The following is a 57,671-nucleotide window of genomic DNA, read 5'->3' as shown; positions in this document are numbered from 1 at the left end:
GCAATTAGCATTAGCAGTTGCTGCTGAAGTACCTTCAAAAGATGGTAAATCTTTAATTGCAAACCCATATAAAAAATGGTCTGATATTGATGCTTCTTTACCAAATAGAGAAATTATTGTTTATGGACCACCAAAATCATCTGGTACAAGAGATGCATTCGAAGAATTAGTAATGCAACATGTATTCAAAAAAATGTCTGTATATACTGACCTTTATAAAGCTGATAAAAAAGCAAACAAAAAATATAAAAAATACTCTGTAATTAGAACTGACGGTGTATATGTTCCATCTGGTGAAAATGATAACATCATTGTTCAAAAATTAACTAAAAACAAAAATGCATTTGGTATCTTTGGTTTCTCTTTCTTAGAAGAAAATGAAGATAAATTAATTGGTTCTACAATTAATGGTGTAGCTCCAACTCCTGATAACATCTCTTCTGCTAAATACCCAGTATCTAGATCGTTATTCTTCTATACTAAAAACTCTCACAAAAAAGATGTTCCAGCAATGAACAAATATGTTGAGATGTTTATGTCTGAAAATATGATTGGTAATAATGGTATCTTAACTGAAATTGGTCTTATCCCTCTTCCAGAGTCACAAAGAACTGCTATTAGAAAAGCTGTTTTAGAAGGTAAAAAACTTACTTTAGATGCTTTAAAACACTAATTAGATTAAAAGAGAAGTTATCTTCTCTTTTAATTATTAGATTTATAAATAGGTTTTTATCTGTCGCAGCGAACACAAGAGGTAAAAACCTAGTTATAAGTCTAAATTAAGGCAAAAAAATAGAAGATAAACTCGATATAGGTAAACTTGATTTTGCCTTTCAACCAATCATCAATACTAATTCAGGTAAAACATTTGCAGTTGAGGCACTTCTTAGAAACTGTAAAGAGCTTGGCTTTAACTCAATAAATAGTTTCTTCGATTATCTAGCAAAAGAGGAAATACTTTATAATTGTGATATTAAATTAAGAAAAAAAGCTTTAAAAAAATTTAAAAAAATTGATATTCCAAATATCAAAATCTTCTATAATCTTGATAATAGAGTTTTTAACATGCCAAATAAGAAACTAGGTAAAACATTAGAAATCCTAGAAGAGTTAGATATAAAACCTGATAAGTTATGTTTTGAATTAACAGAACATAATCTCTTTAAAGATGAAAAAAATCTACAAGAATCGATAAAAAATTATAATCAAAACGATATTAAAACAGCAATTGATGACTTTGGTACTGGCGTTTCTGGTTTACATCTACTTTATATATCAGATACAAACTTTGTAAAGATTGATAAATTTTTTATCTCATATATTGATAAAGACCCCAAAAAGAGACTTTTTTGTTCCTCTATAGTTGAAATGGCACATACAATGGGGATAAAAGTTATAGCAGAAGGTATAGAAAGAGTAGAAGAATATTTAACTTGCAAAGATATAAAAGTTGATTACCTACAAGGTTACCTTTTTTGCAGACCTACAATAGATATAACTGAAATAAAAAAGAGTTATAAAGGTAGAAGCTTTTTTAAAAAAGATAGAAGAGTATTAAGCAATAATATTGACAAGTCTTTTATTGAAAAAGTTGATGCAATATCTGATGACTCCTCCTTGCATGACCTTTTTATCTATTTTAAAGAGCATACAAAAAATACATTTGTACCAGTAGTAAATTCTGAAAAGAAAATTTTAGGTGCCATATATGAAGTAGACATTAAGAAGATATCTTATTCTCAATATGGTTTATCCCTTGCAAAAAACCAATCTTTTAAAGCAAAACTTAAACACTATTTACAAGCTGTTCCTGAGATTGATATAAGTTGGGGAATAGATAAGGCTTTAGAGATTTTTAATCTAAGAAATGATGCAAAAGGTATATTTGTAAGTAAAGATTCAATCTATTATGGTTTTATAAGCCTAAATAATCTCCTACTTTTATCTTATAAAAGAAATATTGAAATTGCTGAAAATCAAAACCCACTTACTAAACTACCTGGAAATAATCAAATTGATGATTTCATCTACAATATTTTTGATAAAAAAATACAAGCTCAAATCATATATTTTGATTTTAATGATTTTAAACCTTTTAATGATACTTATGGATTTAGACTAGGGGATAGAGCTATTTTAATGTTTTCAGAAATACTTCAAAAATACCTTTCAAGGGAGAGTTTTATTGCACATATTGGAGGAGATGATTTTTTTGTAGGTTTTGTAAATATGAGTTATGAAAATGTATATAATATAATTTTTAACATACAAAAAGAGTTTGAACACAATGTACAAAGCCTTTATAATGAAAATGATTTAAAAAATGGACATATTACTGCAAAAGATAGATATGGAACTATTAGAGAATTCAAACTTTTAAGTGTCTCAGCATCTATTATTGAAGTAACTAAACAAAGTAGCATTGAAAACTTTAACTCAAAACTTGGAGAGATTAAAAAAAGATCTAAATCTATAGATAAACCTTTTGGTATCTGCATAAATATGTAACTTTACTGTAACCATTTTGTAATACAATTCTCAAAATTTATATGAAAGGTAAATATTGCATTCATTTGAGTCTAAAAACAGATCAACAGTAATGAAAGAAAGAATTATCAAAACTGCATTAATTGTAGCTTCTACTATATCTATTCTTACAACTTTTGGTATTCTTTTTTCTATACTTTTTGAAGCTATTTCATTTTTTCAATTGAGAAGCTTCTGGTACTTCCTTACAGGTCTTGAATGGTCTCCTGGTATTGTTGGGAGTAAGTTTGGTGCCGTTCCTATTTTTGCTGGTACATTAATGATTACATTTATAGCCATGGCAGTTGCAATTCCAATAGGTCTTGGTAGTGCAATTTATATGAGTGAATATGCAAATGGGAAAACAAGAGATTATTTAAAACCTATTTTAGAGATACTTGCTGGTATTCCAACGGTTGTATATGGTTTCTTTGCCGCAATAACAGTTGCACCATTTGTTGTTAAAGCAGCTGACTTCTTCGGATTAGAAGCAACATTTAACTCAGCTCTAGCTTCAGGTGTAGTTATGGGAATTATGATTATCCCTGTAATATCATCACTTTCTGATGATGTTATTAGAGCAGTTCCAGATAGTCAAAGAAAAGCTTCACTTGGTCTTGGTATGACTCAAGGAGAAACTATAAAAAATATAGTTTTACCTTCTGCACTCCCAGGTATTATTTCAGCAACGCTACTAGGTTTCTCAAAAGCAATTGGTGAAACAATGATTGTTGTTATGGCTGCAGGTTTAAGACCAAACTTATCATTAAACCCATTGGAAGATATGACAACTGTAACAGTTAGAATTGTTGATGCACTAGTTGGAGACCAAGCTTTCAACTCTCCTGAAACACTTTCTGCTTTTGCACTAGGGCTTGCACTATTTGTTGTAACATTGATTTTGAATATTATTTCATTAACAATGATTAGAAAATTTAAAGAAAAATATAAAGTGAATACATTATGATGAAAAGAAAAAATAAAAATACAGACAACCCTTTTTACGATCCATCATTAAATAAAAGACATAGAAGCTCAAAGAGATTTAAAACTTTTACTGTTTCGTCTTTAGTTTTCTCAATAGCATTTCTTGTATTTTTCCTTTTCGATATGGTATCTAAAGGAAGTCCTGCTTTCCAACAAGCATATTTACATATAGATGTAACTTATTCACAAGAATCTAAAAATAGCTACAGAAAGGCAATTGATAGAAAATATTCAAGAATTGTATCAAGAGCGTGGTTAAGAATGGTTCCAAAGATGATTGAAGAGAATCCCGAACTAATGGGTAAAACTATTAAAACTTGGGTATTAGCAGATGATCAAGTTGACCAATATTTAAAAGGACACTATTATAAGCTAAAAAGAAAAGATAGAGCTTTAGTTGATGATATGAAAGCATTTGGAGATATTGATCTTAAATTTAATGAAATATTTTTTAAAAATGGAGATTCAAAAACTCCTGAATATGCTGGTTTAAAATCTGCTATAGTAGGTTCAGTTTTAACACTTATAATTACTATGGCTTTTGCATTTCCAATTGGAGTTATGACAGCAATATATCTTGAAGAGTTTGCAGATGACAATAAATTTACACAAACTATTGAAGTAAATATTAATAACTTAGCAGCAATACCTTCAATCCTATTTGGTCTTTTAGGTCTTGCTATATTTATTAATCTTTTTGGACTTCCAAGATCTTCCCCTTTAGTTGGTGGTTTAACTTTAGCACTTATGACTCTACCAATTATTATTGTAAGTTCAAGAGCAGCATTAAGAGCAGTTCCAGATTCTATTAGACAAGCGGGCTACGGTTTAGGTTTAACGAAAATTGAAGTTACAAGAGACCATGTTTTACCACTTGCTTTTCCTGGAATTTTAACAGGTTCAATCATTGGTTTAGCACAAGCCATGGGAGAAACTGCACCATTAATCATTATTGGTATGATTGCATTTATTCCAGACTCTCCTGGTTCAATTTTTGAAGCTGCTACTGTTATGCCAGCACAATTATTTACTTGGGCAGGTATGCCAGAAAGAATGTATGTAGAAAAAACTGCTGCTGGTATTATGGTGTTATTAACAATTCTAATTTCTTTAAATTCTTTAGCAATTTATCTAAGAAAAAAATATGAAGTAAAATGGTAATAAGGAAAAAATAAAAATGTCAAATAATAAAATTAAAGTAGATGTAAAAGAATTAAATCTTTGGTATGGAGAAAATCATGCCCTTCACAATATTACTGTACCATTATATGAAAATAAAATTACAGCACTTATTGGACCATCTGGTTGTGGAAAATCTACATTTCTTAGATGTTTAAATAGAATGAACGACTTAATCTCAACTGTAAATATTGATGGTTCAGTAGTAATTGATGAAAAAAATATTTACGATAAAGATGTAGATGAAGTTAGTGTAAGAAAAAGAATAGGTATGGTTTTTCAACAACCAAACCCTTTTCCAAAATCTATTTATGATAATGTTTCTTATGCTCCATTAAAACATAGTTTAGTAAAAAAAGGTAAAGATTGTGACGAACTTGTTGAAAAATCTCTTAAAGATGCTGGTCTTTGGAACGAAGTTAAAGATAAACTAAATGATCCAGGAACATCTCTTTCAGGTGGGCAACAACAAAGGCTTTGTATAGCAAGAACTATTGCAGTAAAACCTGAAGTAATCTTAATGGATGAACCAACTTCAGCTCTTGATCCTATTTCAACTGAAAAAATTGAAGCATTAATGCTTGAATTAAAAGAAAAATATACAATTATTACTGTTACTCATAATATGCAACAAGCAGCAAGAGTTGCAGACTATACCGCATTTTTCCACTTAGGAAAATTAATTGAGTATGATGAAACAGATACTATATTTGTTAATCCATCAAACAAAAAAACTGAAGATTATATTACAGGAAGGTTCGGATAATGTTAAAACCATATGAAGAAAATGTACAAAAAATAAAAGAAGAGATTTATAGGATAGGTCAAGAAGTAATCCATGCAAATAAAATATCACTGTCTGCATTAAAAGAAAATGACCTTACTATGTTAAAAGATGTAAATTTATCAATTAGAACTTTATCAGTAAAGTCAAATGAGATAGATAACTTAATAGTTAAAACATTAGCTCTATATTCACCAGAAGCTAGAGATTTAAGAGAGATGGTTTCTTATCTTAAAATCACTAATGAATTACTAAGAGCTGGTGCAAATTCTAAATCTTTTGTTAAAACTTTTAAAAAATCTTTTACTGAAGAGCTTGATAAACATACAATACTAGAGTATGCTATTCCCTTATTAAAAGCCTCAAATTTAGCTTTTGAGACAGCAGTAAATCTTGTAAAAGAGAGTGATGATAAAGTTATTGAAGCTGGTTTTCATAAAGTAAGTGTTGAAGAGAGTAAAACTGATGATTTATATGCAATTATCGAAAAAAATACTCTAAAACTTATTACAAAAAATATTGAACTTTCAAGAGATTATTTTGATGTTTTAAGTAGTTTAAGAAGACTTGAAAAAACAGCTGATAGAGCTGCATCTATTGCAAACTTATTATTATTTGCTGAAGTTGGTGGATCAATAGAACAAGCTAAATAATTTTTAATGAAAAAACTATTTACAAATATAAAGATTTACTTTAGTAACAATTATGAGGTTTTAGCAGCAACTATTATTTTTTTAGTTGTAGTGGGAACAAAACAAGAGTTTTATAAAGCAATTGTTCTTATGCTAGAATTCATAGTTGTTATGGAAGTTGTTAAAATGATTTCTGATTTTATAAAAAAAGAGAAATTAAGACTTAGATTTGTAATAGATATTTTTATTATATTCTTAATAAGAGATGTAATAATAAATGCTTCCCTACCAAATAAAGACTATTTTACTATCCTTTTTCTTCTTTTTGTGATTTTTATATTCTTTATTTTTAGGATTTTAGCAATAAAATATTCCCCAGGAGTTATCAACATCTCTAAGAAACAAAATTTTGAAAAAAAAGAAATAACTAATGAATGAAAAATTAATATTAATCGTTGAAGATGAAGAGGATATTTTAGAACTACTTGAATATTCACTTCAAAAAGAGGGATATGAAACTATTGGATTTTTAAATGTAAATGAAAATCTTGAAAAAGTTTTAGAGGAAGAACCTATAGATTTGATTATTATGGATAGAAATTTACCAGGTATTGATGGTACAGAGTTTATATCAAGTATTAAGAAGAAAGGATACAATGCTCCTGTAGTGTACCTTACAGCTAAAGATAAAGATGAAGATATACTAGAAGGTTTTGATGCCCATGCTGATGATTATATTACTAAACCTTTTAATATAAAAGAGACACTTGCAAGAATCAAAGCTATAATTAGAAGATCTAATAATGATGTTGATGTACTAAAAGTGAGAGATATTATCTATAAAGCAACAAATAAAAAATTTTATATTGATGGGGAAGAGATAATATTAACCCACTTAGAGCATGATTTGTTATTAGAATTTATTAAAAATAAAGATATTTTAATGACTAGAGAACATTTACTTGAAGCCGTTTGGGAAGATTCTTATGATAAAAAACTAAAAACTGTAAATGTTGCAATAAAAAGATTAAAAGCAAAAATAGACCCAGACAATAAAAAAGAGTATATAAAATCAGTTAGAGGGGAAGGCTACTTGTTTTGTTAAAACTTCATCAACTGTTTTTACGTACCTTTTCACTTATATTTTTACTTATGTTGCTAGTTCTTAGTGTTACTATATATTTTTGGTCAAAGCATATCTATTTAGATCAAATAGAAAAAAACTTATCACAAAATATAGATTCACTCTCTTTTTCTTTTACCAATTTAGATAATATTAAGTACATAGTAAAAACTTTTAAAGCAAAAACTGGGAATAGAATTACTATTATTGATGAAAAAGGTAATGTTTTAGCAGACAGTGATAAAAATATTAAGCAAATGGAAAACCATTCTAATAGATATGAAATTATTCATGCAAAGTACAATGGTTATGGTAAAAAAATTAGATTTTCACATACTCTAAATGAAGAACTACTTTATGTAGCAAAAAAGATAGTAGTTGATGATAAGATTTATTATATTAGATTAGCAGATTATACATATAAGATTCAAGATAATTTTACAGAATTAGTTTATCAATTGATTGCATTTTTAACACTATTTTTAGTTGGTTTCTTTTTTGTGACATATTATCTAAGTTTAAAAATAAAAGATGAAACAAATTCTATACTTGAATACCTAGTCCAAATGAGTAACAAAAAACCAAAACAAGAGATATATTCTGATTTTTGTGAAGAGTTTAATAAAATCACAAGACTGTTAAATAAAGTAGCTAGTAGACTTTCAAAAAGAGAAAAACAAAAAGCTAAACAAACTGCAAAATTAAAAATTGCGAATAGACAAAAAGATGAAATTATCTCAGCAATCTCACATGAGTTTAAAAATCCAATTGCAATTATCACAGGATATGCTGAAACAATTTTAAATGACAAAGAACTACCTAGTAAAATGCAAACTAATTTTTTAAATAAAATTTATAGTAATGGGAATAAAATGTCTCATATTATTGATAAATTAAGACTTACACTAAAACTTGAAGAGGGTAAACAAAATATAATGACCTCTGAATGTTCTTTAAGAAAAATATTAGATGAGATAGTTTCTGATTTACAAGATAAATATACACAAAGAGAGATTAATATTATAGGTGATGATGTAAAGATAAAAATAGATGAAACTCTTTTTTCTATGGTCTTAACAAATTTAATAGAAAATGCTTTAAAATATTCAGAAGATGAAGTGACAATAAAAATCACACAAAATTCAATCTCAATAATAGATAAAGGGATTGGAATAGATGAAAATGAAATAAATAAAATAAATCAAAAATTTTATAGGGTTTCTCAAAATGGCTGGAATAACTCTTTAGGATTAGGACTTTTTATCGTTCACTCTATTTTAAAACTACATAATTTTGAACTTGCAATTAAAAGTAAAATACATGAAGGTTCTGAATTTCAAATAAAATATTAAATATCACTTAAATTAAGTATATTTTAAGTATAACTAGACTATTATTCCACCTCATTAACAAAATCGGAGAAAATAAATGAAATTTACTCAAATGGCAAAAGCTAACGAAATCGAAAGAGATTGGATAGTAGTTGATGCAACAGATAAAATATTTGGTAGAATTATTACTGAAGTTGCAACACTATTAAGAGGAAAACACAAGCCTTCATACACTCCTCACGTAGACTGTGGAGACAATGTTATCATTATCAATGCTTCTAAAGCAAAATTTACTGGTGCTAAATTAGAAGATAAAAACTATTATACTCACTCAGGATATTTTGGAAGTACTAAAACACACAAAATGTCTGATATGCTAGAAAATAACCCAGAAAAATTATTCAAACTAGCTACTAGAGGGATGTTACCAAAAACAAAACTTGGTAAAGAAATGTTAAAAAAATTAAAAGTATACGCAGGAAGCGAACACCCACACACTGCGCAAATTAAAGGATAACACTAATGGCAAAAGTATACGCAACTGGAAGAAGAAAATCTGCTATCGCTAAAGTATGGTTAGAAAATGGAAACGGTCAACTTACAATAAACGGTCAATCTTTAGATGCATGGTTAGGTGGACACGAAGCTATTAAAAAAAGAGTTATGCAACCATTAGAAGTATCTAAACAAGAAACTTCTGTAAACGTAGTAGTAAAAACACTAGGTGGTGGTTATGCAGCTCAAGCAGATGCAGTAAAACATGGTATTTCAAGAGCTTTAGTTACTTATGATGAGCAATTTAGAGCAATCTTAAAACCTTATGGGTTATTAACAAGAGATGCTAGATCTGTAGAAAGAAAAAAATACGGAAAGAAAAAAGCGAGAAAATCAACTCAATTCTCAAAAAGATAATTGGTATTTTCTATTATTCAAAAGATTTATTTCTTTTTTTAAAAGAGCAACATAAAGTTGCTCTTTTTTTATCTCTTTTACAAACTATTCATAAAAAAAAGTATAAAATTACTCTATGAAATATTTTCTACTATTAACTACTTTTATTAATATCTTATTATCATCTACTTTAAATTTAAGTATAGGTTCAAGTCCTAGTAGAATAAACCCAATCTTATCAAACGATACCGCTAGTTCAGAGATAAGTCAATGGATTTTTAACGGACTTCTTAAATACGATAAAGATGGAAATCCAACAGTTGACTTAGCAAGTTCATATAAATTTGAAACACCCACAAAATTAATTATAAAGATGAAAAAAGGTGTACTTTGGCATGATGGAGTTGAAGTAACATCAAAAGATGTAATCTTCACCTATGAAAAGATTATTGATCCAGATGTTTATGTATCTTTCAAATCAAACTTTAATGAAGTACAAAGTGTAAAAGCTATTGATAAATATACTGTTGAGATAATCTTTAAAAAACCATATTTTAAAGCTTTGGTTACCTGGATGGTTAGTCTCTTACCTGAACATATTTTAAAAAATGAAAAAAACCTTATGACTTCACAGTTTAATAAAAAGCCAATAGGTACAGGTCCATACAAATTAAAAGAGTTTAAAAATAACGCAGATATAGAATTAGTTGCCAATGATAATTATTTTGAAGGGCGACCTAAAATTGATAAAATACTTTATAAATTTATTCCAGATACAAATACTTCTTTTCTATTTTTAAAACAAAGAAAGCTTGATTTAGGAGGACTAACACCTCTTCAATATGAAAGACAGCTAGATAAGAAATTTAAAGAATATTTTAAAACTATAGAAAAACCTGCATTTTCCTATTCTTACCTTGGATTTAATTTAAGAGATAAAAAGTTCCAAAATAAAAAACTAAGACAAGCTATTGCCTATGCCACAAATAGAAAAGAGTTAATTGATATTTTATATTTTGGCCATGGTGAAATATGTGATGGACCATTTGCTCCAAACTCTTTAGCATTTGATGAAAAATTTAAACCCTATAGATATAATTTGAAAAAAGCAAAAAAACTACTAAAAGAGCTAGGTTATGATAAAAATAATCCTTTTAGTTTTGAAGTTGTAACAAATACAGGTAATACAGCTAGAGCAAATGCAGCCCAAATACTTCAACATCAATTAAAAAAAGCAAATATTCATATGAGTATAAAAGTTATGGAATGGCAAGCATTTTTAAATACAATAGTAACCCCAAGAAAGTTTGAAGCTATTTTACTGGGATGGACAACTACACTTATGCCTGATGCCTATGCACTTTGGCATAGTAACTCTGACAAACTGGGAAGGTTTAATTTAGTTGGATATAGAAACAAAAAAATTGATGAACTAATAGATAAAGGTGCAGGAACAATCAATAGAAAAGAATTTGCAAAAATATATAAAGAGATTTATTCAACTATTGCAGATGACTTACCATATCTTTTTTTATATATTCCAAATAGTATTAGTGCAATTAATAAAAATATTAAAAATATAAAACCAACTCCTATTAGTATTTTACACAATCAAATTGAATGGGAAAAACCTTAATCATAGTTCAGATTTAAACTAATTTCTCTGCCATACTTAGTTATAAACAATAATATACTAAACTTTTGAACTATATATTTAAAAAGGATTTTAATGGAAAAAGTTATACTTTTTGATTTAGATGGGACATTAATTGACTCAACTGATGCAATTCTATCGACCTTTCATCATACTTTTAAAGAGATGAATTATGATTTTAAAGGTCAAGATAAAGATATTAAATCTTTAATAGGTCACCCTTTAGATATTATGTTTCAAGATTTAGGTGTACCACAAGAGATTGTATGGGATTATGTTGACTCTTATAAAAAAAGATATAGAGAGATATCTAAACAACAAACTGAACTATTAAAATTTGCTAAAGAAGCTATAGAACTAGCTAATACCTTCGCAAGATTATCTGTTGTTACAACAAAAACTGGATTATATAGTATAGAACTTCTTGAACATCTAAAACTTATGGATTATTTTGAATTTGTTACAGGTAGAGAACATGTGGAAAATCCAAAACCTCATCCTGAACCAATTCACAAAACTCTTGATTTGATGAAGATAGAAGGTACTTGTGATATTTGGATGGTAGGAGATACAGAGTTAGATTTAATCGCTGCAAATAGTGCTGGAGTAAATTCAGTTGGAGTACTTTGTGGTTATGGAGAAGAAAACACCTTAAAAGAACATACTTCTTATATCGCGCCTAACCCTTTAGAAGCTGTTAAAATCATACAAAATCTTTCAAAATTCTAATAAAAAATATAAAATATTCTAATTAAATATTTTTTTATTTTTTATCAGAATTTACATTTTTTATATTCTTAAAATGTCCATAATTTGTGTATTTAATTAATTATATTAATTAATATGAACTTATTTATGTTTATATTCAAGATTATATAAGTTTACTTTAATTATTATGGAATTATAAGAATGAAATATAATTAAAGGGAAGATTATGACAAAAAAATTTGCTACTATGGATGGTAATGAAGCTGCTTCATATGTATCATATGCATTTACGGAAGTTGCTGGTGTTTATCCAATTACTCCATCGTCACAAATGGGGGATAATACTGAAAAATGGGCAACTCAAGGGAAAAAGAATCTATTTGGTTCAACAGTAAAAGTTATTGAGATGCAAAGTGAGGCTGGTGCAGCTGGGACATTCCATGGTTCACTTCAAGCTGGTGCCTTAACAACTACCTATACTGCTTCACAAGGCTTACTTCTTAAAATTCCTAATATGTATAAAGTTGCTGGACAATTATTACCTGGGGTTATTCATGTATCTGCAAGAGCTTTAGCTGCACATGCACTTTCAATCTTTGGTGACCATCAAGATGTTATGAGTGCAAGAGCAACTGGTTTTGCTATGCTAGCAACTGGTTCAGTACAAGAAGTTATGGATATTGGTGGTGTTGCACACCTAGCAGCCATCAAAGGAAGAGTTCCTTTCTTACATTTTTTTGATGGATTTAGAACTTCACATGAGATAAACAAAGTTGAAGTTATGGATTATGATGTTTTTGACAGACTTATAGATTATGATGCAGTTCAAAAATTTAGAGATACATCACTAAATCCAGAATCACCTATCACAAGAGGTACAGCACAAAATGATGATATCTACTTCCAAGGAAGAGAAGCATCAAATAAATTCTATGATGCAGTACCTGATATTGTAAATGAGTATATGCAAGAGATTTCAAAAGTTACAGGAAGAAACTATGCACCATTTACATATTATGGAGATCCAGAAGCTACGGATGTTATTGTGGCAATGGGTTCTGTAAATGAAACTATTAGAGAGACTGTAGATTTTTTAAGGGAAACACAAGGTAGAAAAGTTGGTCTTTTAACTGTACACTTATACAGACCATTTAGTACAAAATACTTTATGGATGCTCTTCCTGATAGTGTTGAAAACATCTGTGTAATAGATAGAACAAAAGAGCCTGGTAGTTTAGGTGAGCCATTATATCTTGATGTAAAAGCTGTATTCTATGATGAAGAGAAAAAACCTAAAATTATTGGTGGAAGATATGGTTTATCTTCTAAAGATGTTCCACCAAATCAAATTATTGCACTTTATGATAACTTAGCTTCTGAAAATTCTAAAAACCATTTTACTGTTGGTATTAATGATGATGTTACCTTTACTTCAATAGAAGTTGGAGAAAATGTATCTGTTGTTGAAGATGTAAATGAGTGTCTATTCTACGGATTAGGTGCAGATGGTACAGTTGGTGCAAATAAAAACTCAGTAAAAATTATTGGGGACAAAACAGATCTTTATGCACAAGCATACTTTGCATACGATTCAAAAAAATCTGGTGGATATACAAGATCACACTTAAGATTTAGCAAAAATCCTATTAGATCAACTTATCTTGTATCAAACCCTGGATTTGTTGCCTGTTCAAAAGAGGTTTATTTAGAACAATATGAAGTGATTGATAAAATTAAAGATGGTGGTACATTCTTACTTAACTCAATCTATTCAGCGGAAGAGATAGTTCAAAGAATCCCAAATAGAGTTAAAAAAATTCTTGCAGATAAAAAAGTTAAGTTCTATATCATCAATGCAACAAAACTAGCCAGAGATATCGGACTTGGAAATAGAACAAATACTATTATGCAAGCTGCTTTCTTTAAACTAGCAGACATTATCCCTTATGAAGAAGCTAAAACATACATGAAAGAGTATGCAGAAAAAGCTTATGGAAATAAAGGGGAAGAGATAGTTAAGATGAACTACTTAGCTATTGATTCTGGGGAAGCAGGATTAGTAGAAGTTCCTGTTGATGAATCATGGTCAAACCTAGATGGTGGAAAACTAGTTGTTCAATCAAAATACAAAGGTAGTGAATATGTAGAAACTTTTGCAAAAGTTGTAAATGCTGCAAAAGGTGATGAGATTCCAGTATCTTCTGTTGTTAATCTTGGAATGGAAGGTGGAACATTTGAAAATGGTTCTACAAAATATGAAAAAAGAGCTATTGCTACAATGGTTCCTCAATGGAATGAAGATACATGTATTCAATGTAACCAATGTGCATTTGAGTGTCCACATGCAGTAATCAGACCATTTTTAATGGATGAAGATGAGTTTGCAAATGCACCAGAAGGTGTAAAAACTCACTCACTTGATGCAAAAGCAAAAGGAACAAAAGACCAAGGACTTAAATATAAAATTCAAGTTTCTATTATGGACTGTACAGGATGTAATGTTTGTGTTGATATCTGTCCTACAAAAGAAAAATCACTTAAAATGGTTCCTTATGAAGTTGAAGAACAAAATAATGAACAAGAAAATGCAGACTTTTTATTTAATGATGTAAGTTATAAAGAGCATTTAGTAAAAATGGATACTGTACAAGGTTCACAATTTGCACAACCATTATTTGAATTCCACTCTGCATGTCCAGGATGTGGTGAAACTCCATATATCACTTTAGCTACTCAACTATTTGGGGATAGAATGATGGTATCAAATGCTACAGGATGTTCATCTATTTATTCAGCATCAGCACCATCTACTCCATTTACTAAAAATGCAAAAGGGGAAGGTCCAGCTTGGGCAAACTCATTATTTGAAGATGCGGCAGAGTTTGGTTATGGTATGCACGCTGCAAATGAAACAATTAGAAATAGAATTGGTACAATTATGAAAGAGACTATGGAAGAGGTTACAAATCCTCTAAAAGGTCTTTATAAAGAGTGGTTAGAGAATAGAAGTAATGGAGCAAAAACCCAAGAGATTAGAGATAAACTTGTTCCTCAATTGGAGCAAAATCAAGATTTACCTGGGGTAAAAGTTTTATTATCTCTTAGAAAATATATTGTAAGAAAATCTCAATGGATGATTGGTGGAGATGGTTGGGCCTATGATATTGGTTATGGTGGACTTGACCATGTACTTTCAACTGGTGAAAATGTAAATATGTTAGTTGTTGATACTGAAGTTTATTCAAATACAGGTGGACAATCTTCAAAAGCAGCAAGAACAGGTTCAATTGCTGACTTTACAAATGATGGTAAACCAAATGCTAAAAAAGATTTAGGTTATATCTCTATGACTTATGGAAATATCTTTGTTGCACAAATCAACTCAAGAGCAAATCAAAAACATGCGGTTCAAGCTATGAAAGAAGCTGAAGAGTATGATGGACCATCATTAATTATTGCTTACTCTCCTTGTATTGCCCATGGTATTCAAGGTGGTTTAATGAAATCAGTTGAACACGGACAACTAGCTACAGATTGTGGTTACTGGCCAATTTATACTTTCGATCCAAGAAAAATTGAAGAGGGGAAAAACCCAATTAAAATTTCTGGTAAAAAACCAAATTGGGATGTTTATGATGAATTCCTAATGAAAGAGAATAGATATAGATCTCTTAAAAAACTTAATCCAGAACATGCTGACTTCCTATTAGCACAAAATAAAAAAGATGCACAATATAGATATAGACAATTATCTAGAATGGCTGCAGCTGATTATTCTGATGAATTAGAAGAAGATCTATAATAAAATATAGTAAGGTAGTAATACCTTACTATAACATTATCTCACTTTCAATACTTTCACTTTATAAAATTTAATCTTAATTGACTAACTATAAAACTAAAAATTTTTAAACTTATTCAAAAATATTATCAATACTAATTATCATTTTATAATTTTTTAAACATAAGAAAAACTTATTAAAATAGCTATAAAAATGAACATATGTTCATAACATAGATACCATAAAATGGACATATGTTCATACATTTACTATATTATATATTTTTCATATATTTATACATAATTATTACATATTTTAATATTAAGCTAAGTTTTCTTTTCATAAACTTCAATCGGACAAATTAGATGTCTCTACTAATTTAGATAAATTTTAGGAGCAAACATGCTAGAAATTAGATGGCACAGCCGTGCTGGTCAAGGTGCTGTAACAGGTGCAAAAGGACTAGGTTCTGTTGTAGCTGAAACAGGTAAAGAGGTACAAGCTTTTGCATTTTACGGTTCTGCAAAAAGAGGTGCATCAATGACTGCTTATAATAGAATTGATGATAAACAGATTATAAACCATGAGAAGTTTATGCACCCAGATTATGTATTTATACTAGACCCTGCTTTAGCATTTACAGATGACTTTACAGCACATGAGACTGAAAAGACGCAATACATCATTACAACACACTTAACAAAAAGTGAACTAATAGAGTTAGTACCAGCGTTACAAGGAAGAGAAGAAAGAACATACACATTAGATTGTTTAAAAATATCTCAAGAAACAATTGGAAGACCGATTCCAAACACTCCAATGCTTGGTGCATTTATGAAAATAAGTGGAATGTTTGAACTTGAGTATTTTCAAAATGCAATGAAAAAAGTACTAAAAAAATTGCCTCAAAAAGTGATCGATGCAAATATGATTGCTATACAAAGAGCATATAACGAAGTACATTAGGAGATACGATGAGCAAATCAATTAAAGAAATGGGATGGGATGAGTTAGTACCTGGTGCTGCATTATATGCATTTGATACTAATGTAGACTACCAGATGGCAGAAACTCAGCCTGAAGATAGAATTTATGCTGAAACAAATTCAAAAAATGCATATGTTGGAGATTGGAGAGTTTTTAAACCAGTTTGGAATAGTGAATTATGTATTGACTGTCAAAACTGTTGGTTGTTCTGTCCAGATACTGCAATTATCTCAAGAAACAAAGAGATGGTTGGTGTAGATTATGACCATTGTAAAGGTTGTGGTATCTGTGTAGAAGTGTGTCCAACAAATCCAAAATCATTATTAATGTTTAATGAAACAGAGAAAAATGAAGAAGCACTTACAAAGTGGCCTGAAAAGAAAAAAAAGGGTGAAGACTAATGAATAGAAAAGAGATGGAATTAAATACTGTAGAAGTATGGGATGGAAATACATGTAATGCTCAAGCTTTTAGACAAGCTGGTGTTGATGTAGTTGCGGCTTACCCTATTACTCCTTCTACTAATACTGTTGAAAACTATGCAACAATGCATGCAAACGGTTATGTTGATGGTGAGTTTGTAATGGTTGAATCAGAGCATGCTGCTATGTCTGCATGTGTTGGAGCTGCTGCAGCTGGAGGTAGAGTAGCAACTGCAACATCATCACAAGGTTGTGCACTTATGGTTGAAGTACTATATCAATGTGCTGGGATGAGATTACCAGCTGTTTTATGTTTAGTAAATAGAGCTTTAGCTGCTCCACTAAATGTAAATGGTGACCACTCAGATATGTACTTAACTAGAGATTCTGGATGGATTCAAGTTGATGCATTTAATGCCCAAGACGCTTATGATTTAACACTAATGTCATTTAAGATTGGTGAACATAAAGATGTTAGACTTCCTGTTATCTCTAATCAAGATGGTTTTTTAACTTCACATACAGCACAAACAGTAAGACCACTTCCTGATAAAGTTGCATATGAGTTTGTTGGAGATTATGTACAAGTTAATGCTATGTTGGATTTTTCAAAACCTGTTACTCATGGGGTACAAACTGAACATGACTGGCATTTTGAACACAAAGCAAAACAACATGCGGCACTTCAAGGTTCATTGCCAGTAGTAGAAGAGATTTTTAAAGAGTTTAAAGAGTTAACTGGAAGAGAATACAATATTGTTGAAACTCATAAAATGGATGATGCAGAGGTTGCTATTGTATGTTTAGGCACAACTTATGAAACTGCAACTATTGCAGCTGATGAATTAAGAGAACAAGGGATTAAAGCTGGTGTTATAGCTCCTAGACTATTTAGACCTTTCCCATTAGTACAATTAGCACAAAAATTGCAAAATGTAAAAGCTCTTGCATGTATGGATAGATCTGCTCCTGGTGGAACAGTTGGAGCTTTATATAATGAAGTTGCAGGTGCTCTAATCAACACTCCTGCTAGACCAGTACTTAGAAATCTAATTTATGGTCTTGGTGGTAGAGATATCACTGTAAATGAGCTAAAAGAGATTTTTACAAATTTAGATACAGATGCTAAAAATGGTAAATTAACTGGAAAAATCCAAAGACTTCATGGAGTTAGAGGACCAGAATTAAGCTTTTATGAGCTGTAAGGAAGAGATATGAGTAATCAAAAAGTAATTAAAAACTTAAAAACATTTTCAACTGCGGCTGAAAGATTTGAAGGGTCTCACGTTTTATGTCCAGGGTGTGCGCACTCTATTATAGTAAGAGAGGTTTTAAATGCAACAAATGATAATCTAGTAGTTTCAGCAGCAACTGGTTGTTTAGAGGTTTGTACAGCTATATATCCACATACATCTTGGGATTGTTCTTGGATTCATATTGGATTTGAAAATGCTTCTACTGCAATTGCAGGAGCTGAGGCTATGAATAAAGCACTTAGAAATAAAGGAAGAATTAGTGCTGATACTCCTGAACCAAAATTTGTTGCTTTTGGTGGAGATGGTGCTACTTATGATATTGGTTTTCAATGGATTTCTGGATGTTTTGAAAGAGGTCATGATATGATGTATGTTTGTTTAGACAATGAGGTTTATGCAAATACAGGTGGTCAGAGATCATCTTCAACTCCTATTGGAGCATCAACAACTACAGCACCAGCAGGTTCTACCTCATATGGTGAAAAGCAAGTTAAAAAAGATATGCTTCAAATTATGGCAGCGCATGGCTCTCCATATGTGGCACAAGTTGCTCCAAACAAATGGAAAGATATGGTTAAAAAAATCCAAAAAGGTTTTGATACAAAAGGACCTGTGTTTATAAATGCAATGAGTGCATGTACAACTGAGTGGAAATTCCAACCACATGAAACTATTGAAGCTTCAGATTTAGCAGTTGATTCACTAGTATTTCCACTTTATGAAATAGTTGATGGAACTGAATTAAATATTACATATAGACCAAAAAACATTGTTCCTGTAAAAGATTATTTATCATTTCAACCAAGATTCAAACATCTTTTTAAACCTGAAAATGAACATATCATTGAAGAGTGGCAAAGAAGAGTTGATAAAAATTGGGAATACTTACAAAGAAGAGAAGAAGCGAGAGTTTAATTATACTACTAATCTTACACAAGAAGTGATAATAAATCGCTTCTTGTTTTTAACTTCAAAACTTATAAATAATATTCACCTGTTTATAAAAACAACTTACATTTTTGTATAATTATTAATCATGGTTAGTTTAAAGGTAAATAATATTTTTGCTATACTTCAAAAAAAAATTTAAGGAAACTTATGGGTATATTTGATATTTCAACTCAACAGAAATCTCATAATATAGAAAAAAAAGATGAAATAGTTAATAGATTAATTGATACTTTTCAACCTCTTTGTGAAGAGTTAGAATCAAACAACGATCTTTATATATTTAAAAAATTTAAAGCAGAAAAAACTTTTTTAAGTTATGATTTAAAAGTTACAGTAAAAGAGTCAAAAGAATCATTTACAATAGATTTTGAAGGTGAACTTCAAAATGTATGGATATTGGTGATTTTAATTGTCCTTGGTATTCTTGTTACATATGGAATTGGTGTGATTTTAATTGCAGCTTTTGCATATTTGCAAAAAAAATCTTCTACTAAATATATTGAAAATAGTTTTGAAAAATTGAAAAAAGATATATCTTCGGAATAGTATTTGCATTCTTCTTTTAAAGGACGCGCGAATGGATATATATCAAAAAGCTTATAATTGGGCAAAAACTTATGATTTTGAACCAATTGAGATTGAATATGCAACAAAATTAGCATTAAAAATGTTAGATGATTCTTGCAAGATGACATCAGAAGATAGAAAAATATTTTTTTATGTTTATGACGCTATCTCAGATAGAGACGATATCAATCTTGATGATGATATAAATAAACTTGTTCTTCTATCTCGGGATAGAAATACTATATATTCAAAACCTGCATATGCAAATATTGTACACTCTTGTAGGTTGGAGGTTATCCCTTCAATGCTAAAAGTTCATATGAAAGCTTTTAAAAAAATGGTTAGAAAAAATTTAGACTTACTGTAAAACAAATTTTTTCTAATTGTTAAAGTCCCTTTATAAAAAAACTCTTTAAAAATTATTAGCTATTAAATTTAAGCCTTTAAAATAGGAATTTTGATAAAATCAAAAAAATATATATAAGGATTTAAAATGCCACTATTAGATAGTTTTAGAGTTGACCATACAATTATGCCTGCACCTGCTGTAAGGGTTGCAAAAACAATGAAATCTCCATCAGGAGATGTTATTACAGTGTTTGATTTAAGATTCTGTATTCCAAATGAATCAATGATGGGTGAAAAAGGGATTCATACCTTAGAACATCTTTTTGCAGGTTTTATTAGAGAACATTTAAACTCTGACAAAGTTGAGATTATTGATGTTTCACCAATGGGGTGTAGAACAGGTTTTTATATGAGTTTATTAGGTAGTCCAAAAGAGGAAGAAGTTGCAAAAGCATGGAAAGCAGCTATGGAAGATGTACTTAATGTGAAATCTCAAGAAGATATTCCAGAACTAAATGTTTACCAATGTGGTACATATAAAATGCATTCATTAGATGAAGCAAAAGAGATAGCAAAAGAGATTTTAAGTAAAGATATAGGAACTATGTCAAATGAGAAACTATATTTACCTGAAGAAAAGTTAAACAGTTTAGGAAACTAATTGGAAAAAAAGCTAGAACTATTTAAGGGTTTATTTCAACCCTTTACAAACATATCTATTTTTTTTATAAATAATAATACTGATTTTATTGAGAATACATTGCAAGAGATTGTAAAAACCTATGAAGGGAAACTCAATAAAATCAATTTTATTGAAGAAAAATATTTAAAATTAAACCATTATATGAGAGAGCTTGAATATATAGTTCTAGGAGATATTATAAGCAAATATGAAAAGAAAGAGCTACTATTACAAAAATGTTATAGAGCTCTTGAAAATTCTGCTAATATTATTATATTAGAGAAAAAAACAAATAACAATTTAGATGAAATCCGCGAATTACTAGATAAAACCTCTTTTGTTGCTATAAATAGTATTGAACTTTTTGATGACTATAAACTTATTACTGCTAAAAAACTTCATATGTGGGGAAGTGGTTTATAGTTCATCTTTAAATATAATAGTAAAACATGCACCTTTATAATCTTTGCCATTATGATTGAACTTATGATTTGAAGCTTTTATTTCTCCATGATATCTTTGAGTTATTATCTTATGACTAATTGATAATCCAAGTCCTGTCCCTTGATATTGATGTTTAGTTGTAAAATAAGGTTCAAATATTTTATCTATAATGGAGCTATTAATTCCACCTCCACTATCTAAAATCTTTAATTCTAAACTATTGATATCAACTTTTTTAGTAGTAATAAAAATTAATCTATCATTTTCATCTTTTATTTCATTTTTTAATATATCTTTACTATTATTTAGTATATTGATAAGAGCCTCTGAAAGCTCATTTATATTTCCATCAATTTTAAGATCATCTTCTAAATCTAAAAATAGGTTGATATAGTTATTATGTAACGATGCTTCTATAAGACTTAAAGAGTTTTTTATTACATTTTTAATACTTATTTGAGTAATAAATTTTTCACCCTTTAAAAAGTTTCTAAAATTATCTATTGTAGTTGATAGATAGTTAGCTTGTTTAATAATATTTTCTTCACATTCATCAATATCTTCTTCTTTTAAGCCAGTTAAGTCTGATTTTAATTTAAGTCCACTAATACTTGTTGTTATAACACTTAAAGGTTGTCTCCATTGATGGGCAATATTTCCTATCATCTCACCCATTGATGCTAGTCTTGACTGTTGTTCCATAATTTTGATTGATGAAATATCTTTTAGAGATAAAAGAATTTTATCTTTATCTGGTAATAAAGATGCACTCATATTTACTGTAATCATTTTATTATCTTTAGTAAGACAGCTTTTTTCAATATTATTTGCATGCCCTGTTAGAATAGCTTGTTCCATTGCACCTTGATTTTTTGATATATCTTCTGGTGCTGTTAAATCATTACAACTTTTTGTAATAAGTTCATCCTCTGTATATCCAGTCATCTCCAAAAAGGCTTTATTAAATTTTAGAAAATTAGTTTTTAAATCAACTATAGTAATACTATCGTGACTAAAGTTAAAGATTGTTTCAAACTCTTCTTTTTGCGATTTTAATTTTTCTTGATACTCTTTTTGCAAGGATATATCTTCTATAACTGCAATAAAAAAGTCTGGTTCCTTATTAGTTTTCCGCACTAATGAAGCAGTTAAGTTGATCCATACAATTGATTTATCTTTTTTATAATATCTTTTATTCAAAGAATAATTTTCTATCTCTCCTGTAAGCAATTGATTAACATATTCTAAATCTCTATCTAAATCATCTGGATAGGTTATGTCTTGAAAAGTCAAATCTAATAATTCTTCTTTTGTGTAAGATAAAATATCACAAAGTTTTTGATTTACTTTTAACCAATCTCCATTTAAAGAAACATGTGCAATACCTACAGCAGCTTGTTCAAATGTATTTTCAAAAAGTTTAAGAGCATTAGTTAAAGTTTTGTTTTTTTCTTCTAGATTTCTATTTATAACCTTAATCTCTAATGTTTTTTCATCAATTATATGCTCAAGGTTATCATTAATATGTTCTAATTCATATTTTGCTCTTTTTAACTCCTCTTCATTTTCTTTAATTTTTGTTATATCATGAAAAGAGAGTATTGAACCTCTAATCTCATTTTTTTCACCTAAATAAGGTTTTATCGTTATTAATAAATCCATATTTTTGAATTTTTTTTCAAATTTAGTCTCTTCTCCACTTTTCATAACTTCTTTAATTTTTTTATTTAAAAATTTACTTTCAATAGGCATAGGGATGCTACTTAATTCATTACATATATTTTTTGAACTAATAGTAGAGATAGTTTCCATAAATGAGGTGTATTTTCTGATTTTTAAATCAGTATCTAAAATCATTACTCCATAACTTATACTATCAAAAGTGTTTTCTAAATCTTTATTAGAAATCCTTAATTCTTTTGATTTTCTTTCTAATTCTTGGTTAACAGTTGTAAGCTCTTCATTTGTACTTTGAAGCTCTTCATTAGAGGTTTCTAATTCCTCATTTGTACTTTGAAGCTCTTCATTACTAGATTGAAACTCCTCGTTAGTACTTTGAAGCTCTTCATTAGAGGTTTCTAACTCTTCAATAGTGGTTTGTAGTCTCTCTTTTGTTTCTATTAATTCTTGTTCTAATTCTTGTATATTTAATCTATTATATTTATCTACTAATTCTTTATTGTTTTCAATAACTATTTCATCTTTATTTTGTTTAAATACAATACAAATTCCCTCTGTAGCTATCTCATTTTCTCTTATTGGGATAATATCAATTCTTAGATTTAAGCCATCAAGTTTTATACCAAAACTAACAATCTCTTGTTCTCGTCTTGCTTTTAAAATGGCTGTTCTAATATCAACTCTTATTGAATCTTTTAAAAATGAAAATAATTCTTGAGTAAATCCACCTTTTGGAAACTTAATATAATCACTAAGTTCCCCTTTTGTATAGATTATATTATTTTCCCTATTTATGATGATATAAGTATCAAAATATTTATCTAAAATTGTTTGAGCTAAAGAGTTATGCAGATGAGTGTTAAAATCCTTTTTTTTAATAAATCTTTTTTTAACAGTAGATAAACCTGATACATACCTTTTGGGATAATAGGTCATATTGTCTAAAGTGGGTGGCGTAGAGGATTTATCTTTTTTAAAGATTTTCCATTTATTATCAATTGAAACAAAAAGATTGGTAATATTAGTAGTATTCTCACTTTTGCCTAAGAAAAGGATACCTTCTGTGTTTAATGCATTAAAGAAAATTGAGAAAATTCTTTTTTGTAATTCTGAGTTAAAATAGATTAATAGATTTCTACATGTAATTAGATCCATATTTAAAAAGGGAGGATCTTTAATCATATCATGTTTTGAAAATATAATAATATCTCTAATATCTTTTGAGATTTTATAAGTGTCATCTTTTTTTATAAAATACTCTTTTAGTAAATTTTGTTTGATATTTTTAACACTATTTATATCATAGCTTCCATCCCTTGCTACTTTAATTGCTTCAGATGATATATCAGTAGCAAAAATTTGAATTTTGTTAGAAAGATTGTTTCTTTTTAGTGCTTCATATAAAATAATAGCTACAGAGTAAGCCTCTTCTCCAGTTGCACAACCTGTAATCCAAACTCTAATTGGTTCATATTTATTTTTATTTTGAACTAGCTTTTCAATACTCTTTTCTAATTGAATAAAAGCTTCTTCATCCCTAAAAAATGAGGTAACAATTACTAATAACTCTTTTTGTAATAGCTTAACCTCTTTTTCTGAAATTTTTAAATAATCAATATAATCATCTAAGGATTTCTTTTTAGTAACAACCATTCTTCTTTTTATTCTTCTTTGAATTGTACTTATTTTATAATCACTAAAATCTGTATTAGTTTTATCAAGTAAAATATCAAAAATTTTATCTAACTGTTTACCATAATCCTCTTTGTATAATATAAGTGGATATTTTAATATTGTTTGAAGTTCAACCGCCATATTTTCAGGGGATAAAATCAAATCTACATGTTTTGTTTTAATTGCAGCGCTAGGCATCTCAGGATGTTTTGCTGTTGTTTCTTCTTGTGCTATTGTGATTCCACCTGCAAGTTTTATATCTTTTATACCCTCTGAACCATCATTTCCAGCTCCTGATAATATAATACCAATAGCTTTATCTTCTTTTTGTTTAGCTAAAGAAGTAAAAAATTTATTAATTGAAGGAACAGAATAATCTTTAGAGGAAGGTGTGATTAGTTTAAAACGATTGTTTTCTATTGTTAAGTTGTATTTAGGGGGACAGATATATATTCTATTAGCTTCTATTATCTCATCATCCATAGCCATTGATATAGGTATAGTTGAGCTTCTTGAAAGTATCTCTAATAGTTTTGTAGGTTGATGTTTATCTAAATGTTGTGTTATTACATATGTTATATTTTCAGATGGTTTTATCTTTTTTATAAAAGATTGTAATGGATCCAAACCACCAGCACTTGCTCCAATGCCAACTATAGTTAAAATTTCATTATCATTCATTTTGTATATATCCCCAAAATCTATCATTTAAAATATGAAATAGATATATTAAAATTAATAATAACATATAAAGACCTAAATTTATCATGAAATATAAACAGTAAAAACAATTTCACAAGAATTAAATAGCTTATCAAACACAAAGAGATTTAAAAGCAAATATATGTGAAAATAAAATTTAAAAAAGGATATATATAAAAGATAATTTTATAACCACATCTGATGGTACAAAAACACTTTATTCAAGTAAATACAATCAACACTTTCATGATATAAAAACAGGTGCTATAAATGAATCTTTGGTAAAACATATTATCCCTGCTTTTTCCTATCATAAAAAAGATCAATTAAATATTTTAGATATCTGTTTTGGAATAGGATATAACACCTTTACCACAATCTATTATCTAAAAAAAGAAAAATTGGATAAAAAGCTAAATATCTTTAGTCCTGAACTTGATTTAGAACTTATTGAGTCATTAAAAGATTTTGAGTATCCAAAAGAGTTTGATGGGATAAAAGATATTATAAATAAACTTCTTAAAGATAAAAAATATGAAGATGAACATATAAAAATTGAACTTTTTATAGGTGATGCAAGGGAATATATAAAAAAATTAGATGGTATTGATATAGTTTATCAAGATGCTTTTTCAAGTGAAGTAAACAGTGAACTTTGGAGTGTAGAATATTTTAAAGATATATATAAAGCCACAAATAAAGATTGTATCCTAACCACCTATTCCGTTGCCACAAAGGTAAGACTCTCTTTATATAAAGCTGGGTTTGAGATCTATGAGATAAATCCAATTGGAAAGAAAAAACAAACAATAGCCCTAAAAGCAAAAAAAGAGTTTGATGCAAAATATATTGATATGGAACTAAAACAACAAAGAAATAAAGAAGCAAAAGCTATATATGACTAATAACTCCACAAAAAACTATGTAAAATATTATGAGGGTAACCTTCCAATTATACTAAGTGCTCCCCATGGTGGAGATGAAAAACCCACTGATATAAAAACTAGAAAAAAAGGTATATTTGAAAAAGATGATTTTACCTTTGAACTAACAGAAGAGATTATAAAACAGTTTCAAAAGCAAGTAAATAAAACTCCTTATTGTGTTATAGCTACAATCTCTAGAGAAAAAGTAGATATTAATCGTAATATAACAGATGCCTTTTTTGATGAAAAAGCTAGTATTGCATATAATCAATTTCATTCACTAATAAAAAAAGCAAGGGTACAAGTAAGAAAAGAGTTTAAAAAAGGTTTATATTTTGATATACATGGACAATCCCACTCCCATGGGTTTATTGAGTTTGGATACTTACTTAATAATGATATTTTAAAACTAAAGAAAAAAAGACTAAAAAAATACAAAAATAGTTCAAGTATAAAAACCTTGTCAAACTTTTCATCAAAATCTTTTATTAAACAAGTAAAAGGGAAAAACTCTTTAGGTTCATTAATGTCAAAAAAAGGATTTAAATCAATCCCTTCAAAACATATACCATATACAAAAGATGAAAACTATTTTGAGGGAGCTTTTAATACTTTTAAATATGGCTCTTTGGATGGGGGAGTTATAAATGGTATTCAAGTGGAATTTCCATATAAAAACTGTCGAGATTCTAAAAAAAATAGAAAAAAATGCGCAAAAACTTTTGTAAAAGCAGTTATTAAATTCTCAAAAATCCATTTAGGTATAGATTTAAAATCAAACCTTTATAACTGCCGCACCCCTTCTTAAGTCACATCCCCCCTCTAAATCATCATTTACAGCTTGAACACCACCAAAAAATAGGTTCAAATCATCAAAATATTGTAGCTTATAATGTTTTTCTAACTCTTTTCTTATTTTTTCATCACAACTAGGCTCCATACAAACTGTACCTTTCTCATAATGAATTCTAGGAGAGTTAATACTTTCATGTAAGTTTTTACCATACTCCAAATTATTTATCATAGTAGAAACAATTGCTGAACGAATCCTATTACTTCCAGCACTTCCCAAAATCAATTTAGGTATTCCATCTTTTAAAACTGCCGTTGGAGCCATCATTGATGGAAGCCTAATCCCCTCATCCCAAGCAAACCAACCATGTGGGTTTAAGTCTTCTTCCCCCATCATATTATTTAACATTATTCCAGAACTTGGTATTACATGCCCTGAACCTTCCCCATTTGTTGTGGTGACTGATACTGCATTACCTAGTTCATCTATTACAGAAAGGTGGGTTGTATTTCCCCAAAGATTCAACCTACTGCTCATGGTTGTACAATAATTTTTAATAAGTCTCTCATTTGATAATATATTTTTCAAGTTTTCATCGTGTAAAAACTCATCAACCTTTTCTGTTCTAAAATCACTAGTTGTACTAAAAGCTTCAATAAGCCCTTTTACATACTCATAACTTCTAAAATCTTTTAAATCATACTCTTCTAAAAGCTTCATTGTAAAAGCTATTAAGATTCCTCCTCCACTTGGAGGTGGATTAGTTATTATTTCATAATCTTTATATCTAAAATCTATGGGTTCCCTTTTAATACATTTATAGTTTTTTAAATCCTCTTTTAAAATCAAGCCATCATTCTCTTTTGATATCTTTTCTATCTCATTTGCAACTTCACCTTCATAAAAAAGTCTACTGCCCTCTTTTGCAAAAGCTTCAAGAAAATCAGCATAATTTGGATTTTTAAACAGATGCTTATCATCTATTAGATTTTTTTCATCTTTTCCATATACATTCATAGAAGATTTTGTTGATGTAAAAATTGGTTCTAAAAGCTTTACAAAACTTGCTTGCATTTTAGAAAGATATATCCCTTTTCTTGCATATCTAACTGCTGGTTCTATTATCTTAGATAAAGGCAAAGTTCCTTTTTCTTTATGAACTTGATATATCCCTTCTACAAGTCCAGGAATGGCAACTGAACCCGAGCCTATATGAAACTCTTGAACAGCTGAACCAAAATCTACATATATTGGATAAAACTCTGGCTCATCTATTCTTTTTTTAGGTACCTCAACAAAGAAATCAAAAAGCTCTGCTTTTTTACCTTTTTCTAATCCTAAAAGGAACCCTCCACCTCCAAGAGATGTAAAAAGGGGTTCACATATTGGTGCAGCTAACATAACTGCTAATGCAGCATCATATGCATTTCCACCCTCCTTTAAAATATCAGCTCCTGCTTGTGCAGAGTTTTTATCTCCAGCTGCAACTACCCCTTTCATTTAAACACCCCTAACTCTTCTATTTTTTTTAAGTCTTTTGTTTCTTTATATAATTCAATCATTTGTTGAGAGATACTTTTATCTTCAACTATTTTTATCGCTTTGTCATAACTTTGTTTGTCATAAAAAGATATTTCCAAACCTTTTTTTATAATATCTTTTAACATCTTACGAATCTTTACAACTCCATTTTTAGTAATCATCTTACCATCCATTGAATATCTAGTAGCACTCCATAGGTTCTGTTTTAAGATTTGCATAGGCATTTTTATAAGCTCTTCATTTTGTGATAATTTACATATTAATTTAAATAAAGTAATGATTAACTCCAACCTATCAAAATCGTTTGATGCATCACAAACTCTAAACTCTAAAGTTTTTAATTCTGGTTGAATTCTAACATCCCACCATACATCTTTTGTAGAGTTAATAACTTCTGAATCTTCTAAAAGATTATATAGATTTTGCATCTGTTCAAAGGTATCAAAATATTCTGGTATTGATGCTTTAGGTAACCTCTCAAAGATTTTTGTTCTAAAAGAATGGATACCAGTATCTTCCCCATCATAATATATTGAGGAAGCACTTAAAGCTACAAATAAAGGGAGATAATAGATTGAATAGTTATAAGCTTTCAAAGCTTTTTCAAAGTCTTTAAAGCCTATATGTACGTGAGTTCCACAAATTGAAAAATTTTTTAATAAAGCTTTATGCTCATCATATATCTCTTTATATCTTTTGTTATCACTTATATTTATGTTAGTACATTTTTGTGCATAGGTACCATTTGTTTGTAAGAGTAGGTTTTTATTTTTTAAGATTCCATTTATATTGGAAATTATCTCTTTTAAGTAAAGGATTAATTGTTTTTCATCATAAAAAACAGGAGTATTTATCTCAAGCATAGAATCTAAAAACTCTTTTGTTATATTGTTTTTAAATTTTTTATCAATATTTGAAATTATATATTCATATTCATTTATAGGAAGTAGGTTTGTTTTATCTAAAACTCGTAGCTCTAACTCTACTCCAATACTGAAGTTATTGCCAGATTTAAATCTCTTAAATTCCATGGCTTATCCATTTTTATCTATAGTTATAAATTGTACACTTTTATAACTTACATTGTAAAAAAGAAAACCTTTGGATTTTATTCGTTTACTAATTTATCCAAAATATATTTTTCTAAATCTCTTTTTGCAACTTCATCTTTAATCGCTTCTAAATATATCTCTTCAATTTTTTTATTATATTCATCATAAGAGAAATATGGGAATCGAAGAATCCAAGATTTTTTTATCTGTTTATATGTAATCTCATCTCTCATTTTTGCTCGAAAAAAGTTAAAGCCCATAAAAATAATTGCTGTTATAATCATTGCACCTAAAATAGATATATGAGGATCAATATTTGCTAAAGGTTTATGTAATATAGCTGATAACGGGACTAATATTGCTAAAACAATAAGAATATACACTAAATATGCTCGGCCTAATTTAAGCCTAAACCCTAATTTTGCAGGATCTACATGCATACCTTCATTGTATTGTCTATTTGCTTCTAATAAATCTCTTAAAAGAATTGGTTGTTTTGATAAAATATAAATATAATCTAAAATTTTCTCTTTAAAACTTTTTTCTTTTGTCATGCTAATTCCTATTTTTTAATAAAGAACATTTTATCAAAATTATTAGTAAAATTAATTGAAAGTAGAAAATGTCATAAATGACACTTTCTATATATTGTAATAATTTGCTTTATGATGTGGTACTATAATAGCGCAAGTTGATTGCTCAGGATCTATTTGAAAAGTTTCACTTAAGGTTATTCCAAACTCTTCTGGTTTTAATAAATCAAAAATATCACGACTCAATTCTAACTCAGGACAAGCAGCGTATCCAGGAGAATATCTACAACCTACATATTGTTTCATCTGTACATCATATAATGTATGTCCCTCTTTTGGAACAATATCTAAATCAAGTCTTACTTGTTTGTGAATAACTTCTGCTAAAGCTTCAGCTAATTCCACACCTAAACCATGAACTTGATAATATTCTGAGAACTTACTTTCTTTATAAAGTTCTGCTTCATAAGGAGATAGTTTAAGTCCAGCACTTGCAAGTGAAAAAGCAACTACATCAAGTCTATCATTTGCAAAAAAATCAGCAATACATCTGTGCGGTTTTCTTTTTTGTCTAGGAAATTCAAACACTTTTATAGCTTTTTCTAAAGGTGGTACATCTTTAGCCTCTTCTAAAGAATGAAAAGCGTACTCTTCACTAAATATATACAATTTATTTTCCTTTGAAATACATGGAAAATATGCATAAATAGCTATTGGGTCAAAAAGTTCTTTTTCAATAAACTCTTCTTTTAACTTTTCATATAAAGGTTCAACAACCTCTTTTTCATGTTTTAAAAACTCTTTTGAATCTTGTTTTCCTCTTTTATATCCCCATCTTTGTCTAAATAAAACCCTATGATTTATCCATTTAAAGGATAATTCTTTATCTATCATACTAGAATTTTGAGTAACTCTACCCCATAATGGAGGGAAGGTGAACTCTGTTTGTTCAGGTAGTTCAACATCTTCTTCATTTACAATAATCTCTTCCTCTTCTTGTTTAGCTATTGCATCTTCATCTATTAAGTCTGCAGCAAGAGCCGTATTATCAACTTCTCCACCCTCAATTCTTTGCATTGATACTACACCATCAAAAGCATCTCTACAATAAAAAATTGGTCCATCATAAATTGGTCTACAATAATCATTTACAAACCCTTTGGTTAGAGCTGCTCCACCTAAAAGTACAGGAATATCTATTCCCTCTTTTTGAAGATTCTCAAGATTTTCTTTCATTACAGCTGTTGACTTAACAAGTAGTCCGCTCATACCTATCGCTTGTGCTTTATGCTCTTTAACAGCAATAATAAAATCATTTAAATCAGCTTTTATCCCAATATTTATAACTTTAAAACCATTATTTGAAAGGATTATATCAACAAGGTTTTTACCAACATCATGAACATCACCTTTAACTGTTCCTAAAACAAGAACTGTTTCAGTTGCTTTTTCCTCTTTTGGTAAATAAGGGTTAAGAGCATCTACTGTTGCTTTCATTGTCTCAGCACTCTGTAGTACAAATGGTAACTGCATTTGCCCACTACCAAATAGTTCCCCAATCACTTTCATACCATCAATAAGCCATTCATTTACAATAATTTCAGGATTGACATTATGTCTTAATTCCTCAACAAGAGGTAACATCCTATCTTTATCCCCATCTAATAAAAGTTTTTTAACCTTATCTATAGGTTCAAGCTTTTGATACTCCTCATCACTTTGTTCTTGAACATCTCCAACATTTGCAAAGTGTTCAATAAATTTAAATAGAGGATCACCATTTTCTTGATTATTAAAAATTAGATCATCACAAGCTTTTTTATCCTCTTCAGATATTTTATTAAGAGGTAAAATATGTTTAACATTTACAATTGCAGATGTTAATCCTGCTTTTACACAATGGTCAAGATAGATAGAGTTTAGATAGACTCTGGCATTTATTGAAAGTCCAAATGAGATATTTGATAAACCTAAAGTTGTTCCCACTTCAGGATGTCTTATTTGAAATTCTCTAATCGCTTCAAGGGTTTCAATTCCTGCTGTTCTATACTCTTCATCCCCTGAACCTATTGTAAAAGTTAACATATCAAAAACTAAGTCATCACCTTTGAAACCATGTCTATTTATACATAAATCATAAATTCGCTCTGCAATTTCAAGTTTACGCTCTTTTGTTTTAGCCATACCAATTTCATCAATAACTAAACATACAAGTGCCGCACCAAATTTTTTTGCTAATTTACATATTTCATCAAACTTTTCTTCCCCATCTTCAAGGTTTACTGAGTTGATTATAGGTCTTCCACCAATTTGTTTCAAAGCTGCTTCAAGGGCAGGTATTTGAGTTGAGTCAGGCATAAGAGGGAGTGAAACTTTTTGAGAATATAAAGATACAACTTTATCCATATCTTCTCTTTCATCACGTCCTGCAAAACCTACAGATACATCGACTACATGAGCCCCAGCTCTTACTTGTTGCTGACCTACAGATAAAGTTCCTTCATAATCATTTGCTTTAAGAAGTTCTCTAAAAGCTTTTGAACCTGTTGCATTAGAACGTTCTCCAATTAGAAGTGGTGCAGGATCTTGTTTTAAAGGAACAACATTAAAAAGTGATGCTAAAGAAGCTTTTAAAAACCCGCAAGGCTTTTTAGGAACTATTCCTTTTACACCACTTGCTAAAGCTTCAATATGTTCAGGAGTCGTACCACAACATCCACCTAAAAATGAAACTCCATTTATATCTAAGAATTCTTTTTGAAGCTTGGTGAACTCTTCTGGTCCCATTGGATAATATGTTTGTCCACCTCTATTTTGAGGAAGTCCTGCATTTGCATGAACAGAAATTGGGAACCTGCAAACTTCACTTAAAGCTTTTACGTGTTTATGAACTTGTTTTGGTCCTGTTCCACAATTAAATCCAAGAGATAAGATATTAAAAGGTTCCATTATAGCTGCAATAGTCATTGCATCAGTTCCAATAAGCATTGTTCCTGACATCTCTATGGTTACAGATACCATAATTGGGATCTCTGGAGCAACCTCTTTTAAAGCATGAAGGGCAGCTTTTATTTGTAGAGGATCTTGGCATGTTTCTAAAAGGAAAATATCAGTACCCCCATCAACTAAACCCTTTGCCATAATCTTATATCCTTCAAACATCTCATCATATGTGATATGTCCAAGGCTAGGAAGTTTTGTTCCAGGTCCAATAGAACCAAATACAAATTTTGGATTATCTTCTGTACTATATTTTTCACAAGATTTTTTTGCAATTTGAGCGCCAAGTCTTGATAATTCATAAGAAGTTTCAGGGATTCCATATTCATCTAAAACCCAAGGCATTGAACCAAAAGTGTTGGCTGTAAGTAGATTTGCTCCCGCTTTTGCATAGTTATCGTGTATTGTTTCTAAAATATGAGGTGCTGTTAAATTTAAAAGTTCATTGCAACCTTCTAAATCATTCCCTTCATATTGCCACTCTTCTTGTTTAATCTCTGCAAGTTGGAGTTGAGTCCCCATTGCACCATCTATTATTAATACTTTTTTTTCTATTATTTTTTTTATTTTTTCAATCATTATTTTGTTTATTAATTCCTATAAAAAAGTAAAGTTTATCTCTAAATTAAGTAAATAGTATATAAAAAAATCGTTTAAACACTTGTGAATTACCTATGCTAATTTTTTTGTAAAATTACTCTGATTACACTTGCTTCGCCAATATGGCCTTTCCCTTCATCTAGATTTGTTAAAATCTCTTCAACTTTTATCTTTTCACACCTATTAAAATTATCTAAAAAATCATCTACTGTATAAAGTAAGTCTATATCTTTAGGTCCACCACTACTATAATTTAATTGTTTAGTTGAAAAAAACTCTCCAATAAATACTCCATCTCTTTCTAAACTATTTTCAATTTTTTCAAATAAAGGTTTTCTATCATCTTTATGCATATGTAGATACGAAGCTACAATAGAGCCATATTTTTTACTTGGATTCCATTTATTTAAATCAATACATTTTGTTTTTACATGTACACTTTCATATTTTGCAAACTCTTCAAGTTTTTTAAGTCCTATGTCTGAAGCATCAAGAGCTGTTATATCAAAACCTTTTTTTGCAAAATAGATTGCGTTTCTTCCTTCCCCTTCACCTAAACATAAAAAACTTTTTTTTCTATCAAAATAGTTAGAACAAGACTCTATAAAAGCATTTGGTCTTTTACCATAAAGATACCCTTCTCTAGAAAACTTTTCATTCCAAAAATGTTGTTGACTCATAATTCTCTCTTATAATTTTTTTTGAATTTTAGCAAAAAAACATTAGATTTTTTTTGCATATATAGTTATAATAATTATCAAACTTTATTTTAATATTTCTTTAGATAACATATTATCTAAAATTTTAAATAGGATATTTAATATGACTGAAGCAAAATACATCTGGATGGATGGAAAATTTGTTGATTGGAAAGACGCAAAAGTTCATGTATTAAGTCACACTTTACACTATGGTAATGGTGCGATTGAAGGAACAAAAGCATATAAAACACATGATGGTAGATGTGCAATTTTTAAACTAAACGAACATACAAAAAGATTAATTAATTCAGCAAAAATGACACTAATTGACGTGCCATTTAGTGTTGATGAATTAAATGAAGCACAAATTGAACTACTACAAAAGAATGAATTATTTGAAGGTGCTTATATTAGACCTCTAGTGTATCTTGGTTATGGTGTTATGGGACTTTACCATAAAGATGCACCTGCACAAGTTTCTATTTCTGCGTGGGAATGGGGAGCTTATTTAGGTGAGGAAGGAATGAAAAAAGGTGTTAGAGTAAAAATATCATCTATGACAAGAACTCCAAATACTTCAGGTATGGGAAAAGCAAAAGCAGTTGCAAACTACCTAAACTCTCAAATGGCTAAGTTTGAAGCAGTTGAAGCTGGATATGATGAAGCTTTATTAAGAGATGACCAAGGTTATATTGCTGAAGCTTCTGGTGCTTGCTTCTTTATAGTAAGAGATGGTAAGATTATAACTCCACCAAATGATAACTCTTTAGAATCAATTACTCAAGCAACTGTAATTGATATTGCTGAAGATTTAGGTTATGAGGTGATTAGAAGAAGAATAACAAGAGAAGAGATTTATGTAGCTGATGAAGCCTTCTTTACCGGTACTGCTGTAGAAGTAACTCCTATTAGAGAAGTTGATTGCAGAGTAATTGGTGAAGGAGAAAGAGGACCAATTACAGAAGCTCTTCAAAAAGCGTATTTCGATGTAGTTCAAGGGAAGAACGAAAAGTACGAAAAATACTTAACATATATAAACTAAAAGGGAATATTTATGCCAATTGATAACGACTATTTTAAAAATAGACAGCAGCAGAATAAAGGTGGAGGTAACAACTCTAACAATGGAGGTGGTGGAAACTATCAACCACCATTTGAGCCACCTGAATTTTTCAAAAATTTTGGAAAAAAAGCGGGAATCATTTATGCAATTATTATTGTGATTGCAATACTTTTTCTTACAAAACCATTTATGACTATAGAATCTGGTAATGTAGGGATTAAACAAACTTTAGGAAAGTATGAAGAGATTCCTCTAAGACCTGGTTTTCACTTTATAATTCCTGGATACCAAAAAGTAACAGTAGTTGATACAAAAGTTAGACTTATGAATTATGCTTCTGTTGAAACAAGTACAGGGTTTGATCAAAGTATTAGAAGTAATCCAGCGATTAATATTCTTGATGCAAGAGGTTTACCAGTTTCAATTGAACTTACAGTTCAATATAGACTAACAGCAAGTGGTGCTCCACTTACAATTGCTACTTGGGGACCAGGATGGGAAGATAAAATTGTAAATCCAGTTGTAAGAAACATAGTAAGAAATGTTGTTGGTGGATTTAATGCAGAAGAGTTACCAACAAGAAGAAATGAAATTGCTACTATGATTGAAAATGGAATTAGAACTCAAATAGAATCTTTAGAAGGGAAACCTGTATCAGTTGAATCAGTTCAATTAAGAGAGATTGTTTTACCTCCAAAAATCAAAGACCAAATTGAAAGAGTTCAAATAGCAAACCAAGAAGCTCAAAGAGTTAGATATGAAGTTGAAAGAGCAAAACAAGAAGCAGAGAAAAAAGCTGCCTTAGCAAAAGGGGAAGCTGATAAAAATAGAATTGAAGCACAAGGTAGAGCAGATGCTGTTACTATTGAAGCTAAAGCACAAGCTGCTGCAAATAAAGAGATTGCAAAATCTTTAACTGGTGAATTATTGCAAATGCAACAAATTCAAGTTCAAGGTAAGTTTAACGATGCACTTAGAGAAAATAAAGATGCAAAAATATTCTTAACTCCTGGTGGATCTACTCCAAATATTTGGGTTGATACAAAAAATAAAACAAGAGACACAGCAATAAATCAATAAGAGTTTTTACTCTTATTGAGAGGTCTCAATATGTTTAAAATCTTAATTTTATCACTTTTATTTATTTATGTTTTCTCATCTGATAAAATCGATTTAAAAGATAAAAACTTAGATATACAAGTTATTAATCCAAAAAATCTACCAATTAAAACAAAAAAAGATTATGAAGATAAAGATAAATTAAAAGAAGCACCTCTTCCCTTTGATTCTGAAGAAAAAAAACCTAAAAACAATAATTTAGAAATTGACGGAAATGTTAAGGTAGATAAAGAAAATAAAAAAGTTGATGGTGTTAATATAAATTTAGGAACAAAATTTTAAGGTACAAAATGGAAAATATAGAACTAATTGATTGGGAAAAGATGGAAGGTTTAATTCCTGTAATAACACAAGACTTTGAGACAAATGAAGTTTTAATGCTTGCATACATGAATAAAGAGGCTTTACAACTAACTCTTGACACAAAATTTGCTCACTATTTTAGCAGAAGTAAACAAAGAATCTGGAAAAAAGGTGAGAGTTCAAACCATACTCAAGAGATAAAAAATATCCTGATAGATTGTGATAATGATACAATTTTGTTAAAAGTAAAACAAAATGGAGTTGCTTGTCATACAGGAAGAAAATCTTGTTTTTTTACAAATTTAGAAACAAAAGAAGAGATATCAAAAGTTGAAGTTGATACAACAAGTGCTTATGGAGTTATAGATACATTATATCATGTAATTCAAGATAGAAAAAATGATGATCCTAAAAAATCATACACTTCAAAATTATTAAATGGAAAAGAAAACTCTATGCTTAAAAAAATAGTTGAAGAAGCTGGTGAATTTACTTTTGCAATAAAAGACAATGATACCCAAGAGGCGATCTATGAAGCTGCTGATATCACTTACCATGTTTTAGTTGCCCTTGCTTCTAAAAATATAAGTCCAGATAGAGTTAAACAAGAATTAGCTAGAAGATTTGGTATGTCGGGGATAGAGGAAAAAAATTCAAGAATTGAAGAATAAAAAGTATAGCAAAAGCTATACTTTTTATTATTGAACTTTATTTCGTCTTTCTCTTCTTGCTCTTTTCTTCTCTATTTTTTTTGCTGTACCATTTAATGTTTTTACAGTTAATGCTGTAGATATAACCATAGCTATTGGAATTAAAAGTGGCATAGTATTCCTTTTTGATATTAATTATTAAAATTATACTATAAGAAGTATTAATTAAAACTGATAATAAATATCATTTGCAATAACTATTCCATATTAGTTCAATTTTTATTTTATTTATTGTCGCATTCATGGCAGATACCATATATAGTCATAATATGATCTTTTAAGACAAAGCCATTTTTTTCTGCTATTTTTATTTGATTTAACTCAATCATTTCATCAGAAAATTCAATTATTTTTCCACATTTTATACATACCATATGATCATGATGTTCATGTTCAATCTTGAATTCAAATCTTCTTACCCCATCTCCAATATCTAAAGATTTGATTAGATCCATTTCTTCAAAAAAATTAAGAGTTCTATATACTGTTGCTATCCCAATATCAAGATTAAATTCTTTATGAATTTTTTGTGCTATTTCTTCTGCACTTAGGTGTTCATTACTGTAATAAATTATTTTTAAAATATAGTCTTTTTGTATAGTATTTTTATATCCTAACTTACTAATATGTTCTTTAAAATTTTTAATAAATATATCAAATTCTTTTGTCTCAGTATTTCCTATATAGGTCATTAGTTAGTCCCTACATAGCCAATAACAATAGCTAACACTAATGTAGCCAAATAAACTTTTGGAAGATTTTTATTTATCTTCATATTAGTTTTATAAAACATTGATGATTTAAAACTATTTTTTTCATGTTTTAACAGCATAATCTATTCCTTAATAATGAATATCAAAATTATACTCATCTTAAACTTAATTAATATTTAATGATAATTATTATCATACTTAGTAAACAGATTAGTACGATTAATTTTAGTAATTTGATTTTAAAGGATTAAAAAAGAGAAATGATTTTAAAAAAGGATAAAAAGAGAGAGACTCTCTTTTTATTTAGTTACCACAACCACAACTTCCACCAGAGTGTGAAGATTGTTGTGATGATGCACCAGCAGTAGAACAAGCTGATACACCAGGAGGTGTAGTTGGTTGAATCTCTGCATTTGAAGCAGTTGAACTAACCTCATCAATATATGCTAAAAGTTTAGCTGTTGTACTCATATATCTTTTTGCAGATTCTGATTCAGGGTTACAGTACACAATTGGCTTACCAGAATCTCCACCCTCTCTAATTGCAGGTTCAATTGGAAGATTCCCTAAAACTTGCGTATTATATTGTTCAGCTAAAGGTTCACAAGTTCCCATTCCAAAAATATCAGATTCGCTATTACATTCAGGACAAATAAATCCACTCATATTTTCAATGATGCCTGCGATTGGGATATGAAGTTTTTTAAACATATCTAAAGATCTTCTTGAATCATCTAAAGCTACATGTTGAGGAGTTGTTACATTTACACCACATGTTACAGGAACACTTTGAGCGATTGTTAATTGTGCATCACCAGTTCCAGGAGGCATATCAATAAATAAAATATCTAACTCTTCCCATAGAATATCTCTTAGAAGTTGTTGTACAGCTTTCATAATCATCGCACCTCTCCAGATTAGTGCATGACCTTCATCCATTAATGAACCCATTGACATTACATCAACGCCATATGCATTAAATGGCTTAGCTTTGTTTCCTACGATTTCTACTTCTTTTCCTGATATTCCCATCATTCTAGGGATATTTGGTCCATAAATATCAGCATCTAAGATACCAACTTTTTTTCCTTGCATCGCTGCAGCAACTGCTAAGTTAACAGTTGTAGTAGATTTTCCAACTCCACCTTTTCCTGAACTTACCATTACAAAGTTTTTAATTTGTGGAGCTATATTTTGCCCGCTCGTACTATTACTTTGTTGTTTTGGAGCTTCAGGTTTTGTAATTCTAATCTCTACATTTGATACTGTGTCAGTTAATACAGCAGAAATATCCTTTTTTAATTGCTCTTCTACTTCTGGTGCACTTGATGTAATATCTAAAACAATAATACAATTATTGTCTTCGACTTGTACATCTTTTACAAATCCAAAGTCCATAATTGATTTTTGGAACCCTGGATATAAAACTTTCGTTAATTTATCATTTATATCAGCTATAGTTGCCATATATTTTCCTTATATTCTTTAATATTTTCGTATTATAAATTAAATAGGATAATTTTTGTCTTAATTACCACTAAAATAAAAAGTTTCTCAAGGAAACTCCTTAAGAAACTTTGGCTTAAACAGCTTGTGCTATTTCATCTCCATGTTTATCAACAATTTTTTGTGTAATTTTATATGAGCAAAATTTTGGTCCACACATTGAACAAAACTCTGCTTCTTTAAATACATCTTGAGGAAGAGTCTCATCATGATACTCTTTTGCTCTTTCAGGGTCTAAACAAAGTTCAAATTGTTTATTCCAATCAAATGCATACCTTGCATCACTCATCTCATCATCAATATCTCTTGCATCTTTTCTTCCTCTTGCAATATCTGCAGAGTGAGCAGCAATTTTATATGCAATAATACCTTCTCTTACATCATTTGCATTTGGTAAACCTAAATGCTCTTTTGGTGTAACATAGCATAACATTGAAGCTCCATGCCATCCACCAACTGCTGCACCAATTGCAGAAGAGATATGATCATATCCAGCAGCAATATCTGTTGTAAGTGGTCCTAAAATATAAAATGGTGCTTCATGACAATATTCACGTTCTAATTTCATATTTCTTTCAATTTGATTTAAAGGAACATGTCCTGGCCCTTCAATCATAACTTGTACATCTTTTTCCCATGCTCTTAGTGTTAATTCACCTAAAACTTTTAATTCTGATAATTGAGCTTCATCTGATGCATCCGCTAAACATCCAGGTCTTAAAGAATCCCCTAAAGATAAAGATACATCATATTTTCTACAAATCTCTAAGATATCATCATAAGCATCATAAAATGGATTTTCTTTATGATAATGCATCATCCACGCAGCCATTAAAGAACCACCTCTTGATACAATACCCATTTTTCTTTTCGCAATATGTGGCATAAATTGTAAAAGGAAACCTGCATGAATTGTAAAATATGAAACACCTTGTTGAGCTTGTTTTTCTAAAACAGCTAACATACTCTCAATTGTTAAATCTTCAATTTTATCATTACAATCATGTAAAATTTGATACATTGGTACTGTTCCAATCGGAACAGTTGAGTGTTCAATTACTGCACTTCTAATTGCATCCAAATCTCCCCCTGTACTTAAATCCATGATTGTGTCAGCACCATATTTCAATGATACATCAACTTTTTCAATCTCACCTTGAATATCTGATGCCAAAGCAGATGAACCTATGTTTGCATTGATTTTACAAGAACTTGCCATACCAATAGCCATTGGATTTAAATGTTTATGATTAACATTAGCTGGGATTATTAATCTTCCTCTTGCAATTTCACTTCTTACTAATTCAGGATCAAGTTTCTCAACTTGGGCTACATACTCCATATCAGGCGTAATAATCCCTTTCTTAGCATAATACATTTGTGTTCTTACTTCATCATTTTTATGATTGTTTAGCCAATCTCTCATATAATATCCCTAATAAAAATTTTCTCTGATTATATCAAATTTAGTTTATATAAACTTAATTCTTCGTATTAATTTAATTTTATAATTCATATAAGTTTCGATTCTATATAATGGTTACCAAGATTTGTTTGGAGAAGTATGTATACATTAAGTAAATTAGAATCAATTTATAAGAAATCTAAAAATGATTTGAAAGACCTATTAAAAAATGATTCCTTAAATGAAGAAAATTTAAATAAACTTATCATAGAACTAAATATTGATAAAAACTTTTGCGTATATGATGGTAGTTATAATTTAAGCTCAATAAAAAAACTTTTTAAATTGTATGAAAAATTAATGAAAGAATCATTTTCAAAAAATAAAAAAGTATTTCATATACAATTTACTTTATATCTTCATCTTATAAAACTTTTTTCTCTTTTTTGTAGAAAACTTTATACACACAATAAAAATAGAAAGCAAGTTAAACAAATTTTTCAAATTATGCAAGAGTCAAAAAATATGCTTAAACTTTCTATTCCGCTTGATGAAGAGATAATAAATATTATAAACAATATAATAGGTCAACACCTATATGAATTTACACATTCTGATTATATAGATATAAATAAAAAAGATATTGATTATATTTTTGATTACTATATTTATTCATCTGAAAGAATAGTGGATGGGTATGAACTCTCTTTATCAACCAACTTTGGAAACAATTCAAAAATGGATGCAATACTAGAAGAACTTAAAGTAAAAAACAATCTAAGCTTTTTATTACTATCTATGATATATAAAATAAATTTTTATTTTCCTAATATTGATATTAATAAAAACAGCAATTATCAAAAGATTTTTCAATATATAGTTGAGTTGTCATTTTTTAATGTTAATATAGATATAAAAGAGTTTAAAAACTTTTTATTAGATGAATTTATCGTCAGTTCCAAAAAACTTATCAAGAATAATAAAAAGTATTATTATGATGAAAAAATATCAATATTAACTCTAAATACAGATGAGTATAAAGAATTAATTGATATTATATCAAAATTAAAGTAGTTAGATTTATATAGGACAAGAAATGAAGAAACTTATTATCGAGAAGATTGATTCATTACCACCTTTACCAAAGAGTGTAATAGAACTAGAAGAATTTAGAAAAATGTCTAATCAAGAACCATTAGACTTACTAAAAATAATCGAGAAAGATCCTCTAATTATTACAACAGTCTTAAGAGTTGCTAACTCTGCAATGTTTGGTTTTGTTAGTGAAGTAGAAACTCCAAGCCGTGCAATATCACTTTTAGGTGTAAACTTTACAATTTCTATTGCATTAGGAACAGTTATTCAAAGTTTAGTAAATACAAATTTAGATGCTTACAATGTTTCTACTGACGACTTTATGTTTTCTTCAAATTTAGCTTCATCACTTGTCAATACTTGGGTATCAAAAATTAGTTTTGATTTAAAAGAGGAATTGATTCTTCCTGCATTTTTACAAGAGGTTGGAAAATTTGTAATCTCTGAAGTAATTATAGAAAGTGACAAAAAAGAAGACTTTTTAAGCAAACTTGAAATTAGTAAAAATATCTCTAGTGTTGAAAAAGAGTTTTTAGGATACTCTTGTGCAAGAATCACTGCAAATATCTTCAAACACTGGAATTTAAGTCATAATCTTATATTTACAATTGGTTTTGTAGAGGATTTAGAACATTGTCCTAAAGATTATGTTGAAAAAGTAAAAATTTTAGAAATAATTAAAATTTTATGCGATATTAGAAATCCACTTTCTGACCAAAATGTACAAAGGGCACTAAACAAAGCTAATGAATATGGTTTAGACACAGAACCTCTTTTACAATCAATAGATTCTATTAAATTTAAATTAGAAAATGATCTTTAAGCTTTCATAAGTTACATTAAAGTATAATATGTAACTTTTTTACTCAAAGGGGCTTAGTGTCAGGTATTACATTAGTAGTTTTATGTGCAGGAAACTCTTCGCGATTCGAACTTACTGCTAAAAAACAATGGCTTAGAATTGATAATTCTCCTCTGTGGCTATTTGTTACAAATAGACTTAAAGAGTTCTATGATTTTGAAAAAATAATAATTGCTTCTCACAAAAATGAACTAAATTACATGAAAAACTTCTCAGATGAATTTATATTTGTTGAAGGTGGAGAAACAAGACAAAAATCTATGCAAAATGCTTTAGCTCAGGTTAGTAGCGATTATGTAATGTTTACTGATGTTGCTAGAGCAGGTATTCCAAAAAAAGTTATTGAAAACTTAATCTCTTCAAAAGATGATGCTACTTGTATAGTTCCAGTTTTAAATGTCAATGATACAGTTGTATTTAAAAATGAAACTATTAACCGAGATGAAGTAAAACTTATACAAACTCCTCAACTTTCTAAAGTTGAAGTTTTAAAACAAGCACTTAATACAAATAAAGAGTTTACAGATGACAGTTCAGCTATAAAAGATATTGGAGGAACTGTTAAATATGTACAAGGAAGTATTGAAAGTAAAAAAATCACTTTTGAAGAGGATATAGATACAATCTCATCTTTATCTGCACCCTCTAAAAACTTCTTTACAGGTACAGGTTTTGATATTCATCCATTTGAAGATAATAAAAAAATGTTCTTAGGTGGAATAGAGATTGATGTTCCCTATGGATTTAAAGCTCATAGTGATGGAGATGTATTGATACATTCTTTAATTGACGCACTTTTAGGCGCTGCTGGGGCAGGAGATATTGGAGAATTTTTTCCAGATACAAGTGAAGAGTTTAAAGATATTGATTCAAAAGTTTTACTAAAAAATATTGTTACATTTATTTATAATGTTGGGTATGAGATTGTAAATGTTGACTTAACAATAATTGCACAAAAACCAAAAATCAACCCTTATAAACAGACGATTAAAAATACAATTGCAAAATATTTGAATATAGAAAAGCAATTTGTAAATATAAAAGCAACTACAGCTGAAAAGCTTGGCTTTATAGGAAGAAGTGAAGGTGTGGCAGTTCAAAGTATTGCAACACTTAAATATTATGATTGGAAAAGAAAATGAACATACTAATAATAGAAAGTGAAATTTATTTAGCTCAAAAAGTTGTTTCAAGACTTCTTGATGATGGACATAACTGTGATTTTGTAGAATCACCAAATATTGATAATCTTACAAAAGATTATGATATTATTCTTTTATCTACATCTCTTCCTGCATCATTATGTAAAACAATAATAAGAAGATACAATGATTCTATTATCTTACTTTTAGTATCTTATATTTCAGATGAGACAGTTACAGACCCTATTAAAGAGGGTGCAAAAGATTATATTATGAAACCTTTTATAATGGATGAACTTGTTAGAAAGATTTACCATTATAGAGAATGTAAATCTCTAAGAAAAGAGTTACAAACATTAAGAGAATATCTTGATTTCCAATTTAATAGTGTAGATACTGCAGGTTCAGTATTACCAACAACTTTCCCACTTCTAATAGAAACAAATTCCCAAATATCAGCTGATAAATTGGCATTTGAATTATCTAGAAAACTAGATTTACAAATGAAATTTATCTCTTTGAGTAGTGATAACTGGCAAAAACAGGTTAATGAGAGATTTAATGGAATACTTTATCTTACAGATTTTCATGCTCTTAAAAAAAGTTCAAAAGAGAGTATTATTAGAATAATTGAAGAAAAAAAAGCTATCTTAGTATCTCTAGAAAATGAAGAGGATTTTCCTTATACTAAAGTTAATTTTCACAAAGATGATGAGTTTATGCTATCAAATAGTATTATGACAATAAATGATTATGTAAAAATGATGGTTTTATCTTATCAATCAAAATATCCTGATACTGAATTAAGTAAAAAACTTGGTATCTCTAGAAAATCTCTTTGGGAAAAAAGAAAAAAACTTGGAATTGAAAAGAAGAAATAGATGAGAAAACTTTTTTTAACACTTTTTTATAGTGGATTAAGTCCAAAAGCACCTGGAACAGTTGGTTCATTTGTTGCTTTAATTTTAGGTTTATTACTAATTCAATATATTCATGAGACTACACTTTTTTTACTTGCTTTTCTAATCACAGCAATTGCAATTAAAGAGATAGATAAGTATGAAAAAGAAGTAGGTGAACACGACAGCAAAGAGATTGTTATTGATGAACTAGCTGGAATGTGGATTGCTCTTTCAATTTGTGGAATAAATGAAGAAAACTTTTATATTATGGGTGCTTTAGCATTTATTTTCTTTAGGGTATTTGATATCTGGAAACCTTCAATTATTGGGAAAATTGATAAAACTGTAAAAGGTGGTTGGGGAGTAATGGGAGACGATATTATCGCCGGTATTGCTGGTGGTATCTCTGCAACTGCTGTTTATACCTTACTAGATAAATTTCTTTTTTAAAATATTCTTGTAACTTCTAAGTAATCTACTTATTATATTATCTGTAAATTTTAAAAAGGATTTACAGATGAATAAACAAATACCTTTTATAGCTTCCTTATCAATAGCTGCCATATTAGGCGGTTGTACAAGCTCTAAACTAAATATAGATGAAGTATCTTCAAAAATCTTAACTAAAGGTTCACAACTTCCATATAATGTTTTAAGAGATGATTTAATTGATGCAAAAACTGGAAAAAATTTTGAGATAAGAAATGGTGGATTTGGTTCAGATATGGTTGGACATCCTACAAAAAGCAACCAATTCTATGCTTTAACAGATAGAGGACCAAATGCAACATTTAAAGGAAAATTTGGAAAAGGTAAAAAATTTCCTACTCCTAATTATACGCCAAGAATTGGTCTTTTTGAACTTCAAAAAAATGGTTCAGTTATACTTATAAAACAAATCTTACTTAAAAGACCAGATGGCTCACTTATAACTGGATTACCTAATACATCCGCATTTGGTGGTACAGGAGAAACTCCATATGATGCAAATGGAGAAGTTATTAGATTAGATATGCAAAGAGCTTATAACAAAGTAACAAATCCTATTAGGCTTGATGACTTTGGTTTAGATGGTGAAGGTTTAGTAGCTTTAGAAGATGGAACTTTTTGGATAAGTGATGAGTATGGTCCACATATTGTACATTTTGATCAAAATGGAAAAGAGCTTGAAAGAATAAATGCTTTTACTAAAGATAAAAGAGTTAAATATAATCTTCCTCAAGAATTTGAAAATAGAAGAGCAAACAGAGGTATGGAAGGGTTAACAATAACTCCTGATGAATCTACTCTCGTTGGAATTATGCAATCTACAATGTATAACCCATCAAAAAAAGTTAAAGATTTAGATTTAACAAGAATTGTTACAATTAATCCAAGTACAGGTAAAACTGCCCAATATCTTTATAAACAAGATAAAAATCAAAACTCTAACTCAGGTATTGCCTCAATTGGTGATAATAAATACTACGTTATAGAAAGAGATGGTTCTTTTGCACAAGGTGGACCTAAAAAAGCTAATCCTAAAGCTCAAAAATATATTTATGAGATTGATCTTTCATCTGCAACTAACTTAGAAGATATTAAATCATCAGGTGTATTTAAACAAGATGAAAAACTAGGCTTATTAATCAATGGAAAAACACTTGAAGAGTTTGTAAAAGATAATGGTTGGGATAAACTTGCTATATTAGGTATTAAACCAGCTTCAAAGAAACTTGTATTAGATATGGTTAAAGCTGTTAACTATCCTCATGATAAAATGGAGGGTATGTGGATTATAGATAAAAACTATATTGGTATTTTAAATGATGATGACTTTGCTACTTGGTCAACAAAAGGTAACTTACACTCTAAAATGCTAGGCAATGGTAAAGTTGATTCAAATACTCTTTATATCCAAAAAATAAAATAGAATTTTAATATTAGTGAACAATTATTTTTTATTGTTCACTAAAAATACACCACCAAAAATCAATATTGTTCCTAAACAATCAATTAAATCTATATCTTCACCTATAAAAAAATACCCTATTATCAAAGCAACAACTGGAGGTAAATATGTTGCAGATGATGCCGCAATTGCACCTAAGTTTTCTATTAAATAGTAATACAAAATAAAAGCTAAACCTGTACCTAATAAACCTAAACCTATAACAGAACCTAAAAATACATGAATATCATTTGTAATACTTGTTAGACCATTTAAATCTGTTATAAATAACAAAGTAATTAATGCAAAACCTAATTGATATGTTGTTAGTGCTGCAAAATGAATTTTTAAAGGTGATAAAAACCTTTTTGCATATACAAATGAGGAACCAACTATTAACGAACCTAAGATAATATCAACTATACCTTCAAGATTTGATTCAAACAAATTTGTATCAAAAGGTTTTGAGATAAATATCACCCCTAACATTCCAATAAAAATTCCTATAATTCGTCTATCTAGTTTTTCCTCTTTTAAGAATATTATTCCCAATAGAAATGCAAATAAGGGAATTGAGCCACTTAAAGCACCTGTAACCCCAGATAATAATAAAGATGTTGCTTTTACAAAGAAAAAATAATAAACTGTTGTGCCCAATAAAGACATCATAAAAAAATGAAAGCTATATTTAAAATGCTCGATTTTTATAACTTTTTTATATAGTGCATATATTAATACAGGTATAAAACCAAATAAAACTCTTACTAATACAACTTGTAAAGGGGTAATGAAATCACTTGCCCATTTCATATATATAAAATTACTACCCCAAACTATGCCTAATAATAAAAAAATTGTTATTGCAGATTTGCTTTGCATAATTTGCCTTTTGCTTATCAGTTAAAAAATATAAGATAAAAAGAAGTAAGAAGGGTAAACCCCTTCTTATAAGAATTATTTTACGATTTTTGCGAATTCATCAAAAATATATTTTGATTCGTGTGGGCCAGGACTAGCCTCAGGGTGATGTTGTACTGAGAATATTGGTTTATTCTTATATTTTACACCCTCAATAGTATTATCAAAAAGATTCATATGTGTTACATCTGCAATATCAGTGATATTATCTGGAACATTGTAGTTATGGTTTTGAGCTGTAATCTCCACAACTTTTGTCTCAGAATTTGCTACTGGATGGTTTCCACCATGTTGACCAAATTTTAATTTATATGTATCAAATCCATGTGCAATAGATAACATTTGATGTCCTAAACAAATTGCAAACATTGGGATATCTTTGTCTATTAATTTTTGGATTTGTGCTTTCTCTTCTGTTAAAGTTAATGGATCACCAGGTCCATTTGATAAGAATACTCCACCAATCTCACCAGCTTCATATCTTGCGATTAAATCATCTGCTTTGAATGATGCAGGGATAACTTCAACTTCTAAACCTGAGGCAACTAATTCATTTAGAATATTTCTTTTAATTCCAAAATCAATAGCTACGATTTTTTTATCACTCATTACAGCTTTATCATAAGCTAGATTATCATGATTCCATGCTCCAAATTTATGAACATAAGACTCTTTTGTAGTTACCTCTTTGATGTAATTGATATCTTCAATTCTTGGACTTTCACTTAATACTTTTGCTAACTCATCTTTATCAGAGATTTCAGTTGAAGCAATCATCATCATTGCACCCTCATCTCTAATCATTTTTGTTAAGTATCTTGTATCAATATTACAAATTCCAAGAACATTTTGTTCTTTTAAAAGTGATTCTAAATCACCTTGTGCTCTAAAATTTGAATGTTCATGATGATAGTTTCTAACTAGTACGCCTTTACAGTGTGCACCTGAACTTTCCATATCATCTTTATTTACTCCAACATTTCCAATCTCTGGCATTGTAAATGTAACAAATTGTCCAGCATAACTAGGATCTGTAATAATCTCTTGATATCCTGTTAATGAAGTATTAAATACAATCTCTCCAACAGCAGTACCTGTTGCACCAAAAGAAGTAGCCTCTAAAAAAGTGCCATTTTCTATATAAATCCATACTTTTTGCATTTTACATTAACCCTCGTTTAATTAATTCTTCTTCATATAGTCTATGATATACAATATCATATTCCTCAGTTCCTGGTATTAACTTTCTTTTATAATGTTTAATTTTTTCCATAACAGCATCATCTGCTTTTTCAAAACCTTTTAAAAATTCATCTATTGAAGAAAATATTACATTTTTCACTTGATTATCTGAACAAGTATAATGAATATAATCCTCTTCCCATAAAAAATCTAATATCTTATGTGCAATATCCGAAAATCTATCTTCATTGTTTAAAATTACACCAAAATCATTAGCTAACCTTTTTTTAGTTAACCAAAAAAGTTGTCTATAATCAGCATTATAAAACTCTATATTATCTTCTTGACCCTCTAATATTTCACTAACTTTTTCGTCAAGTGTAAACTCTTTTTCGATGTCTTCATCCAAAATCTTTTCAATCTCATCAGTAATTTCATCTTTTGTTTTTCTTATCTCTACAAAATTGCAATTTACCAAATCTCTTGATATTCGTCTTGAAATATATGGTGTATGATGTAACTTCATTCTCATAGGCTTATCCTCTAATAATTGTATCTTCTCTCTCTGGTGATGTTGAAACTATACCTACTTTAACACCAGTTAACTCTTCTATTTTATTGATATATTTTTTTGCATTTTCTGGAAGTGCAGCAAACTCTCTACATCCAACTACACTATCCCATCCTTCAAACTCTTCATAGATAGGTTTAACATTATCTAAATTAGATGGCATATAATCAATTCTTTCCCCATCCACATCATATGCAACGCAGATTTTAATTCTTGGGAAACCATCTAATACATCTAGTTTCATTAATGATAATTGATCACAACCATTAAGTCTTGCAGCATGTTTAACAGCAATTGCATCAAACCAACCACATCTTCTTCCTCTACCAGTTGTTACTCCAACCTCTTTACCAATATCAGCTATCTTTTGACCCTCATCTGTAAAATCTTCTGATGGGAAAGGTCCATTACCAACTCTAGTAGTATATGCTTTAACAATACCCGTTACAATACCAATATCTTTTGGAGATATTCCTAAACCAGTACATGCCCCTGCACTAACACAAGATGATGAAGTAACATAAGGATATGTACCATGGTCAATATCTAAAAGTGTACCTTGTGCACCCTCTAATAGTATTTTTTTATCTTTATCAATCGCATCCCAAACCATATTTGTTGTATTTGCAATATATGGTTCTAATTTATTTTTATATGAAGTTAATAGTTCAACTAATTCATCTTTATTTGGTGTTTCAATCTCTAATACATCAAAAATAGCTTTACTTTGTTCAAAGTATTCAATTATACCATCTGCTAATTTTGAAGGGTCTAATAATTCCCCTACTCTGAATCCTGTCCTACTAATCTTTTCAGCATATGCTGGACCGATACCTTTTCCAGTTGTCCCAATAGCTTTGTCACCTTTTAATCTCTCTTTTGCTTGATCAATCAAAGCATGATAAGGCAAGTTTAGATGTGCTTTATCTGAGATAAAAAGTCTACCTTCTAAATCATTAAATTGTTCCATCTCTTTTATAATTGCTTCAGGAGAAAGAACTACTCCATTCCCTATAATATTTATTGCTTTTGGATTTAATACTCCTGAAGGGATTAAATGTAGTGCGTATCTTACACCATCAACCCAGATAGTGTGACCTGCATTGTGTCCACCTTGGCTTCTACAAACTACATCATAATTTTGGGCAAGCATGTCAACCATCTTACCTTTTCCTTCATCTCCCCATTGGATACCAACAATTAAATCAGCTTTACTCATTCCCTAATCCTCTAAAATTTTTAATAAACTATCTGTATATAGTGCAAAACCTAAAGAACTGATCCCCTCAGAACTATATTTTCCACCTTTGCATAAAACATAATTATCTTGAATTACTCTATAATATACATCATCATAATATTTCAAACTCCCATGATATAGAGGAGCTATTACTAAATTTTTATATGAAACCTCTTTTGCTGTACTTAGCAACTTTTCAAGTTCATTTTTTATAACTTCAGGCGCAGTTTTTATACTTTTTTCTAAATCTTCAATATCTTTAACCTGAATAAGTTCATTTAGCCACTCAATATCTAAACTTAAAAGTTTTGCAATCTCACCATTTTTGAAAAGTTCAATATCTATATTTAACTCTTTTGATACAAGTTTTGGGATATTGATATTTGATAATTGTAAAATAGGATTTATCTCTAAATCGACTAAAATATCCCCAGTAAGATTTAATATATCTACAATATTGTCATGGCAAATCCATTCACAACCTATTTGGTAATCTTCTGATGATGGATATGTAAAAATTGGCTGTACGTAAAACCATTTTTTATGGTCGGTTGTACGCCCTAACCTTTTTGTGATAATTCTAACTACATCAAGTGTAGAATCTGCTCTTAAAGAAACCTGTTCATTTTTCTCATCTGAAAACTTTATTAGTTTTCTTTCATTAGCAATAGATTGATGTTGTGAATAGGAAAAGTTTGGTGTAACAACCTCTTCAAAGCCTCTATTGTCTAAAAGAGTACTTATTTTATATTCTAGTTCCCTTTTTGCTTTAGCAGCTTTACCAAAATATAATCTACTACCTTTTGGTATTTCGTGTTCAAATATCATTAGTTACCTTTAAACATATTTTCTAAAAGAACTCTACTAGCTGTACCATCAAAAGTTCTTAAGCCCAATTCATCCATAGCTAATTCAATAGCATTAACAACCCATGAAGCTTCAAAATCTTCAACAAGTCCCATGTGATTTATTCTAAATATCAATGTTTTAATATGGTCTTGCCCACCTGCAATATTTACATTATACTTTGTTTTTAATATTTTTCTAATTGCTGGTGCATTTTCAGTATAAATTGTTGTCATTGCATTAGCTGGAGTTTTAGGATATATTTCACACCCTATAGCTTTTAAAGCTTCCCTTGTAGCTTTTGCTCTGATTGCTGTATCTTCATATAGCTTTTCAAACCCACCATTCTCTTTAATATGAGATAAAATTGCTTTTAATCCAATTATTAAAGTTGTAGCAGCAGTCCAAGCTGTAGTATTTGTTTTTTGTTTTTTTATCTCTGTTGCAAGGTTAAAATAGAACCCTCTTGGTTTCTCTTCAATCTTTGCAACAGCATTATTTGATAAACCAATTATAGCTAAACCAGGAGGTAACATTAAAGCTTTTTGACTACCTGTAATAACTGCATCCAAATTTGTTACATCTATTTTTTCTACACCAATTGCAGTAATACCATCAGCTACAATTGAAATATTTGGATTTATCTCTTTTACAGCTTTTGCCATCTCTTCAACTGGGTGTCTTAAACCTCCAGCACTTTCGCAAAGCTGAATAAATATAGCATCAATATCTTTATCATTTTTTATTGTTTCTACAACTGCATCAACACTTACAGGAGTATTCCATTCATTTTTTATTTCTGTATAATCTATATCAAAAGCCTTACAGATTTTTCCAAATCTGTCACCAAATTTTCCTGAATTGATTGTAAGAGCTTTTTTATGAGTTAAGTTTGTAACACAAGCTTCCATAGCACCCGAACCACTAGATGCAAGCATAACTACCTCATCCATTCCATATAATTCAAATAATAATTCTCTTGTTTCTTCAAATATTTTTTCAAACTCTGGTGTTCTATGATGTATAGTCACATCCGCCATAGCTTTTCTAACAAACTCTGGTACAGGGGTAGGTCCTGGTGTTAAAAGCATTTTCATATCCTCTAATTATAAATTCTCTATTTACAGTAAAGCGTGATATTTTATCTAAAAGAAAATTACGAAGAGGTTAAGCATAAATTTACAAATTTTTATAAAGAATTTTTAATAATATTTGACAAAATAAATAATAATCGTTATAATTCTCTATATTTTATTACTTTAGATTATAAGTAATAGATAAAAACTATTATAAAAGGACGCCAAATGGCAAAAGAATTAAAAGAAAAAAAAGTTGCTAAAATCGCTAAAAAAGCTGCAGCAAAAGTTGCTAAAAAGAAAGATGTAAAAAAAGTTGCGAAAAAAGTTGCAAAAAAAGTTACTAAATTAAAACTTACTAAACCTAAAAAAGCAAAAGCTGCTGCTAAAAAACTAGCTAAAAAAGCTGCTTAATTTTTTATTGACAGCAGTTTTTACTGCTGTCAATCACTACTTTAACTACAAAAATTCAAACCTGTTTTAATCAAATTATAAAAAATTCAATTTTTCTAGAACTACCAAAAAATAGTATTTTTATAAGCTTCATGTACTACTAACTAGTAATAAAAAATATTTCAACCCTTGACTTTTATTACTAATTAGTACTATAATTTCACACAAGGAGTTAAAAATGGAAAGAAAAAGTTTAATTAGTTATGGCAAAAAAACAGATATGTCTATGAAAACTTGGGTGCAAGTTTCAAAAACATATAATAAATTTTTTAATCATGAACTCAAATATTTTTCTGAACATGAATTAACTTTTAATCAATTTAAAGTTTTAGAAGTACTTTATCATAGAGGTGATTTAAGCATTGGTTCAATTACTAAGTTAACCCTTAGTACACCAGGGAATATCACTGTAGTGGTAAAAAATTTGAAAAGAGATGGTTGGATTACATCAGTTGTAAATCCAGAAGATAAAAGAGCAAGTATTTTATCTATTACACAAAAGGGTAAAGATAAGATGAAAGCAATATTCCCTCAACATGCTCAAAACATTTATGATTATATGGGTGTTTTAGAAGAAGGTGAGATTGAAACTCTTTATAGGTTATTAAGAAAAATTTATAAAGCATAAGTTTTTTTTAATTTAATAATACTAATTAGTAATTTAAGGATATAAAATGAAATTAATTAAAATAGGATTGGCATCAATCATTGCAGCAGGCGCATTATATGCAGGAACTTATAAGGTAGACGCAAGTCATTCAAATGTTGGATTCAAAGTAAAACACTTAATGATCTCTAATGTAAGAGGAAATTTTGAAAAATTTTCTGGCTCTTTTGAATATGATGAAAAAACAGGTACTGTAAAATCAATCGATGGGACAGTTGAAGTTGATTCAATCAACACTGATAATAAAAAAAGAGATGGTCACTTAAAATCAGCAGATTTTTTTGATGCAGTAAATCATCCCCAAATCACTTTTAAAGTTAACAAAATAGAAGATGAAAAAGCTTATGGTAAATTTACTATGAGAGGTGTTACAAAAGATGTTGTTTTTGATATTGAAAAAACTGGTGAAATTGTTGATCCATGGGGAAATAAAAGAGTTGGTTTAGAAATTGAGGGTAAAGTAAATAGAAAAGATTATGGTCTAAACTGGAATAAAGCTCTTGAAGCTGGAGGAGTAATGGTTGGAGAAGATGTAAAAATCAATGTAGAACTTGAAGGTGTTCTAGCAAAATAAGGATTTATGATGTTACCAAGTATATATATATCACATGGCTCACCACAATTGATGATAATGAAAAATAATACAACAGAATTTTTAAATACATTATCAACTAAATTTGAAAAGCCTAAATATATCTTGGTAATATCTGCTCACTGGGTGACAAATAATTTAAAAGTTTTATATGAAGAGTCACCCTCTTTGATTTATGATTTTTATAATTTTCCTAAAGAATTATATAAATTGACATACCCTGCGAATAGTGATTTAAAAAAAGCAGATGAGATACTTAATCTTCTAATCAATGAAGGTTTTGAAGTGGAAAAAGATTATTCTAGAGGTGGTTACGACCATGGTGTATGGTCACCACTTAGATTTATGTATCCAAAAGCAGATATACCAATAATACAACTATCTTTACCATATACTTTTAACCAATATCAATTATTTAAATTGGGTGAAGCACTACAAAGTTTAAGAAAAAACACATTAATTATTGCAAGTGGTGCAATAACTCATAACTTAAGAGATAGTGATTGGATAGAAGATAGTAAACATATAAAAGATTATGCAAAAGATTTCCATGATTGGGTTGTAGAAAATTCTAAAAATGGTGATTATAAAACGCTACTTGATATAGAATCAAAAGCTAAAGATTTTAGACAAAATCATCCTACACCTGAACACTTTTTACCATTCTATATAACACTTGGAAATTCAAAAAATAAAATTGGTGAAAGCCTACATGACGTATATATGTATGGCAATCAATCAATGGACACAATAATATTTAAGGAGTAAATTATGATATTAATATTTGTTGCAAGTTTAAATGAAAATGTAAAATTAGCTCAAAAGCTACAAACACAATTAAATGATAAAAAAATAGAAAGTGAGATTATCAATTTAGTAGAATTAAATCTTCCGATGTATGATACAGACAAAGAACAAAATGATGGAATTCCACAAAAAGCTTTAGATTTAAGTGAAAAAATGAAAAAAGCCTCAGGTTATATTTTTGTTTCTCCTGAATACAATTTTAGTGTGCCTCCTGTATTAGTAAATATGATTGCATGGGTTTCAAGAATTGGAGATGATTTTAGAGAACTATTTTCTTTGAAAAAAATACAATTAGCTACTCACTCAGGAAGTAATGGAATTGATTTAATGAACTCACTAAGAGCCCAATTTACAAGACTAGGTTCAATTGTAATGCCAAGAGAGATTGTAACATCATACACTAATCCTCTAAGAGAAGATAGCTCAGATAGAATATTAGATCAATTTTCAAGTCTAATCAAAGAATAAGTTATGTTAAAAAAACTACCAAAAGATAATATGGGAAGTTCTAACTTAGGTTGGTTAAAAAGTAGATTTCATTTCTCTTTTGCTGAATACTATAACCCTCAAAATATCAATTTTGGTGTGTTAAGAGTTATAAATGATGATTTAATAGAACCAAACTCTGGATTTAATACCCATCCACACTCAAATATGGAGATCATCTCATATGTTATAGATGGAGAGATTACTCACAAAGATTCTATGGGTAATGAAGAAACATTAAAAAGAGGTGAAGTTCAATATTTAAGTGCAGGAGATGGTATTTTTCATAGTGAATATAATCTTCACCATTCAAAAATATTAAGATTATTACAAATATGGATTTTACCACCCCAAAATGGTTTACCAAGACTTTATGGTTCACAAAAATTTAAAGAAGAGGAAAGAAGAAACAGATTATTAAATATAGTATCTTCTACAAATGGGAAAGCAAATGTAAAAATATACCAAGATATAAATATGTATGTTAGTGAACTTGATAAGAATAAAGAATTAGAATACGATATAAAAACTAACAGACAAATCTATTTTGTATTAATTGAGGGTAAAGCAAATATAAACAATATTACTTTAGATTATGGCGACGCACTTGAGATTACAGAAGAAAAATCTATAAAAATTGAGGCTTTAGAAAATTCACATTTTCTTTTTATTGAAATGAATAGTTAAAAGGATTGAGTTTAAATAAACTCAACGCCTTTTTCACCCTCTGCTATTTCTCCAATAACATATCCATCAGTATTAGCTAATACGCTGTCAACATTACTTGGATTTACAACAAGAACCATACCAACACCCATATTAAAAGTTCTATACATCTCTTCAACTTCTACAAATTGAGACATAAATTCAAAAATAGGTAATACTTGGATTTTACTTCTATCAACCACCGCTTTTAAATTATCAGGTAATACTCTTGGAAGGTTTTCAGTAATTCCTCCACCTGTAATATGTGCTAAAGCATTAATATTTTCTTTGTTTGCTTTGAATTCTTTTACATAAATTCTAGTTGGCTCTAAAAGTACATCTTTTAAAGGTTTTCCATCAAATTCATCTTCTAAAGTCATCCCTAATTTTTCTAAAAGAAGTTTTCTAACAAGTGAAAAACCATTTGAATGTACACCTGAAGATGGTAAAGCAATTAATATATCACCAGATTCAATTTTTTCAATTCTATTTAACTCAGATTTCTCTGCAATACCAACACAAAAACCTGCTAAATCAAAATCACCCTCTTTGTACATCCCTGGCATCTCTGCAGTTTCACCACCAACTAATGCACATTCACTTCTTACACAACCTTCTGCAATACCTTTTACCACATCAGTTGCTTCATCTACTTCAAGTTTTGCAGTTGCATAATAATCTAAGAAAAATAGTGGTTCACCAAAATTACATAATAAGTCATTTGTACACATAGCAACTAAATCGATACCAACAGTATCAAACTTTTTTGAATCAATTGCTAATTTTAGTTTTGTTCCAACACCGTCTGTTCCAGAAAGAAGTACAGGCTCTTTATATCCAGTTGGTAGCTCAAAAGCTCCTGCAAAAGACCCAATTCCACCCAAAACACCTGGTATCATAGTTGATTTTACATGGGGTTTA

58 protein-coding genes (2 of these 58 running past the window's edge) are annotated in these 57,671 nt (G+C 29.2%); 40 read left to right on the top strand and 18 right to left on the bottom strand.

Features of this window, described 5'->3' with window-relative positions; translation table 11 throughout:
• The 22 genes from ACKU4C_RS00855 to ACKU4C_RS00750 all read left to right on the top strand — a co-directional run.
• Nucleotides 1-673: the 3' portion of a substrate-binding domain-containing protein gene (locus ACKU4C_RS00855; RefSeq protein WP_321315899.1), read on the top strand. Its footprint begins 377 nt before the window's first position; only the last 673 of its 1,050 coding nucleotides appear in the window; the start codon falls outside the window, past its left edge; the stop codon is at nt 671-673.
• A gap of 119 nt (nt 674-792) precedes the next feature.
• Nucleotides 793-2,508: a GGDEF domain-containing protein gene (locus tag ACKU4C_RS00850; RefSeq protein ID WP_321315898.1), complete on the top strand. Its 1,716-nt coding sequence runs from the start codon at nt 793-795 to the stop codon at nt 2,506-2,508.
• A gap of 91 nt (nt 2,509-2,599) precedes the next feature.
• Nucleotides 2,600-3,493: a phosphate ABC transporter permease subunit PstC gene (gene pstC, locus ACKU4C_RS00845; RefSeq protein ID WP_321315896.1), complete on the top strand. Its 894-nt coding sequence runs from the start codon at nt 2,600-2,602 to the stop codon at nt 3,491-3,493.
• Nucleotides 3,493-4,674 carry a phosphate ABC transporter permease PstA gene (gene pstA / locus ACKU4C_RS00840; RefSeq protein ID WP_321313811.1) on the top strand — a complete coding sequence of 394 codons (1,182 nt, stop codon included), beginning with the start codon at nt 3,493-3,495 and terminating at the stop codon, nt 4,672-4,674. The genes pstC and pstA overlap by 1 nt, the downstream gene beginning before the upstream one ends.
• Nucleotides 4,675-4,690: 16 nt before the next feature.
• Nucleotides 4,691-5,458, top strand: coding sequence for a phosphate ABC transporter ATP-binding protein PstB (pstB, locus tag ACKU4C_RS00835; protein WP_321313809.1), 768 nt, complete (start codon nt 4,691-4,693; stop codon nt 5,456-5,458).
• Complete coding sequence (locus ACKU4C_RS00830; RefSeq protein WP_321313807.1) at nt 5,458-6,129, top strand: PhoU domain-containing protein; 672 nt, start codon at nt 5,458-5,460, stop codon at nt 6,127-6,129. The genes pstB and ACKU4C_RS00830 overlap by 1 nt, the downstream gene beginning before the upstream one ends.
• Nucleotides 6,130-6,135: 6 nt before the next feature.
• On the top strand, nt 6,136-6,546 hold the full coding sequence (locus tag ACKU4C_RS00825) for a phosphate-starvation-inducible PsiE family protein (protein ID WP_321313805.1): 411 nt from the start codon (nt 6,136-6,138) through the stop codon (nt 6,544-6,546).
• Complete coding sequence (locus tag ACKU4C_RS00820; protein ID WP_321313802.1) at nt 6,539-7,213, top strand: response regulator transcription factor; 675 nt, start codon at nt 6,539-6,541, stop codon at nt 7,211-7,213. The genes ACKU4C_RS00825 and ACKU4C_RS00820 overlap by 8 nt, the downstream gene beginning before the upstream one ends.
• Nucleotides 7,207-8,583, top strand: coding sequence for an ATP-binding protein (locus ACKU4C_RS00815; protein WP_321313800.1), 1,377 nt, complete (start codon nt 7,207-7,209; stop codon nt 8,581-8,583). Before ACKU4C_RS00820 ends, ACKU4C_RS00815 begins: the two co-directional genes overlap by 7 nt.
• Before the next feature lie 76 nt (nt 8,584-8,659).
• Nucleotides 8,660-9,079, top strand: a complete 420-nt coding sequence (gene rplM, locus ACKU4C_RS00810) for a 50S ribosomal protein L13 (RefSeq protein ID WP_320035855.1) — start codon at nt 8,660-8,662, stop codon at nt 9,077-9,079.
• A 5-nt stretch (nt 9,080-9,084) separates the two neighbouring features.
• Nucleotides 9,085-9,474 (top strand): 30S ribosomal protein S9, encoded by a 390-nt coding sequence (gene rpsI, locus ACKU4C_RS00805; RefSeq protein WP_321313797.1) that lies wholly within the window; start codon nt 9,085-9,087, stop codon nt 9,472-9,474.
• Between the two features lie 115 nt (nt 9,475-9,589).
• Nucleotides 9,590-11,089: a peptide-binding protein gene (locus ACKU4C_RS00800; protein ID WP_321313795.1), complete on the top strand. Its 1,500-nt coding sequence runs from the start codon at nt 9,590-9,592 to the stop codon at nt 11,087-11,089.
• Between the two features lie 93 nt (nt 11,090-11,182).
• Complete coding sequence (locus ACKU4C_RS00795) at nt 11,183-11,836, top strand: HAD family hydrolase (RefSeq protein ID WP_321313793.1); 654 nt, start codon at nt 11,183-11,185, stop codon at nt 11,834-11,836.
• A 205-nt stretch (nt 11,837-12,041) separates the two neighbouring features.
• Nucleotides 12,042-15,617 carry a pyruvate:ferredoxin (flavodoxin) oxidoreductase gene (nifJ, locus tag ACKU4C_RS00790; RefSeq protein WP_321313791.1) on the top strand — a complete coding sequence of 1,192 codons (3,576 nt, stop codon included), beginning with the start codon at nt 12,042-12,044 and terminating at the stop codon, nt 15,615-15,617.
• Nucleotides 15,618-15,999: 382 nt separating this feature from the next.
• Nucleotides 16,000-16,563 carry a pyruvate flavodoxin oxidoreductase subunit gamma gene (locus ACKU4C_RS00785; RefSeq protein ID WP_321313789.1) on the top strand — a complete coding sequence of 188 codons (564 nt, stop codon included), beginning with the start codon at nt 16,000-16,002 and terminating at the stop codon, nt 16,561-16,563.
• 8 nt (nt 16,564-16,571) lie between these two features.
• Nucleotides 16,572-16,985: a 4Fe-4S dicluster-binding protein gene (locus tag ACKU4C_RS00780; protein WP_321313787.1), complete on the top strand. Its 414-nt coding sequence runs from the start codon at nt 16,572-16,574 to the stop codon at nt 16,983-16,985.
• Nucleotides 16,985-18,211, top strand: a complete 1,227-nt coding sequence (locus ACKU4C_RS00775) for a 2-oxoacid:ferredoxin oxidoreductase subunit alpha (RefSeq protein WP_321313785.1) — start codon at nt 16,985-16,987, stop codon at nt 18,209-18,211. The genes ACKU4C_RS00780 and ACKU4C_RS00775 overlap by 1 nt, the downstream gene beginning before the upstream one ends.
• Nucleotides 18,212-18,220: 9 nt before the next feature.
• Entirely contained in the window at nt 18,221-19,177 is a 957-nt protein-coding gene (locus ACKU4C_RS00770) for a thiamine pyrophosphate-dependent enzyme (protein WP_321313784.1), read from the top strand.
• A 183-nt stretch (nt 19,178-19,360) separates the two neighbouring features.
• Nucleotides 19,361-19,759 (top strand): hypothetical protein, encoded by a 399-nt coding sequence (locus tag ACKU4C_RS00765; RefSeq protein WP_321313781.1) that lies wholly within the window; start codon nt 19,361-19,363, stop codon nt 19,757-19,759.
• Nucleotides 19,760-19,790: 31 nt separating this feature from the next.
• On the top strand, nt 19,791-20,147 hold the full coding sequence (locus ACKU4C_RS00760; protein ID WP_321313779.1) for a hypothetical protein: 357 nt from the start codon (nt 19,791-19,793) through the stop codon (nt 20,145-20,147).
• A gap of 126 nt (nt 20,148-20,273) precedes the next feature.
• A complete protein-coding gene (gene luxS, locus ACKU4C_RS00755) occupies nt 20,274-20,789 on the top strand; it encodes an S-ribosylhomocysteine lyase (protein WP_321313778.1) in 516 nt (171 codons plus the stop codon).
• Nucleotides 20,790-21,233 (top strand): hypothetical protein, encoded by a 444-nt coding sequence (locus tag ACKU4C_RS00750; protein ID WP_321313776.1) that lies wholly within the window; start codon nt 20,790-20,792, stop codon nt 21,231-21,233.
• Here the strand turns inward: ACKU4C_RS00750 and ACKU4C_RS00745 are convergent.
• The gene (locus tag ACKU4C_RS00745) at nt 21,228-25,289 is read right to left on the bottom strand and encodes a CheR family methyltransferase (RefSeq protein WP_321313775.1); all 4,062 of its coding nucleotides are present in this window, start codon (nt 25,287-25,289) and stop codon (nt 21,228-21,230) included. The genes ACKU4C_RS00750 and ACKU4C_RS00745 overlap by 6 nt on opposite strands.
• Before the next feature lie 299 nt (nt 25,290-25,588).
• Between ACKU4C_RS00745 and ACKU4C_RS00740 the strand changes: the two genes are divergently transcribed.
• Complete coding sequence (locus tag ACKU4C_RS00740; protein ID WP_321313773.1) at nt 25,589-26,215, top strand: MnmC family methyltransferase; 627 nt, start codon at nt 25,589-25,591, stop codon at nt 26,213-26,215.
• Entirely contained in the window at nt 26,208-27,044 is an 837-nt protein-coding gene (locus tag ACKU4C_RS00735) for a hypothetical protein (protein WP_321313770.1), read from the top strand. Before ACKU4C_RS00740 ends, ACKU4C_RS00735 begins: the two co-directional genes overlap by 8 nt.
• Here the strand turns inward: ACKU4C_RS00735 and ggt are convergent.
• From ggt to ACKU4C_RS00710, 5 genes are all read right to left on the bottom strand, one after another.
• On the bottom strand, nt 27,012-28,529 hold the full coding sequence (gene ggt, locus ACKU4C_RS00730; protein ID WP_321313768.1) for a gamma-glutamyltransferase: 1,518 nt from the start codon (nt 28,527-28,529) through the stop codon (nt 27,012-27,014). The genes ACKU4C_RS00735 and ggt overlap by 33 nt on opposite strands.
• Nucleotides 28,526-29,602, bottom strand: a complete 1,077-nt coding sequence (locus tag ACKU4C_RS00725) for a YbdK family carboxylate-amine ligase (RefSeq protein ID WP_321313766.1) — start codon at nt 29,600-29,602, stop codon at nt 28,526-28,528. The genes ggt and ACKU4C_RS00725 overlap by 4 nt, the downstream gene beginning before the upstream one ends.
• Before the next feature lie 77 nt (nt 29,603-29,679).
• Entirely contained in the window at nt 29,680-30,177 is a 498-nt protein-coding gene (locus ACKU4C_RS00720) for a hypothetical protein (RefSeq protein WP_321313764.1), read from the bottom strand.
• A gap of 87 nt (nt 30,178-30,264) precedes the next feature.
• Nucleotides 30,265-33,735 (bottom strand): methionine synthase, encoded by a 3,471-nt coding sequence (gene metH / locus ACKU4C_RS00715; protein WP_321313762.1) that lies wholly within the window; start codon nt 33,733-33,735, stop codon nt 30,265-30,267.
• Between the two features lie 98 nt (nt 33,736-33,833).
• Nucleotides 33,834-34,436 carry a methyltransferase domain-containing protein gene (locus tag ACKU4C_RS00710; protein ID WP_321313760.1) on the bottom strand — a complete coding sequence of 201 codons (603 nt, stop codon included), beginning with the start codon at nt 34,434-34,436 and terminating at the stop codon, nt 33,834-33,836.
• 142 nt (nt 34,437-34,578) lie between these two features.
• Here ACKU4C_RS00710 and ACKU4C_RS00705 point away from each other — a divergent pair, with 142 nt between their 5' ends.
• From ACKU4C_RS00705 to hisIE, 4 genes are read left to right on the top strand one after another with little or no spacing between them, the layout of a single operon-like run.
• Nucleotides 34,579-35,499, top strand: a complete 921-nt coding sequence (locus tag ACKU4C_RS00705) for a branched-chain amino acid transaminase (protein ID WP_321313758.1) — start codon at nt 34,579-34,581, stop codon at nt 35,497-35,499.
• Between the two features lie 12 nt (nt 35,500-35,511).
• Nucleotides 35,512-36,600 carry an SPFH domain-containing protein gene (locus tag ACKU4C_RS00700; protein ID WP_321313755.1) on the top strand — a complete coding sequence of 363 codons (1,089 nt, stop codon included), beginning with the start codon at nt 35,512-35,514 and terminating at the stop codon, nt 36,598-36,600.
• Nucleotides 36,601-36,630: 30 nt separating this feature from the next.
• On the top strand, nt 36,631-36,921 hold the full coding sequence (locus ACKU4C_RS00695; RefSeq protein WP_321313753.1) for a hypothetical protein: 291 nt from the start codon (nt 36,631-36,633) through the stop codon (nt 36,919-36,921).
• A gap of 8 nt (nt 36,922-36,929) precedes the next feature.
• Nucleotides 36,930-37,613, top strand: a complete 684-nt coding sequence (hisIE, locus tag ACKU4C_RS00690) for a bifunctional phosphoribosyl-AMP cyclohydrolase/phosphoribosyl-ATP diphosphatase HisIE (RefSeq protein ID WP_321313751.1) — start codon at nt 36,930-36,932, stop codon at nt 37,611-37,613.
• A gap of 27 nt (nt 37,614-37,640) precedes the next feature.
• Here hisIE and ACKU4C_RS00685 read toward each other — a convergent pair whose 3' ends face one another.
• The 5 genes from ACKU4C_RS00685 to thiC form a co-directional block, all read right to left on the bottom strand.
• Nucleotides 37,641-37,766 carry a hypothetical protein gene (locus ACKU4C_RS00685; RefSeq protein ID WP_321313749.1) on the bottom strand — a complete coding sequence of 42 codons (126 nt, stop codon included), beginning with the start codon at nt 37,764-37,766 and terminating at the stop codon, nt 37,641-37,643.
• A gap of 110 nt (nt 37,767-37,876) precedes the next feature.
• On the bottom strand, nt 37,877-38,344 hold the full coding sequence (locus ACKU4C_RS00680; RefSeq protein ID WP_321313747.1) for a transcriptional repressor: 468 nt from the start codon (nt 38,342-38,344) through the stop codon (nt 37,877-37,879).
• Entirely contained in the window at nt 38,344-38,484 is a 141-nt protein-coding gene (locus ACKU4C_RS00675; protein ID WP_321313745.1) for a hypothetical protein, read from the bottom strand. The genes ACKU4C_RS00680 and ACKU4C_RS00675 overlap by 1 nt, the downstream gene beginning before the upstream one ends.
• Nucleotides 38,485-38,668: 184 nt before the next feature.
• A complete protein-coding gene (locus ACKU4C_RS00670; protein ID WP_321313743.1) occupies nt 38,669-39,832 on the bottom strand; it encodes a P-loop NTPase in 1,164 nt (387 codons plus the stop codon).
• Between the two features lie 115 nt (nt 39,833-39,947).
• Nucleotides 39,948-41,297, bottom strand: a complete 1,350-nt coding sequence (gene thiC, locus ACKU4C_RS00665) for a phosphomethylpyrimidine synthase ThiC (RefSeq protein WP_321313741.1) — start codon at nt 41,295-41,297, stop codon at nt 39,948-39,950.
• 138 nt (nt 41,298-41,435) lie between these two features.
• Here thiC and ACKU4C_RS00660 point away from each other — a divergent pair, with 138 nt between their 5' ends.
• The 6 genes from ACKU4C_RS00660 to ACKU4C_RS00635 all read left to right on the top strand — a co-directional run bounded on the left by ACKU4C_RS00660 (nt 41,436) and on the right by ACKU4C_RS00635 (nt 47,189).
• Nucleotides 41,436-42,350: a hypothetical protein gene (locus tag ACKU4C_RS00660; RefSeq protein WP_321313738.1), complete on the top strand. Its 915-nt coding sequence runs from the start codon at nt 41,436-41,438 to the stop codon at nt 42,348-42,350.
• 22 nt (nt 42,351-42,372) lie between these two features.
• Nucleotides 42,373-43,194 (top strand): HDOD domain-containing protein, encoded by an 822-nt coding sequence (locus ACKU4C_RS00655; RefSeq protein WP_321313736.1) that lies wholly within the window; start codon nt 42,373-42,375, stop codon nt 43,192-43,194.
• Between the two features lie 56 nt (nt 43,195-43,250).
• On the top strand, nt 43,251-44,375 hold the full coding sequence (locus tag ACKU4C_RS00650) for a bifunctional 2-C-methyl-D-erythritol 4-phosphate cytidylyltransferase/2-C-methyl-D-erythritol 2,4-cyclodiphosphate synthase (RefSeq protein WP_321313734.1): 1,125 nt from the start codon (nt 43,251-43,253) through the stop codon (nt 44,373-44,375).
• The gene (locus ACKU4C_RS00645; protein WP_321313732.1) at nt 44,372-45,256 is read left to right on the top strand and encodes a DNA-binding response regulator; all 885 of its coding nucleotides are present in this window, start codon (nt 44,372-44,374) and stop codon (nt 45,254-45,256) included. Before ACKU4C_RS00650 ends, ACKU4C_RS00645 begins: the two co-directional genes overlap by 4 nt.
• Entirely contained in the window at nt 45,257-45,727 is a 471-nt protein-coding gene (locus tag ACKU4C_RS00640; protein WP_321313730.1) for a phosphatidylglycerophosphatase A, read from the top strand.
• 67 nt (nt 45,728-45,794) lie between these two features.
• Nucleotides 45,795-47,189 (top strand): esterase-like activity of phytase family protein, encoded by a 1,395-nt coding sequence (locus ACKU4C_RS00635; RefSeq protein ID WP_321313728.1) that lies wholly within the window; start codon nt 45,795-45,797, stop codon nt 47,187-47,189.
• A gap of 21 nt (nt 47,190-47,210) precedes the next feature.
• Here the strand turns inward: ACKU4C_RS00635 and ACKU4C_RS00630 are convergent, their stop codons facing one another.
• From ACKU4C_RS00630 to ACKU4C_RS00605, 6 genes are all read right to left on the bottom strand, one after another.
• Nucleotides 47,211-48,086 (bottom strand): DMT family transporter, encoded by an 876-nt coding sequence (locus tag ACKU4C_RS00630; RefSeq protein WP_321313726.1) that lies wholly within the window; start codon nt 48,084-48,086, stop codon nt 47,211-47,213.
• Nucleotides 48,087-48,161: 75 nt separating this feature from the next.
• On the bottom strand, nt 48,162-49,286 hold the full coding sequence (gene carA, locus ACKU4C_RS00625; protein ID WP_321313724.1) for a glutamine-hydrolyzing carbamoyl-phosphate synthase small subunit: 1,125 nt from the start codon (nt 49,284-49,286) through the stop codon (nt 48,162-48,164).
• A 1-nt stretch (nt 49,287) separates the two neighbouring features.
• The gene (locus ACKU4C_RS00620) at nt 49,288-49,839 is read right to left on the bottom strand and encodes a DUF507 family protein (protein WP_321313721.1); all 552 of its coding nucleotides are present in this window, start codon (nt 49,837-49,839) and stop codon (nt 49,288-49,290) included.
• A 4-nt stretch (nt 49,840-49,843) separates the two neighbouring features.
• Nucleotides 49,844-51,097 (bottom strand): adenylosuccinate synthase, encoded by a 1,254-nt coding sequence (locus tag ACKU4C_RS00615; protein ID WP_321313720.1) that lies wholly within the window; start codon nt 51,095-51,097, stop codon nt 49,844-49,846.
• Between the two features lie 3 nt (nt 51,098-51,100).
• On the bottom strand, nt 51,101-51,946 hold the full coding sequence (locus ACKU4C_RS00610; protein ID WP_321313718.1) for an ATP phosphoribosyltransferase regulatory subunit: 846 nt from the start codon (nt 51,944-51,946) through the stop codon (nt 51,101-51,103).
• On the bottom strand, nt 51,946-53,055 hold the full coding sequence (locus tag ACKU4C_RS00605; RefSeq protein ID WP_321313716.1) for an alanine--glyoxylate aminotransferase family protein: 1,110 nt from the start codon (nt 53,053-53,055) through the stop codon (nt 51,946-51,948). The genes ACKU4C_RS00610 and ACKU4C_RS00605 overlap by 1 nt, the downstream gene beginning before the upstream one ends.
• A gap of 213 nt (nt 53,056-53,268) precedes the next feature.
• Between ACKU4C_RS00605 and ACKU4C_RS00600 the strand changes: the two genes are divergently transcribed.
• From ACKU4C_RS00600 to ACKU4C_RS00575, 6 genes are all read left to right on the top strand, one after another.
• Nucleotides 53,269-53,454, top strand: a complete 186-nt coding sequence (locus tag ACKU4C_RS00600; RefSeq protein WP_321313714.1) for a hypothetical protein — start codon at nt 53,269-53,271, stop codon at nt 53,452-53,454.
• 217 nt (nt 53,455-53,671) lie between these two features.
• A complete protein-coding gene (locus ACKU4C_RS00595) occupies nt 53,672-54,121 on the top strand; it encodes a MarR family winged helix-turn-helix transcriptional regulator (RefSeq protein ID WP_321313712.1) in 450 nt (149 codons plus the stop codon).
• Between the two features lie 46 nt (nt 54,122-54,167).
• Complete coding sequence (locus ACKU4C_RS00590) at nt 54,168-54,734, top strand: YceI family protein (RefSeq protein ID WP_321313710.1); 567 nt, start codon at nt 54,168-54,170, stop codon at nt 54,732-54,734.
• 9 nt (nt 54,735-54,743) lie between these two features.
• Nucleotides 54,744-55,520 carry a class III extradiol ring-cleavage dioxygenase gene (locus tag ACKU4C_RS00585; RefSeq protein ID WP_321313709.1) on the top strand — a complete coding sequence of 259 codons (777 nt, stop codon included), beginning with the start codon at nt 54,744-54,746 and terminating at the stop codon, nt 55,518-55,520.
• Between the two features lie 3 nt (nt 55,521-55,523).
• Nucleotides 55,524-56,027, top strand: coding sequence for an NAD(P)H-dependent oxidoreductase (locus ACKU4C_RS00580; protein ID WP_321313708.1), 504 nt, complete (start codon nt 55,524-55,526; stop codon nt 56,025-56,027).
• A gap of 3 nt (nt 56,028-56,030) precedes the next feature.
• The gene (locus tag ACKU4C_RS00575; protein ID WP_321313706.1) at nt 56,031-56,732 is read left to right on the top strand and encodes a pirin family protein; all 702 of its coding nucleotides are present in this window, start codon (nt 56,031-56,033) and stop codon (nt 56,730-56,732) included.
• Nucleotides 56,733-56,743: 11 nt separating this feature from the next.
• Here the strand turns inward: ACKU4C_RS00575 and purM are convergent, their stop codons facing one another.
• Nucleotides 56,744-57,671, bottom strand: the 3' portion of a protein-coding gene (purM, locus tag ACKU4C_RS00570) for a phosphoribosylformylglycinamidine cyclo-ligase (protein ID WP_321313705.1). 68 nt of this gene lie beyond the right edge of the window; only the last 928 of its 996 coding nucleotides appear in the window; its start codon lies off the right edge, out of view; it ends in the stop codon at nt 56,744-56,746.

The organism is Halarcobacter sp., from assembly GCF_963676935.1.
GTDB lineage: Bacteria > Campylobacterota > Campylobacteria > Campylobacterales > Arcobacteraceae > Halarcobacter.
The sequence above is the reverse complement of the archived record's forward strand: the minus strand, read 5'-3'. Positions and strand labels throughout refer to the sequence as shown.

Coding starts and splice junctions, on each gene's coding strand:
- pstC (WP_321315896.1), top strand. CDS start 2,600: ATGAAAGAAAGAATTATCAAAACTGCATTAATTGTAGCTTCTACTATA.
- pstA (WP_321313811.1), top strand. CDS start 3,493: ATGAAAAGAAAAAATAAAAATACAGACAACCCTTTTTACGATCCATCA.
- pstB (WP_321313809.1), top strand. CDS start 4,691: ATGTCAAATAATAAAATTAAAGTAGATGTAAAAGAATTAAATCTTTGG.
- ACKU4C_RS00830 (WP_321313807.1), top strand. CDS start 5,458: ATGTTAAAACCATATGAAGAAAATGTACAAAAAATAAAAGAAGAGATT.
- ACKU4C_RS00825 (WP_321313805.1), top strand. CDS start 6,136: ATGAAAAAACTATTTACAAATATAAAGATTTACTTTAGTAACAATTAT.
- ACKU4C_RS00820 (WP_321313802.1), top strand. CDS start 6,539: ATGAATGAAAAATTAATATTAATCGTTGAAGATGAAGAGGATATTTTA.
- rplM (WP_320035855.1), top strand. CDS start 8,660: ATGAAATTTACTCAAATGGCAAAAGCTAACGAAATCGAAAGAGATTGG.
- rpsI (WP_321313797.1), top strand. CDS start 9,085: ATGGCAAAAGTATACGCAACTGGAAGAAGAAAATCTGCTATCGCTAAA.
- ACKU4C_RS00800 (WP_321313795.1), top strand. CDS start 9,590: ATGAAATATTTTCTACTATTAACTACTTTTATTAATATCTTATTATCA.
- ACKU4C_RS00795 (WP_321313793.1), top strand. CDS start 11,183: ATGGAAAAAGTTATACTTTTTGATTTAGATGGGACATTAATTGACTCA.
- nifJ (WP_321313791.1), top strand. CDS start 12,042: ATGACAAAAAAATTTGCTACTATGGATGGTAATGAAGCTGCTTCATAT.
- ACKU4C_RS00785 (WP_321313789.1), top strand. CDS start 16,000: ATGCTAGAAATTAGATGGCACAGCCGTGCTGGTCAAGGTGCTGTAACA.
- ACKU4C_RS00780 (WP_321313787.1), top strand. CDS start 16,572: ATGAGCAAATCAATTAAAGAAATGGGATGGGATGAGTTAGTACCTGGT.
- ACKU4C_RS00775 (WP_321313785.1), top strand. CDS start 16,985: ATGAATAGAAAAGAGATGGAATTAAATACTGTAGAAGTATGGGATGGA.
- ACKU4C_RS00770 (WP_321313784.1), top strand. CDS start 18,221: ATGAGTAATCAAAAAGTAATTAAAAACTTAAAAACATTTTCAACTGCG.
- ACKU4C_RS00765 (WP_321313781.1), top strand. CDS start 19,361: ATGGGTATATTTGATATTTCAACTCAACAGAAATCTCATAATATAGAA.
- ACKU4C_RS00760 (WP_321313779.1), top strand. CDS start 19,791: ATGGATATATATCAAAAAGCTTATAATTGGGCAAAAACTTATGATTTT.
- luxS (WP_321313778.1), top strand. CDS start 20,274: ATGCCACTATTAGATAGTTTTAGAGTTGACCATACAATTATGCCTGCA.
- ACKU4C_RS00745 (WP_321313775.1), bottom strand. CDS start 25,289: ATGAATGATAATGAAATTTTAACTATAGTTGGCATTGGAGCAAGTGCT.
- ACKU4C_RS00735 (WP_321313770.1), top strand. CDS start 26,208: ATGACTAATAACTCCACAAAAAACTATGTAAAATATTATGAGGGTAAC.
- ggt (WP_321313768.1), bottom strand. CDS start 28,529: ATGAAAGGGGTAGTTGCAGCTGGAGATAAAAACTCTGCACAAGCAGGA.
- ACKU4C_RS00725 (WP_321313766.1), bottom strand. CDS start 29,602: ATGGAATTTAAGAGATTTAAATCTGGCAATAACTTCAGTATTGGAGTA.
- ACKU4C_RS00720 (WP_321313764.1), bottom strand. CDS start 30,177: ATGACAAAAGAAAAAAGTTTTAAAGAGAAAATTTTAGATTATATTTAT.
- metH (WP_321313762.1), bottom strand. CDS start 33,735: ATGATTGAAAAAATAAAAAAAATAATAGAAAAAAAAGTATTAATAATA.
- ACKU4C_RS00710 (WP_321313760.1), bottom strand. CDS start 34,436: ATGAGTCAACAACATTTTTGGAATGAAAAGTTTTCTAGAGAAGGGTAT.
- ACKU4C_RS00705 (WP_321313758.1), top strand. CDS start 34,579: ATGACTGAAGCAAAATACATCTGGATGGATGGAAAATTTGTTGATTGG.
- ACKU4C_RS00700 (WP_321313755.1), top strand. CDS start 35,512: ATGCCAATTGATAACGACTATTTTAAAAATAGACAGCAGCAGAATAAA.
- ACKU4C_RS00695 (WP_321313753.1), top strand. CDS start 36,631: ATGTTTAAAATCTTAATTTTATCACTTTTATTTATTTATGTTTTCTCA.
- hisIE (WP_321313751.1), top strand. CDS start 36,930: ATGGAAAATATAGAACTAATTGATTGGGAAAAGATGGAAGGTTTAATT.
- ACKU4C_RS00685 (WP_321313749.1), bottom strand. CDS start 37,766: ATGCCACTTTTAATTCCAATAGCTATGGTTATATCTACAGCATTAACT.
- ACKU4C_RS00680 (WP_321313747.1), bottom strand. CDS start 38,344: ATGACCTATATAGGAAATACTGAGACAAAAGAATTTGATATATTTATT.
- ACKU4C_RS00675 (WP_321313745.1), bottom strand. CDS start 38,484: ATGCTGTTAAAACATGAAAAAAATAGTTTTAAATCATCAATGTTTTAT.
- ACKU4C_RS00670 (WP_321313743.1), bottom strand. CDS start 39,832: ATGGCAACTATAGCTGATATAAATGATAAATTAACGAAAGTTTTATAT.
- thiC (WP_321313741.1), bottom strand. CDS start 41,297: ATGAGAGATTGGCTAAACAATCATAAAAATGATGAAGTAAGAACACAA.
- ACKU4C_RS00660 (WP_321313738.1), top strand. CDS start 41,436: ATGTATACATTAAGTAAATTAGAATCAATTTATAAGAAATCTAAAAAT.
- ACKU4C_RS00655 (WP_321313736.1), top strand. CDS start 42,373: ATGAAGAAACTTATTATCGAGAAGATTGATTCATTACCACCTTTACCA.
- ACKU4C_RS00645 (WP_321313732.1), top strand. CDS start 44,372: ATGAACATACTAATAATAGAAAGTGAAATTTATTTAGCTCAAAAAGTT.
- ACKU4C_RS00640 (WP_321313730.1), top strand. CDS start 45,257: ATGAGAAAACTTTTTTTAACACTTTTTTATAGTGGATTAAGTCCAAAA.
- ACKU4C_RS00635 (WP_321313728.1), top strand. CDS start 45,795: ATGAATAAACAAATACCTTTTATAGCTTCCTTATCAATAGCTGCCATA.
- ACKU4C_RS00630 (WP_321313726.1), bottom strand. CDS start 48,086: ATGCAAAGCAAATCTGCAATAACAATTTTTTTATTATTAGGCATAGTT.
- carA (WP_321313724.1), bottom strand. CDS start 49,286: ATGCAAAAAGTATGGATTTATATAGAAAATGGCACTTTTTTAGAGGCT.
- ACKU4C_RS00620 (WP_321313721.1), bottom strand. CDS start 49,839: ATGAGAATGAAGTTACATCATACACCATATATTTCAAGACGAATATCA.
- ACKU4C_RS00615 (WP_321313720.1), bottom strand. CDS start 51,097: ATGAGTAAAGCTGATTTAATTGTTGGTATCCAATGGGGAGATGAAGGA.
- ACKU4C_RS00610 (WP_321313718.1), bottom strand. CDS start 51,946: ATGATATTTGAACACGAAATACCAAAAGGTAGTAGATTATATTTTGGT.
- ACKU4C_RS00605 (WP_321313716.1), bottom strand. CDS start 53,055: ATGCTTTTAACACCAGGACCTACCCCTGTACCAGAGTTTGTTAGAAAA.
- ACKU4C_RS00600 (WP_321313714.1), top strand. CDS start 53,269: ATGGCAAAAGAATTAAAAGAAAAAAAAGTTGCTAAAATCGCTAAAAAA.
- ACKU4C_RS00595 (WP_321313712.1), top strand. CDS start 53,672: ATGGAAAGAAAAAGTTTAATTAGTTATGGCAAAAAAACAGATATGTCT.
- ACKU4C_RS00590 (WP_321313710.1), top strand. CDS start 54,168: ATGAAATTAATTAAAATAGGATTGGCATCAATCATTGCAGCAGGCGCA.
- ACKU4C_RS00585 (WP_321313709.1), top strand. CDS start 54,744: ATGTTACCAAGTATATATATATCACATGGCTCACCACAATTGATGATA.
- ACKU4C_RS00580 (WP_321313708.1), top strand. CDS start 55,524: ATGATATTAATATTTGTTGCAAGTTTAAATGAAAATGTAAAATTAGCT.
- ACKU4C_RS00575 (WP_321313706.1), top strand. CDS start 56,031: ATGTTAAAAAAACTACCAAAAGATAATATGGGAAGTTCTAACTTAGGT.